We start from the raw sequence: 57,671 nt of genomic DNA, 5'->3' as shown, positions 1-57,671 counted from the left end.
CATTTTGCTCTCGGGAACTGACACCGAGGAATTTGCTGATTCATGCCATAAGGAAAAGATAAATGGCACTGAGCACGGAAGAGCTCGTCTTAATTACGCTGGCATTAAGTGCGGGCGCTTTCGTTCAGAGCCTGATTGGTTTCGGGCTTGCCATTGTTTCCGCCCCCATTCTCATGTTTATCGACCCCTCGTTGGTTCCAGCTGCCGTCACATTGGTGACCTTGGGGTTGGCGATAGTGAATACTTGGCAATATCGCAGCCAGCTATCCCTCAAAGGGATTGGCTGGGCGTTCGTTGGGCGTATCCCCGGTACCTTTGTCGCTTCAGCTTTGCTTTTTTATCTCTCCGTAAATGCACTTGAACTCCTGATGGGCATTGCGGTTCTCATTGCGGTTGTGGCCAGTATCTTCAAATTTGCGGTAGAACCGAACAATAGGAATATGTTCTGGGCAGGGTTTGCTGCAGCCATCATGGGAACGACAACCGGGATTGGCGGGCCTCCCATGGCCTTGGTGCTTCAGAAGCTGGATGTTGTCAAACTCAGGGCAACGCTCGCTGGTTATTTCATTTTCAGCTGCGCGATTTCATTAGGCGCACAAGCGCTGGCTGGATACTTCACCTTGTGGCATTTGAAAGTCAGCCTGATTTCACTGCCATTCGTTTTATTATCTTCGGTGTTGGCACTCCGTCTTGCGCCTTTTGTCAGGGCTGAGTGGGTGAGATACGGACTGCTGATCTTATGTGGTTTTGCCGGTATCGCGCTTCTCAGCAAGGGGCTTGCTTAGTCGATTTCACAGATGCAAAAAAAGCCAGCGATAATCGCTGGCTTTTTTTATTGCTCGAAGGCCTTTTAGAACTTCAGGCTGACCTGCATACCAATAAACTGGCTGTCATATGGCGCACCGGCATCTGCTGCGTATCGCGCTGCATCCTGGTTGTTAAACCAAGGGTCGTAGTTCATCCGCACTTCAGTGTCGCCCTGCCACAAATTGGTTACCCAGCCGTGGATATGACCCACAGGGTTTAGCAGGAACAGGCTGACGCCACCCAAGGTGTCCGAACCCAGCACTTCGCCACCGTCTGCGACGATGTTTTGCTCGGTCAGGTACATCCATTCACCCACTGCGGCACCAAACAGCGGTGTCACGATGATGTCCTGAATCGATGGCACTTCCGCGAAAGCTTCAACACCATACTCCCAAAAGAAGGTCGACATAGTGAACGAGTAGAGGAAAGACTCAAACTCTGTGAAACCAGAGTGGCGGGCTGCAGTGTAGTAAACACCGCCAAAATACGGGTGCATCACATAGTTCAGATAATGGTCGTCTTTATCCCAAACTGGGCCAGCAGAGACGTTGTCCCACCACTTTTTACCGAGGTTGGAAAAGTCGCGGTCTTCCGGTGTCCAGTTGGTCACGCTCTCCGGCAGGAAAGTCATCAGGCCAACGGTAGCCACACTCAATCCTAAAATGGTGTAGGTCTGACCCATCAGATAATCCCAGTCTTTACCTGAAGAGGTTGACAGGTATCGAGGTAAACCTTGTGAACGGTACTCATTGACATCGAAAGCGTAGCCAGTGTCTACAGGCTGAGCATTCTCTAACGCGGGCAGCGAATAGGCGCTGGCCGTGTTGTAGTGATATGCCTGCTGTTCGAAGTTGATGGTGGACGCATCGAAAGCGGAAACAGAATGAGTTACAAATAAAGCGGCCGCGGCGATAGTAGAGCGAAAACGCACGTAGGATCTCCCACACAAACAAAATGCCAAACCTCATCACATCGTCAAGAGTGGGGGGCTTGGCATGAAAAAAAATGTCGAATTTAATGACGCTGAGTCATTCGGCACTATTCGGTACGTCCTTTAAGAAGAATGCCGAGACAATTGGTTACTACCCGATACCGTGTGCTAATTGTGAGGCAATCACGGAAAGGCCGCCAATCATAGCAATGGAAAGGGCTACTTTTCCACCGAAAACTTGATATTGGTCGCGATTTAAACCTAAACGGCGTACTTTCTGAGCCATCAAAACGGGAAGTACAACTGCCAGAATCACCAAAGCTATTGACGCAAAACCCAGCGCGGTAATGAATCCTTGCGGATAGAACAAAGCGACTAGCATGGGTGGAAGAAAAGTCACTAAACCAGTCTGAAACCGGCCTGTTACCGAAGCTGGGCGCTTTAGCATGTCAGCGATGAAGTCGAAAAGCCCCAGACTGACACCAAGAAACGACGTTGCCAGTGCCAAATCAGCAAACAGTGAGATCGCATTGGCTATGCGAGCTGAATCTACTGCAACACTAATGGATTGAATAAACATCCCCAAGTTTGTGTTTTCAGCAAGCGTAGACGCACCCAACACGCCAAAACTCGCAGCTTGCCAGAGCACGTAAATAACCAGTGGCAGGGCGGAGCCAATCAGCATCACTTTTCTTAATACGTGAATATTGAGCCCGGTGTAAGCCACCACTGACGGAATACTGCCGTGAAAGCCAAATGAGGTGAACATGACAGGAATCGCTGCAATCAATAGCCCTTCCTGCAGTGGCAAGGAAACCAGATTTTGCCCTTCTCCCAAGGGAAGCAGTAATGCAAGGGAGAGCCCAAGAAGCACGACTTTCAGCAGAAACAACCCTCGGTTAATCACATCAACTTTTTGAGTGCCCAACATCACTACGGTTGCCACCAGAGCGGTAAACAGAATGATACCTGCGCTCGGTGGTATCGACTCCGCTGCTGCTAATGCGGTCAGTTTATGGTGGAACTGGCCTCCGCCTCCTGCAATGTAGGCAGCACAAAGCGCATACAACAGAAACAGAGTGGCAGCGCTAGCCACCCATTGGCCCTTTTTCCCGAGAAACTGTCTGGCGAGACTGTTTAAGGTCGCGTTAGCAGGTGCATGTTGATGAACCTCAAGCATCAGTAAAGCGGTATAGCTCATGAGCATCCACATCGCGATCATCAGAATCAGCGAATGAGTAAATCCCAACCCTGCTGATGCAAGGGGAAGGGCTAACATACCTGCACCAATCGTGGTGCCAGCGATGATCAAAGTGCTTCCTAAAACTTTATTGCGCATAATCGACTTCTTGTAATGATATGTTTACATTTTAAGTGTTGTATAGGGTGAATACTGCTGTAACCCAGCCAGAATATAGAGTTATGTTTTGCTGTAAAGTTATATGTAATCATTTAAGTACGATTGGTGTAATTTTTTATTTACGATTGTGCTGGGGTATCTCTTGCTGTGAAAGTAGGTTGAATTTGAGTCGCATCAGGTGAGTATTTTTTGTGCTTGAACGGGCTTCCTGATAACGTTTGAGTATTAATACAGTCCGAACAAGGAGATATCGGTGGAACACAGCAAACTTCGAGTTGCAATGCTCAGCACTGGTGAGGAAGTGCTTCACGGAGACATCACCGATACCAATGCAGCCTGGCTGTCGAGACGCTGCTTTGAAGAAGGGTTCGCCATGCACCGTCGTGTGACGGTGGGGGATGCTCTGGATGACATCGCCATTGAACTCGTCAGGTGCAGTCAGGTGTCAGATGTGGTGATCGTCAATGGTGGTCTTGGGCCAACCACGGATGATTTGACCACAGAAGCCATGGCAATGGCGATGGATGTCGATCTGGAACTCAACAGTCATTGGTTGTCGGAGCTTAAAAGCCGTTTTGAAAAGAACGGTAAGACGATGCCTAAAAGTAACATCAAACAGGCGATGCTGCCGGAAGGTAGTGAACTGGTGGACAACCCGGTTGGTAGCGCTTGTGGCTTCGCCGCCAAACTCAATGACTGTTTGTTCTTCTTCACGCCAGGCGTGCCAAGTGAATTTAAGCAGATGTTCGACAATGAAATCCTGCCTAGGCTCCAAGAACGCTTTCCAAATACTTACCGCAGGGAAATTAACCGTTTCTACACGTTTGGATTTTCAGAATCTCTTCTGAATGACAAATTTGAGTCTTTAGCGTTGCCAGAAGGTTTCGAGCTGGGATACCGCTCCGCCTTGCCTTTTATCGAGGTGAAAGTGTTCTCTCCTCGCCAACATTCTGAAATCTCGCTGGTGGCGGATGGTATAAGAAACGTTCTTGGCGATTTGATGGTGGGGGATAACCTCCCCATGTTGGAATCGGTCGGCGTATTGCTTGAAGAGTCGGGCCTCAAGCTTGCGGTTGCCGAGAAATTTTCCGGTGGTTATCTCACCAATTGGCTGAACCAAGATGACGATACACGCCAAGCACTTGTCCAGTCTTGGGTGTTGAGTGAATCTACACTGACTGCAGACGGGGATTACAATCCGCTGGCCGCAGTGCTCGCCATGGCAGCAGCTTCCCGCGAAAATGCAGGTGCCAATATTGGTCTTGCCTGCGGAAATCTCGAAGCGGGTAGAGTGGCGCTTGGTTTGTCGTCTCAGGAAGGTGATTGGGGAGTGATCGTGAAGCCGCGTCGCAACCAGACACCGGAGAACTTTCGGATTTACTGCAGCACCATGTTGCTCGACCTGTTGAGGCGTTATCTAACCGGTCAAAACATGTTCCCAGAGATTGCCTCTCTCGTGACGTTGGAATCGCTTCATATTCCCGTCGAGGAAGTAGAAGACCCTGAGTAATGAAAAAATGGCCTGATAATCAGGCCATTTTTCTGCTCACCTTTCGAGGCTATCGGTAGATATTTAGATTGAGTGCTTTCGCGAGTTCCGCAATCATCTTCTGCCCGCGCACACTGTTGCCGGATTCATCCAAGGGCGGAGAAAATGCCGCGATGCCACATTTCCCCGGAGCGACGGCAAGCAATCCACCACCCACGCCACTTTTGCCGGGAAGACCCACTTCAAACGCCCAGTCACCGGAGTAGTCATACAAACCTTCCATGGTCATCTCTGCGAGCAAAGGAGCCACATTATCTCGAGACATAACCTGTTCGCCAGACACTGGGTTGACGCCCTTGTTCGCAAATGTGGCGGCCAGCACAGCCAGATCTTTACACGTCACGAGTGTGGAGCACTGTCTGGTGTAAACCTCGCAAGCTTCCATTGGGTCGCAGAAACAGTTCCCTGCGGCGTATAGCAGCCATGCAATGCCACGGTTGTGGAAGTTTGTTGTCTGCTCCGACTGGTTGATTTCCTCTGACAGTGTCACGTTTCCTGCGGTGATTCGACGTTGCATGTCCAGAATGCGTTGCCACCTTTGTTCTGGATTATCTGCTTTCAACAAGCTGACACTGGCCATTGCACCTGCATTGACCAACGGAGAGAGAGGCTTGTCCTGATGTTCACACAGAGCCAAGACGGAATTGAATGGAAGGCCGGTAGGTTCAGCTCCAATCTTTTCTCTAACCGTTTCGGAGCCTACATCTTCCATCAGCAAAGCCAGCGTCACCACTTTAGATATGGATTCAATGGCAAAGTCGAAGTCACTGTCGCCAGCTTGATAAACGTCACCATCAGCCGTGACCACGACTAATGCTGCCAATTCTGAAGGAACTGAAGCGAGATAAGGAATGTAACTGGCATTCTCACCACCTGGGAGATCGCGAAACTGATGGTAAGTATCGTTAACCAAAGCCTGAAGCTCGCTGGCAGAAGGGAGATGATTCATTGTGCGTCTCCTTTCCCTTCTCGGTGCATTTCGGTGACAGATTCCGTGTGACGGTCTGAATGATTTTCAATGCCGGGATGCACACCCTCTACCTGCCATGTAAATGGCGCAAAGTCTGAGTTTTCACTCCGCCAGTGCGGTTTCCTCGCGGCATATATCAGAAAAGGAATAATGGCGAACACCAGACTGAGGCCAACAAGGATAGAAATAAAGGTTGTTGGGCTACCCACGGCAATCTGACTGGGTGGGATAAAGCTGAACGCGAAGGCAATCGCCGAGCTGGTAAAACCCACTCCGGCAAACACATACAAGCCTTTCTTTCCTCCTGGTACACGATATGGGCGTGGGCGATTAGGTTGACTAAAGCGCAGGTAAATCGCCGCTGAGAACATTAGCATATACAGAGTAAGGTAGATAACCGCGGCTAGCTGACTCAGGATTTGGTAAGCGGCTTCTACCGACGGCAGAACCACGAAGGTAACGGCAAGGAAACTCACAATGATGCCTTGCACCAAGAGAATGTGGGTCGCCATGCCGTTCTTGTTAGTGTGCTGCCAGAACATTGGCATATAACCCGCCTTGGCGACTTCAAGCAAACCAGTGGATGGGCCTGCAACCCAGGTGACAATGCCAGCCAGCACGCCAATGGCGAGGCAAATCGCCATAATCGGACCGAGGAAACCCAGTCCCGCCCATTTGAACATATCGAAGTAGGCCACCAACAGACTTTGGGTCAGGTTGATGTCTGCACTTGGGATCACAAAGGCGATGGCGAGAGTGCCAAGCACAAAGATCACCACAGTACCCAATGCCGCCATACCAATGGCAAGGGGATAAGAGCGGGTAGGGTTATCCAAATCTTTAACGTGGATGGCGTTCATCTCCATCCCTGCATAAAAAAGGAAAATACTGGCAGCCAGCACCACATTGTTGAAGTTGGAAAGGTCAGGCACCAAGTCTTTCCATGCCAGCTCAATCTGGATTTTTTCTCCGCTGAACAGAAAGGCAAAGCCAAGCAGTATCAGGATAATGGCGGGAATAATGGTACCAATGATACCCCCCCATTTAGACAGCAACGTAAAGGCCGCTACCCCGCGGAAAGCGACAAAGGTTGCGAACCAGTAAATCGCGAGCACGATAGCCAAAACGAAGAATTTGTTTTCAGACAGGGCAGCATCGAAGGTTTGGTCGGGCCCGATAAAGGCCAGCGAAACAGCACCAAACGTCAATGCCGTGGGGAACCAAACGCATACCTGAACGAAGAGCAAGAACATCGCCATAAAGGCGAGCTTTGGCCCAAAGGCTTCACCAACCCAGCGGAATATACCGCCTTTTTCTGGCCAGCCTGTAGCGAGCTCAGCCGCGACCAACGAGACAGGCACCAGAAAGAAAGCCGCAGCGAAGACATAGAAGAACACTGAGCTCAGTCCATACTCGGCTTCGGCAGGCAGCCCTCTGAGGCTGACTACGGCCACAATATTCATGATCGCGAAGGTAACGACGCTGATTTTTCCTACTTCTTTTGCGCCAACTGAAGAATCTTTTTTGTTATTCATTTGGATAGTCCTTTACCTGTCAGGCCAGCTCTGGCCTGACAGTGGATGATGTAAAGAGCTGTAAGACAAAGATCAGCCGTGGTGGAAAGTAGAAGTCGCACCAGAGTGGACTTGTGGGAATTGCTTGAAGTAGTCAACGCAGCGCTTCAGATCTTCCAGTAGCAAAGCAACCATGTCTTTGCTGACGCCATGTCGGATCATAATGCGTTGAATGACAGTGTCCTGACGATTGCCAGGAAGAGGATAAGAAGCAATTTGCCAGCCTCGCATTCGCATTCGGTCAGAGAGGTCATAGAGGGTAAATCCCCAATCGCCTTCTTTTAGGCTGTAGCTTAGGGCTGGCAAACCTCCCCGTCCGTCGTAGAAAAGATCGAAGGGTCCAATCTTAGCGATCTCATCTGCAAGCCACTGAGCGGTATTCAGACACGTCGTCTGAATGCCCTTATAGCCATCAAAGCCAAGACGGAGGAAGTTGTAGTATTGCGCCACGATTTGTCCACCAGGACGAGAGAAGTTAAGCGCGAAGGTCGGCATGTTCCCACCGAGGTAATCCACGTTGAACACCAAGTCTTCGGGAAGATGCTGCTTATCACGCCATACTACCCAGCCAACGCCGAGGGGCGCGAGGCCATATTTGTGACCAGAACTGTTGATGGAAACCACGCGGGGCAACCTGAAATCCCATTTCAATTCAGGGCTTACGAAAGGTGCGATAAAACCGCCTGAAGCGCCGTCAACGTGAATAGGAATGTCGAGCCCGGTTTCCGCTTGGAGCTCATCCAGCTTTTTGGAAATGGTCTCTACTGGCTCGAATACACAGGTGTAAGTCACCCCAAGAGTCGGAACCACACCGATGGTGTTTTCATCGACATATTCTGAGAGTTTGTCTGGGTTCATGCAGACTTCGTCACCATCAAGCGGAATTTCGCGCATTTCCACATCGAAGTAACGGGCGAATTTGTGCCAACAAATTTGCACGGGTCCACAAACAATATTGGGTTTATCGGCGGGCTTTCCCTGTGCCTCGCGTTTCGCTCGCCAGTTCCATTTCATGGCGAGGCCACCCAGCATGGCTGCTTCTGAAGAGCCAGTGGTTGAACAGCCGACCGTTGTGTCACTCTCCGGGCTGTTCCAAAGCTTGGCGAGGATATGAACACAGCGGGCCTCGATTTCCGCGGTTTGGGGATATTCATCTTTATCGATCATGTTTTTGTCGATACAGACATCCATCAAATCGTGAACACTGGGCTCCATCCAGGTCGAGCAGAACGTCGCCAAATTCTGGCGCGCGTTGCCATCCATCAACAACTCATCTTTCAACAGCTGGGCAATCAGCTCTGGTGATTGGCTTTGTTGGGGAAGGGAATACTTGGGAAGCTGGGTTTGAGAGAGGGCCTCTTCGTAAATGTCTTCTATTTCAGGGTCTTGTTTGTTGGTGAAGTGCAATCCCATTGTCTGCTCCTTATAAGGGTTTTTATTGCAGTCCTGATTGAGTTTTCAACGGTATGGAAAATCCTAGTTGCGCCTTACACGTTGAGACCTGTTTCAGTATTGGATTGCATATTTCTATGAAGTGACTGAAATATGAGATAAGCCGGAGAGAAGTCCTGAAGGTGACATATCTGTGAGCGGAGAATAAAGTGCGCCTACTAGAAAGCGCACTTTAGAGTGAGGAGAATTAGTTAAACAAGTTCGGTAAGAACATGACTAGCCCTTCGGAGAAAGTCAGTAACATCAACACAGCGAACAATGCGCCCAGCAGAGGTGCTGCTTCACGCACAAAGTCGACCATTCTTACCCTGAGTATCGAGCAAACGGTAAACATCATGGAACCAAACGGCGGCGTGACACCACCAATCATAATGTTCACGATAACCACGATACCGAAGTGTACAGGGTTGATGCCGAGGTTCAGCACAGCTGGTAGCAGCAGCGGCGTCAGAATGATCATCGCCGCACCGCCTTCAATGAACATACCGACAACGAGCAGAAGAACGTTGATGATCAGCAGTAGCGCATACTTGTTATCGGTAAGACCAATCAACATGGATGCAACGTTCTGGGGAATTTGTTCCAGAGTCATGTAGTAACCGAAGACCAATGCACCCACGATGATAAACATGACGCTGCTGGTGCCTTGAATGGTTTCCCGCAAGATCTGCACAAAGTGCTGAGGTTTAAGCTCGCGATAGATCAGCAGGCCAATGATGGTACATAACAACACCGCAATCGCCCCGGCTTCTGTTGGCGTAAACAGGCCAAAGCGCATACCCAGAATGATACCGAATGGGATCAGCAGCGCAGGTATGGCTTTCCCGAAATAATGAAAGCGCTCTTTTGCTGAGGCAGGCTTTTCACGGGAAGGCTTGTAGTTACGCTTTTTGGCGATGAAAGCGATGGTGATCATCAGTGACGCTGCCATCAAGAATGCGGGCACATATCCGGCAATAAACATCGAATGCACAGATACGTTCGCGAGCAGCGCGAAGATGATGAGGTTGATGCCTGGTGGGATGACTGGGCTGATGCTGGATGAAGTAGCAGTGACAGCGGCAGTAAACGCCACGTCGTAGCCTCGTTTCGTCATCTCAGGAGCCAGTATCTTTGACTGCATGGCAGCGTCAGCATTTGCAGAGCCTGAAATGCCACCCATAAGGGTACTCAGCATGACGTTAACATGCGCTAAACCACCGGTTTTATGACCAATCAGAGAGTCAGCAAAGGCAAGCAAGTTCCGGCTTATTCCCGAATAGTTCATGATTGAACCGACCATAATGAAAAAGGGTATGGCCAAAAGGGGGAATGACGACACGCTGGAAATAAAACGCTGCATCACCAGGCTGACGGGCAAAGAGTCATTGATAAACAGGAAGTACACCATTGCTGACGCTATTAAAGAGAACGCAATGGGGATGTTTAAAAGGAATAAAACAAAAAGAAGTATGATAGGTATATAGATATCCACTGCATTCACCTACTGCGCTTCGTTAGAAGGTTCAGATGGCTTGAGGTCGTCGAGGATGAACCGAACCGTATGAATCGCCATTAATGAAAAACACACAACCAACACCCCGTTGATAGTGAAATATGACATGCCCATGACGGGGGTCACTTTCGTTGAGAGCATGGTGTAGTTGAAGCTCAGGTAAGCCATCAGAATGTTGAGCGCCAAGAGAAAGAAAGAGATCATCAGGCGAAAATATCGCTGCCCTGACGCAGGGATAAAACTCAGAATGACATCAACACCCATATGTAGCTTGTGCTTGTAGCAAGAGCTGATCCCAAAGTAGACCGCCCAGGTAAAGCAAATCACGGAAAGCTCCTCACTCCATGGCACGACGAAGCCGAGACCGTAGCGCAAGAAAACGTTGATGATGACTACCAGAACAGTGATAGAAATCGCTATAGAGGCAAGGATTTCCTCTAAGTTGTATATAAATCGCATTACAACTCCAACACATAGAAAAACTCCCCATTAGGGGCTGTTGACCTTTGGTGGTTAAGTTTTGTTCTCGCTATAAGCGTTTTAGGCGCGGCGAGGTGTGTGCCGCCTAGTCATTCTAAGCAAGTACACCTCAACAAAGCTTAAAACGCTTAGAGCAGAACCCTTCGGGCAGCGCTTGTGGGGAATTTCTGCTGCGTTATCAGCTTCTCATGTAGGCCAGCTACACATCGAAGCCTCCGCCTTGCATAAAATCCCCACAAACTGCTGCAAAAATCATCACCAAAGGTCAACAGCCCCTAGAGAAAGCGGGGCGCTAAAAGGTGTTTATTTTGATGCGCGGATTTTCTCCAGCTCCGCGTTAATGGTCGCGTGAACGCCTTCGCTCCAGGTAGGGAACTGGTTGTAAACTTCCGCGGTCAGCTTGTTGAACGCAGCCGTGTCAACATCGTTGAAAGTCACGCCTTGTTCTTTCAGCTTCTGAGTGTACTCTTCGTCGAGTTTAATCAGTTGCTCAGTGTTAGATTCCGCACCCGCGACGATCTCTTCCATTACGATGTTTTGCTGTTCTTCAGAAAGCTTATCCCAAACGCTTGGCGAGATATAAAGACCAACGGTGCCCAGGAAGTGGCCTGTCTTAGACATGTTTTTAGCAACTTCATAGATTTTTGTTGAGTACATAGTCAGGATTGAACCTTCCAAACCATCTACAACACCCTGCTGAACACCGGCATAAGTTTCTGGGAATGGGAGAGCTGCAGGTGCTGCACCCATTGATTGCAGTGTGCTGATAAACAGTTGGCTACCAGGAACACGGATGCGCATGCCTTTCATGTCTTCCGGTGTTTTGATCTCTTTATTGGTGATCATATGACGGAAGCCAAAGATGTAATCGGCATTCAGTACCTTGATACCTTTCTTCTCAACCTGTGCAGTCAGATCGGCTACGTAATCTGATTTCATCAGCGCCAGATATTCATCGTAATTGTTGTAAAGCATAGGGCCAGCCAGCGCTGCGAAATCTGGCACGTAGTCACCGAGGTAGCTCAGATCTTCTACCGCAATCCAGTTCGCGCCGTTTACTACCTGCTCAAGGTTGTCTTTGTAAACAGGAAGCTGACCGCCAGGGAAGACTTTGATATTGACGCTGCCGTCTGTACGTTCACGAATCTTGTCCGCGACTTTAATCAATTCTTGTGTCAGCAGTTCATTTTGCTGAAACACAAGGCTCATGTTGATGTTCACTTTATCTGCAGCTAGGGCATTCGAGGCCATGCCGAAGATCGCTGATAGGGAAAGTACAGTTCCAAGGAGTAATTTTTTCATTCTGTTGCCTTTAGTTCTTAGTGAGGTCCATTTTTTTACCAAGTGCACTTTGGCTTTATGTAATAGCGTTTCTGTAATTATTGTGAGGTCGCTCGAATAACGATACGGTATTACGAGAATGTTTCAAATGAACATCTTTATGTTCGTTCGAATGTTGTGATCATGTTAACAGCTCGCTTTTTGTTAGCTTGAGTCTTCAGGTATACGCTGTGCATTCTTGGTTTTGTGGCGTGTGAGTACTAGTAATTTCAAATGAACATCTTATGGAAGGGAAAATGATAATTGGTCATCGAGGTGTGGCAGCCATCGCACCCGAAAATACCTTAGCTGGGATCAATGCGGCAGCGGACAGTGGCCTGAATTGGGTAGAATTGGACACCCAGCTTACCGCTGACGATGTGCCGGTATTGTTTCACGATGAAACAGTCGACAGATGTACAGACGGAAAAGGTCGATTGGATAGCTTTTCGCTTGAGCAACTGACGTTGTTAGATGCGGGCGCATGGTTCAACGAACAGTTCCGTGATGAATGCATTCCAACATTACACCAGACGCTTACACTCTGCGGAAAAAGGGGGATGGGCGTCAATCTCGAGATAAAGTGTTACGAAGAGACAGATGTAGCCTTGTTGGTTGAAAAGGTCGCAGAGGTAGTGAAGGAAACCCAGTTCCCTGTAGATCAGCTTTTATTATCAAGCTTTTCCTTGGCGGCTATAAAGTGTTGTGCCGAGATGCTGCCGGACTATCGGGTGGGACTTATCACAGACCAAAGTTCACCAGACTTTCTTTGTGACATTGAGGACTTAGAGCTATTCAGCATTCATTGTGACCAACGTACTCTGACGGGCGAATTGGCAGAGGCCATTACAAAAAAGGGCTACCAGCTAAATATATGGACCTTAAATGATGCTGGAAGGGTACAAGACTTTCTTAATAAAGGGGTCACTCACATCATTACGGATGACCCAGAGATATTTTCGCCATAAATGGACTTTTGATGATAGTGGGGACGATTTCTATGACACCTAGACAAAGACAAATCCTCGATTATCTAAAAGCCAATGGGAATGTGCAGATTGAAGAACTGGCAGAGATGTTCTCAATCACCACCCAAACTATTCGGCGCGATGTGAACTGCCTTTCTGAGCAGGGATTGGCGCGCCGGGTTCATGGTGGCGTTAGCCTTCCTGCTATTTTGACGAACACGACCTACCAGTTTCGTTTTCAGCTTGAGTCTGAGATAAAACAAAGACTGGCGAAGAAGCTAGCAAGCCATATTCCTGAAGGCTCTACTGTGTTTTTGGGAATAGGCACGTCTATGGCTTACATTGCGCAATGTTTGGCGCAATACGAGAAACTGCGTATTGTGACAAACAACCTTGAGGTCGAGAAGGTGCTTCAGGGAAACCCCAATGTGGATGTTTTCTTAGCAGGTGGGTTAGTGAGAAGCCAGCATCAGGATGTGGTTGGGCAAAGTGTTTTGAGGTTCTTTGAAGATTTCGAAGCTGACATCGGCATTGTCGGTTGCGGCTCGGTCACCGGTAGTCATTTTGCTATGGAGCATGAGCCCATTGAGGCGGAAATATCTAAAGCCATTATTGCGAATTCTCGGGAAACTTGGTTGTTGGCGGATGCCAGTAAATGGGGCAGGTTTGCGTCATCTAAGGTAGCAAGGTTGTCTGATTTCACTAAGGTATATACCAACCAAGATTCACTGCCTTCAGATATTGCTGTGTGTGATGTGAAATAGCATCCCGCGAGGCAGGTATTCAGGAGGTTTGACTGTAAGAGGAAAAAGAAGGCCGCGACCGAGTCAGAGGTTCGCGGCTTTTTTTGCTACAAAAGAAACTTGGTAATCGAATTCCAGTGAGACATCTTCACTGGGGGTCGAGCGGCACGTCAGGATCTCACCGGCGGCGAGGTATGCCATCGCGTCTTCCTGAGCAACATTGCCTTTATCTAACTTGCAGCGACAGGCTCCACAAACACCATTCCTGCATTGGAATTCGGGCTGCAGACCTGCTTGCTCGAGTTGCTCAAGCAGAGGCTGGTGGGTGTTGCCCACCAGCGTTTGTCCGTTCACTGTAATAGCGATTCGGCTCATAGTTCGAAATCACCCAGATCGTCGATATCAACGTCGTTGTCGATTTGGCCAACCAGGTAAGAACTGATTTCTGCTTCCTGTGGAGCAACCTGAACGTTGTCAGAAGACAACCAAGCATTGATCCAAGGAATAGGGTTCTGGCTCGCGCCTTGGTAAGCAGGTTTAAGGCCAACAGCTGCCATACGCAGATTCGTAATGTATTCCACGTACTGGCACAGAATGTCTTTGTTCAGGCCAATCATTGAGCCGTCTTTGAATAGGTATTCTGCCCACTCTTTTTCTTGCTCTGCCGCATCTTTGAACAGGTCAAAACAAGTTTGCTCACATTCTTTAGCAATCTCCGCCATTTCCGGGTCGTCGTCACCGGAACGCAGAATATTCAGCATATGCTGGGTGCTGGTCAGGTGGAGTGCTTCATCACGGGCAATCAGTTTGATGATCTTGGCGTTACCTTCCATCAGCTCGCGCTCTGCGAAAGCAAACGAACAGGCAAAGCTTACGTAGAAACGAATGGCTTCCAGTGCGTTAACTGACATCAGGCAGACATACAGTTTTTTCTTCAACTCGCGCAGAGACACGACAACAGTTTCGCCGTTAACCGTGTGTTCACCCTCGCCTAAACGATGGTAATCGCTGGTGGCTTTAATCAGGTCATCGTAGTAACCCGCGATGTCATTCGCTCGCTTGATGATGTGCTCGTTCACCACAATGTCATCAAACACCAGTGCCGGGTTGGTCACGATGTTACGGATGATGTGGGTGTAAGAACGCGAGTGAATGGTCTCTGAGAAAGACCAGGTCTCAATCCAGGTTTCCAGTTCTGGAATAGAAACCAGCGGCAACAGTGCCACATTCGGGCTGCGGCCTTGGATTGAATCCAGCAGCGTTTGGTATTTCAGGTTGCTGATGAAGATGTGTTTCTCATGCTCCGGCAGCTTGTTGTAGTCGATGCGGTCACTGGAGACATCGACTTCTTCGGGGCGCCAGAAGAAGGAAAGCTGCTTCTCAATCAGCTTCTCGAAAATTTCATATTTTTGCTGGTCGTAGCGAGCAACGTTAACCGGCTGACCAAAGAACATTGGTTCTTTGAGTGCGTTATTGTTTTCTTTAGAAAAAGTGCTGTAAGCCATTGCCGTAAATTTACCAATCAGGTTGAAACTTCAAAGAGGGAGCTAATGCTCCCTCCAAATTCTTTACTTAGATTTTGCAAGCGCCGCCTGCGCAATCATCATCTTGTGCTGCGAGATCTTTCTGCGCATCGTCTGCACCGTCACGGGTGTTGTGATAGTACAGGGTTTTCACACCGAGCTTATAGGCAGAAAGCAGATCTTTGAGAAGCAGCTTCATTGGTACCTTGCCACCAGCCTGTTTGCTTGGGTCGTAGTTGGTGTTGGCAGAGATTGCCTGATCTACGAACTTCTGCATCAGACCAACCAATTGCAGGTAACCGTCGTTTGATTCAATGTTCCAAAGCAGCTCGTAGTTGTCTTTGTACTTGTCGTACTCAGGAACCACTTGCTTGAGGATGCCATCTTTAGACGCTTTCACTGATACGTAACCGCGTGGTGGTTCGATCCCGTTGGTTGCGTTAGAGATTTGCGAAGACGTCTCTGAAGGCATCAGCGCTGACAGCGTTGAGTTACGCAGACCGTGCTCCATGATCTCTGAGCGAAGCGCATCCCAGTCATAGTGCAATGGCTCATCGCAGATCGCATCTAGGTCACGCTTGTAAGTATCGATTGGCAACAAGCCTTTCGCGTAGTTGGTTTCGTTAAACGAAGGACATGCGCCTTGCTCTTTCGCCAGACCAACAGACGCTTTCAACAGGTAGTACTGAATCGCTTCGAACGTACGGTGAGTCAGGCCGTTTGCACTGCCGTCAGAGTAACGCACGCCATTTTTCGCCAGATAGTAAGCAAAGTTGATCACGCCTACACCCAGTGTACGGCGGTTCATGGTCGCTTTACGCGCTGCTGGTAGCGGATAATCCTGGTAATCCAGCAGTGAGTCCAGAGCACGGATAGTCAGGTCAGCCAGTTCTTCCAGCTCGTCCAGCTCTTTAATTGCACCCAGGTTGAATGCAGACAGCGTACACAGTGCAATCTCACCCTGATCGTCTTCAACGTTGGTCAGTGGTTTGGTTGGCAGCGCGATTTCCAGACACAGGTTAGACTGACGGATCGGCGCAACCTGAGGGTCAAACGGGCTGTGAGTATTACAGTGATCCACGTTCTGAATGTAGATACGACCTGTTGAGGCACGCTCTTGCATCATCAGCGAGAACAGCTCTACCGCTTTACGGGTTTCACGCTTGATGGATGGGTCGTTCTCGTACTGAACGTACAGGCGTTCAAATTCTTCTTGGTCTGCAAAGAACGCGTCGTAAAGTCCCGGTACATCTGATGGTGAGAACAGAGAAATGCTCTCGCCCTTGATCAGGCGGGTGTACATCAGTTTGTTGATTTGAACACCGTAGTCCATATGGCGAACACGGTTCTCTTCAACACCACGGTTATTCTTCAGAACCAGCAGGCTTTCTACTTCACGGTGCCACATTGGGTAGAACAGGGTCGCTGCACCACCACGCACACCACCTTGTGAACAACACTTCACCGCTGTCTGGAAGTATTTGTAGAAAGGAATACAACCAGTGTGGAAAGCCTCGCCGCCGCGGATTGGGCTACCCAGTGCACGGATACGACCAGCGTTGATGCCGATACCGGCACGCTGACTCACGTAGCGAACAATCGCACTCGCCGTTGCGTTGATAGAATCCAGACTGTCATCACACTCAATCAGTACACATGAGCTGAACTGACGGGTTGGGGTACGCACACCAGACATAATTGGTGTAGGCAGAGAAATCTTGAACAGAGATACCGCGTCATAGAAGCGACGGATGTAGTCGAGACGGGTCTCTTTCGGGTAGTTAGCAAATAGACATGCTGCAACCATAATGTACAAAAACTGTGCACTTTCGTAGATTTCACCAGTAACACGGTTTTGTACCAAGTATTTACCTTCCAGCTGTTTCACCGCAGCATATGAAAAGTTCATATCGCGCCAGTGATCAATATAGCTATCCAGAATGTTCAATTCTTCGGCAGTGTAGTCTTCAAGCAGGTGCTTATCATACTTGCCCATATCAACCATTTTGCTGACATGATTAAGAAGTGTTGGTGGCTCGAATTGGCCGTAAGCCTTCTTGCGCAAGTGGAAAACCGCTAAGCGGGCAGCCAGATACTGGTAGTCTGGGGTCTCTTCAGAGATCAGATCGGCAGCCGCTTTGATGATGGTTTCATGAATGTCTTCAGTTTTGATACCGTCGTAAAATTGAATGTGAGAACGGAGTTCGACTTGTGATACAGAGACATTGTCGAGGCCTTCAGCGGCCCAGGTGATGACGCGGTGGATTTTGTCGAGATCTATGTTTTCCTTAACACCACTGCGCTTTTGGACGGTAATTTGTTGGTTCATTTATCTTGTTCCCGGTATTTCCCTGCCTGAAGACCTGTTTTTGCAAAATTTCACAAATTGCAAGGATGATTTGTGATCAATATTAAACTTATGGCGTAGTCATCAAAACACTATATATAGGGTCTACGCTCGACTTGAGTAACAAGATAGTGGTGAGGCGGAGATAATGCAAGTTCCCCCTGAGACAGGTGTCTGTGGATATCTTGGGGATGGGAATTGTTATGTTAGTGCTTACTCACTGTTTTATCCCAAGTAAGGCAATGGTATAGAAAAAATCAACGATTTTTACGGTACGAAATGAAATAAAAAAAAATATTATCCTTGATTGGAACGCCCATCAATGCATCCATTTAAGGTGCTGAAAAGTGGTTATTTTCTGTTCTGGTGCTATGTGATTGGGATCAGAATAATGACAGAATTTCTACAGGTGTGTTAAAAATCTGATCGGCCTCCCATTCGGTTGGCTGATCGGTCTCGCCGATATATCCCCAAGCGGCGACAGCAGACATCATGTTTGCAGCCTTGGCGGCAACGATGTCATTTTGTATGTCCCCAACATATAGGCATTTCTCGGGATTGATAGCCAGAATCGAAGCACCATGTAGCAGAGGAGCAGGGTGGGGTTTTGCATGGGGTGTCGTGTCGGCACAGACGATGGTTCTGGCCTGTAAGAGTAACGGGAAGTAGGGAAGGAGCATTCCAGTGAGAAACCCCGGCTTGTTGGTCATAATGCCCCAAGGGATTTGTCTCTCGGTGAGTTGTTCCAGTAGTTCAACCACACCACTATATAGTGTGGTTGTGGTACAAATATTTTCTGCATAGTGCTCGAGAAAGGAAAGTCGCAGTTGGTCGAGGTCTTTTCCTTGCAGCGCATCGCCAAAGCCCGTGCGAAGTAGGCCTCTGGCACCGTGACTGGTATTGGCCTGAATTTGGCTTTCAGAAAGAGGAGGGAGTCCGTGATCTTTCAAAACACAGTTTGCGGCGTTGGCCATATCGGGTGCGGTATCCAGTAAGGTGCCATCCAAATCAAACAGAACTGCTTCTACGCTTCCTTTCATTAATGTTCCTTGTTCAGGTTTTAGCGCTGCAAAATAAAGCCCGGATTATTCCGGGCTATAAGTGTGTACGATGTAGTTCACGTCCACATTACGTGGTGACAGCCAGTATCGATCCGTCAGCGGGTTGTAATGTAACCCAGTCATGTGCTGTTCCTGAAGCGGGGTGTAGTCGATCATCTTCAGCAATTCAGAAGGGCGGATGAACTTGTTATGGTCATGCGTGCCTTTAGGCACAATCTTCATCACATGCTCTGCACCGACAATCGCAAACAACCAAGATTTAGTATTGCGGTTTAGGGTAGAGAAGAAGACGTGACCGCCCGGTTTCACCATCTCCGCACAGGAAGCAATCACAGAAGCCGGATCAGGAACGTGTTCCAGCATTTCCATGCAGGTCACCACATCGTAATGGCCCTGATGTGCTTCAGCATGTTCTTCGGCAGTAGATTGTACGTAAGAGACAGTCGTGCCTGTTTCTAGCGCGTGCAAACGTGCCACCGTTAGTGGCTCTTTGCCCATATCCAGGCCAGTCACATCGGCACCTTCTCGTGCCATGCTTTCTGCAAGGATACCGCCACCACAACCCACATCGAGTACTTTCTTGCCAAAAATCCCGCCGCTTTTCTCAATCACATAGTTGAGGCGAAGGGGATTGATTCGGTGTAAAGGCTTGAACTCGCCTTCCAGATCCCACCAACGGGAAGCCATGTCTTCAAATTTTTGAATTTCCGCCGGATCGACGTTGAGTTGGGTTGTCATCTACATCTTATCTCTAAAATTTTTTTCTATTATACCCGTTTTGATTGCTATTGCAGGTGGAAGTCTCAATACATGAAATATCGTTACGGTTGGTAAGTAGAAAAGGATTGAGCGAGGCGATCACAAAGCCGGAGGCGGAACCCCCGGCGAGATTGGAAAAGTCGTGGTTATCGTGTTGGAGAAAAGTTAAGCGGCATTGGTAACGGCAACAGCAGCCAGAAGCCCTAACAAAGTGTATTTTCCAACAATGATGGCCATACCCACAGCATTGATAGCTTGATGTAACATAGCGCCCCCTGATTTTTCTTAGCGACACTTTTTTGTGTCATGGGTATTTTCCCCTACAAACATAGGGGATATTGAGACCAGGTTCCCATTGTACTTTTCCTTCCTTTATTACATCTGGATCCGTGAAGTGGGCAGTTTTCTCTTCTTATATGCGGTTTCACGACCTTTTGATATGAAAAAAGACGCCTGAGCGCCTCTCAGCCTTTCTAGCAAAATTTGCTGGTTCCACCCTGTCATTGAGCGTTTTTTGGCCCTGTCGTGCGTTAGAGCGCCAAAATAAGAGTAATTCGTGATTTATCTCGGGTTTAGGCTGTGACTCTTTGCCTGCTTTTATGGTATTCTCACCGTCTTGCACGTAGTCATTTTTGACATACTTACCTGAGGGATATTGGCTCCATGAGCGATCTTGCTAAAGAGATCACGCCCGTCAACATTGAAGAGGAGCTGAAAAGCTCATACCTCGACTACGCGATGTCAGTTATCGTGGGTCGTGCTCTTCCAGATGTGCGTGATGGTCTGAAGCCTGTACACCGCCGCGTTCTTTTCGCGATGAATGTACTTGGCAACGACTGGAACAAAGCATACAAAAAATCTGCGCGTGTTGTTGGCGATGTGATCGGTAAATACCACCCACACGGTGACAGCGCTGTTTACGACACCATTGTTCGTATGGCTCAGCCGTTCTCACTGCGTTACATGCTGGTCGATGGCCAGGGTAACTTCGGTTCGATCGACGGCGACTCAGCGGCAGCAATGCGTTACACCGAAGTTCGCATGGCGAAAATCGCCCACGAACTGCTGGCTGATCTGGATAAAGAAACTGTCGATTACGTTCCTAACTACGACGGTACTGAACAGATCCCAGAGGTAATGCCTACCCGTATTCCTAACCTTCTGGTGAACGGTGCGTCCGGTATCGCCGTAGGTATGGCGACCAATATTCCTCCGCATAACCTGACAGAAGTTATTAATGGTTGTTTGGCGTACATTGAGAATGAAGACATCACGATTGAAGAGTTGATGACTCACATTCCTGGCCCAGACTTCCCAACTGCTGCAATGATCAATGGCCGTAAAGGCATTGAAGATGCTTACCGCACTGGTCGTGGCAAAATTTATCTGCGTTCAAAAGCAGACATCGAAGTCGAGAAGAACGGTAAAGAAACCATCATCGTTACCGAAATCCCTTATCAGGTGAACAAAGCGCGTTTGATCGAGAAGATCGCCGAGCTGGTTAAAGATAAGAAGATTGAAGGCATCAGTGCACTGCGCGATGAGTCTGACAAAGACGGTATGCGCATTGTTATCGAATGTAAGCGCGATGCGGTCGGTGAGGTTATCCTCAACAACCTGTACGCACAAACTCAGCTTCAAACTTCTTTCGGTATCAACATGGTTGCGCTGGACAACAACCAGCCACGCCTGTTTGGCCTGAAAGATATGCTGAAGTGCTTCGTGAATCACCGCCGTGAAGTGGTGACACGTCGCACTATTTTCGAACTGCGTAAAGCCCGCGACCGTGCCCATATCCTTGAAGGTTTGGCGATTGCACTGGCGAATATCGATGAAATCATCGAGATGATCCGTAATGCGCAAACCCCTGCGATTGCGCGCGAAGAGCTGCAAAACCGTGGTTGGGAATTGGGCACTGTAGCCGCAATGCTGGAAGCAACCGGTGTTGATGCTGCACGTCCTGAGTGGCTGGAAGACGAGTTCGGTGTTCGTGACGGTAAGTACTACCTGACTGAGCAACAAGCGCAAGCTATCTTGGATCTGCGTCTGCACAAACTGACAGGTCTCGAGCACGAGAAGATCCTGGATGAATACAAAGAGCTGCTGGCACTGATCGGCGAGCTGATGTTTATTCTGTCCAGCCCTGAGCGTCTGATGGAAGTGATCACCGAAGAGCTGACTGCTGTTCGTGATGGTTTCGGCGATGAACGCCGCACGGAAATCACAGCTGCAAGTGCTGACATCGACATCGAAGACCTGATCAATCAGGAAGATGTTGTTGTGACCCTGTCGCACGAAGGTTACGTGAAGTATCAGCCTCTGACTGACTACGAAGCGCAGCGTCGTGGCGGTAAAGGTAAGTCAGCGACTCGCATGAAAGAAGAAGACTACATTGAGCGTCTTCTGGTGGCGAACACACACGATACTATTCTGTGTTTCTCAAGCCGCGGCCGTATGTACTGGCTGAAGGTTTACCAATTGCCTCTGGCATCACGTACTGCTCGTGGTAAGCCGATTGTTAACCTGCTGCCTCTGGAGCAGGATGAGCGCATCACTGCGATCCTTCCTGTAAAAGAGTACGAAGAAGACAAGTTTGTCTTCATGGCAACCGGTGACGGTACTGTGAAGAAGACGCCGCTGACTGATTTCAGCCGTCCTCGTAGCGCAGGTATCATCGCAGTGAATCTGCGTGAAAACGATTCTCTGATTGGCGTTGATATCACCACTGGTGATAACGACATCATGCTGTTCTCGAAGTCTGGTAAAGTTGTTCGCTTCAACGAAGGTCAGGTTCGTGGCATGGGCCGTACTGCGGCTGGTGTTCGTGGTATCAAACTGGCAGAGGGCGACAAAGTTGTTTCTCTGATTGTTCCTCACAATGACGGTGATGTTCTGACCGTAACTGAAAACGGTTACGGTAAGCGTACTGAGCTTGTTGAGTACCCAGCGAAGAGCCGTGCAACCCAGGGTGTTGTATCGATCAAGGTTTCTGAGCGTAACGGCTGTGTAGTTGGTGCGGTTCAGGTAGAAACCGGTGATGAGTTCATGATGATCACCAACGCTGGTACGCTGGTGCGTACCCGTGTGGCAGAAGTCAGCCAGGTTGGCCGTAACACCCAGGGTGTGACGCTAATCCGTACCTCTGAAGACGAGAAAGTGGTTGGCCTTCAGCGCATCGATGAGCCTGATGAAGAGTTACTGCCATTGGATGAAGACGGTGAAGTTGATGCAGAAGCGCAACCAACTGCCGAAGCACCAGCAGAAGACTCAACAGATGGAGAAGCAACCGAGGAGTAATTCCTGGCCTGCATTCATCAATCTGAAAAAAACGCAGCATTCGCTGCGTTTTTTTTATTCCCTTTTTAATTGTGTCGTCATTAGATCAACACTTTCCGTTCCAATCGCTTGCGAAAGGTGATAAAACAAAACGAACAACAATTCATCACGGCTTCTCACTGCCCCCATTTGCGGGCGTTGTCGGGAATGAATTTCCTCAGTGACAAAATTAGAAAGCCATAAATAAGCGATTTAATGCAGGAGCATTCAAAAATCATGGAAAAGGTATATAACTTCTCTGCTGGCCCGGCGATGTTGCCGGAAGCGGTTCTGGAAAAAGTACAGGGTGAACTGACTAACTGGAACGGCTTGGGTACTTCCGTCATGGAGATTTCCCACCGCAGTAAGGAATTTCTGGCTGTTGTTGATGACGCCGAGAAAAACCTCCGTGAACTGCTGTCTATTCCTGATAACTACCATGTTCTATACGCACAAGGCGGTGCCCGTGCGCAGTTTGCTGCAGTGCCAATGAACCTTTTGGGCAGCAACACCATTGCTGACTATGTAGACGGCGGCTACTGGGCTGCAAGTGCAGTAAAAGAAGCTAAAAAATACTGCACACCTAACGTGGTAACAGTAAAAACGGAAATCGATGGCAAACGCGCGATCTTGCCTGCGAAAGACTGGAAGCTGAGCAACGATGCTGCATTTGTTCACTTCTGTCCAAACGAAACCATCGACGGGATTGAAATCCGGGATTTGCCAGAAACAGACAAGCCAATCGTGGCAGACATGTCCTCAACGATTCTGTCTCGTCCTATCGATGTGTCCAAGTACGGGGTGATTTACGCGGGTGCGCAGAAAAATATCGGTCCTGCTGGCATCACGCTGGTGATTGTTCGCGACGATCTGCTGGGCAAAGCCAAGGATTTCCTGCCGAATGTATTGAACTACACCACGTTGGTAGACAAAGAGTCTATGTTCAATACGCCACCGACATTTGGTTGGTATTTGGCGGGTGAAGTATACAAATGGCTGAAAGAGCAGGGCGGTGTGGAAGCCATGCAGAAGAAAAATGAAGAGAAAGCTGCGTTGCTTTACGACTTCATTGATGGTTCTGACTTCTACTTAAACAACATCCATGCTGACAACCGTTCTTTGATGAACGTGCCTTTCCAGTTGGTGAATCCTGAGCTTGATGCGAAATTCCTGGCTGAATCAGATGCGCTTGGTCTGAAAGCGCTGAAAGGCCACCGTGATGTGGGTGGTATGCGTGCATCTATCTACAATGCGATGTCTTTGGAAGGTGTTCAGGCACTGGTTGCCTTTATGAAGGACTTCGAAGCCAAAAACGCTTAATAAGCCAAGTTTGCGCTTACCATCGCGTGCTAGGGTCTGTTGACCTTTGGTGGTGAAATTTTGTTCTAGCCATAAGCGTTTTAGGCGCGGCGAGGTGTGTGCCGCCTAGTTATTCTAAGCAAATACACCTCAACAAAGCATAAAACGCTTAGGGCAGAACCCTTCGGGCAGCGTTTGTGGGGAATTTCTGCTGCGTTATCGGCTTCTCATGTAGGCTAGCTACACATCGAAGCCTCTGCCTTGCATAAAATCCCCACAAGCTGCTGCAAAAATCATCACCAAAGGTCAACAGACCCTAGAAACCGCCGTTAATCGGCGGTTTTTTTACGCCGTTTTTTTGAAAATTGCTCGTCTTACCTTTGCTTTCACGGAGCGCCAATGAGTGATCGGGCGGTTCGGTGAACGTGCTCTCAAATGAGCGATAACTTCTTCCGTTAATTCAATTTCACCACCATGGGCAAGCCAGACACTTCGAGGCTTTAGTTGTACGATTTTATCGACCGACGCTTTGTAGCGATTAGGGTAGAAGATGGGAAAAGGCGGAATGTAACGTCCTTTGACTGTGACCATTAAGTCGGCCACGTAAACACGATGTGTCGGTGCATGATATAGAGACAAATCGCGATCGGTATGCCCTTGGGTAAAAAGCGCTTTCCATTCAGTAAAGCCTGGCAGTGGCTCTTCATCACTCAACATCACATCAGCTTTCAGCGTTCTGTTGTACCAAATGTTTTTTGCTGGCTGGCCTTTCCGTTTGGCCACCCACTTTGCCAAAAGTAAGTCGCTCCAATGCATCAGCACACCATCCACTCCTTGATACCAATCGCCTGGGACGTTGGCTATGGCTATCTGACAGCCCGATAACTCTCGAAGTTTTACCGCACCACCTGCGTGGTCGGGGTGCATGTGAGTGACGACGACTAACTTCAGATCATTTAAAGAGCGGTTCAGCTCTTCGGTGATGAACTTGCAAACTTTATCAACGTCAGCCCTGCTGCACCCATCTAAGAGCAAGAGTCCATGATGATGCTCAGCAAGGTAAATGGATTGAATGTAGCCGTCTAACTGGTGCAGTTTGATCAGTGTCGACACGTGGGACTCCTCTCTCATCAGACCAGTGAGAGTATACCCATTCGTATCAATTTTTCTGCATATTTGTAGTTGAAGTGTTAAATCAGAGCAAAGCGTAAGCACTTGACGCAAACGGTTTCCGCAACCGATTGCTTTTGGTTTTTTCCCGGATAGAATGGCGCGAAATTTCCTTCAGCCCAATCACTTAACTGATTGAATGCTCTGAGTAACAGCAATCACAGAGAGAAGCATTCCATCAACTGCTCTACCCATTCAGCGTATTGCAGCGAGTGAGTTTAAATAGGTATAACAATGAGCTCTCAGCGCCCATCAGAAAACGCTCGTCCATCGGAACTCGTCTATCGATTGGATGACAGACCACCCTTACCACAAACACTTTTCGCTGCTTTCCAACACCTTTTAGCTATGTTTGTCGCAGTGGTGACGCCCTCTTTAATTATCTGTCAGGCACTTGGGCTTCCTACGAGTGACACCAACACCATCGTGAGCATGTCACTGTTTGCGTCGGGTATTGCCTCGTTTATCCAAATCCGTACGTTCGGTCCGTTGGGATCGGGGCTACTTTCCATTCAAGGCACCAGCTTTAACTTTCTGGGACCAATTATTGGCGCTGGTTTGGCGATGAAGGCAGGCGGTACGCCAACGGAAACCATGATGGCGGCGATCTTCGGAACCATTATGGTTGCTTCCCTAACTGAAGTTTTCCTTTCACGTGTGCTGGAACATGCGCAGCGTATTATTACGCCGCTAGTATCTGGTATCGTCGTTACCCTGATTGGCTTGACGCTGATTCAGGTGGGTCTAACCTCGATGGGTGGCGGTTATGCCGCGATAGAAAACGGCACCTTCGGTGATCTGAAAAATCTGTTGTTGGCGGGTTCAGTACTGGCTGTGATCGTCTTTTTGAATCGTATCGATAACCCTTATTTGCGTGTGTCGTCGATTGTGATCGCGATGACTGTCGGCACAGTGATCGCCTACGCGCTGGGTATGGTGAATACAGCTCCATCAGAAGATGTTGCCTTTTTTGCCATCCCACAGCCGATGCAGTACGGCATCTCATTCGACTTTGCGCTACTTATTCCTCTGATCATCGTCTTCTTGGTGACCTCGTTGGAGGCAATTGGTGACATTACGGCGACTTCGGAAACATCCGAGCAGCCAGTGTCAGGGCCGATTTACATGAAACGAATCAAAGGTGGTGTATTGGCGGACGGCGTGAACTCGGCATTGGCAGCGGTATTGAACAGCTTTCCTAATTCTACGTTTAGTCAGAACAATGGCATTATCCAGTTAACAGGTGTTGCAAGCCGTTATATCGGTTACTTTGTAGCGGGTATGCTGGTGATTTTGGGCCTGCTGCCCGGGGTAGCAACGCTGGTTCAACTCATTCCAGAACCCGTACTTGGCGGTGCAACCATCGTGATGTTCGGTACCATTGCTGCATCGGGTATCCGTATTATTTCCCGATGTGAGCTTAACCGTCGCGCGATTCTCATCATGGCGCTTTCATTCTCAATGGGCTTAGGTATCGCTCAGAAGCCAGAAATCCTTCAATTTATGCCTGAGTGGATCAAAAACATCCTGTCATCTGGCATGGCAGCGGGCGGTTTGACCGCCATTATCCTGAATCTGGTGCTACCACCGGAAACTGCCTCAAAAGACAGCTAAGCGAATCTTGCCCAAAGGGTAGTGGTGGTCATGCATATCGCCGCTATCCTTTTCTCCAACCTCCAACCTCCAACCTCCAACCTCCAACCTCCAACCTCCAACCTCCAACCTCCAATCTTTGACCTCGGATCGTTTTCTTGTTTTTTCTGGCTTGTCTCTATACTGAGAAAAGTGGAGGTACAGTTATGTCGAATCGTTCTGAATCACTTGACCTGAAAGGTGCAGACATGGAGTCGCAGATAGAAGGTACGCAGGGAAGTGAAAAGGAAAGTCACGCCGGCCATACTACCGACAACCCCGAGCAAGAAGTCATGACATGCCAATATCAGGATCCTGATGGCGCAGCTCATTGCTGTCATGAGCCCGCAGGAGAATCGGGTTTTTGTTTCTGGCACGATGAAAATGCGTCGAAAGACCAGCCGGATGTGAAACAGAGGCTGGAAGAGTTCGCCAAGCGGGGTGGTCAGCTTAGAGGTATTGTGTGTAAACGTGCCAACCTCGTTGATGTGAATTTGGTCAAGCATGGCCCGGGTGGCGGCTATGACCTCAGCTACGCGAACTTTTACCGCTCGAACATGACTAACGCCCACCTGTTCAACGCTAAGTTTGATAACGGCAGCTTGATGAAAGCAGACTTGCATGACGCTAACATTCACTGTGCTAGCTTTCTAAAGTGCAACTTGCTTGGTGTGAAACTCACTGACACCAAGATTGATAACATCAAGATTGGTGACACTTTACAGCAAGAAGTGGAAGGGCGGGTCGCAGAGAAAAAAGGCGATATGGAAAAAGCGCTCGACCTCTATGAGCAGTCTGAAGAAATTTACCGGGATTTGCGCAAAGCATCAGAAGCTCAGGGGATCTTTACCATGGCGGGACATTTTCTGCAGAAAGAGCTGACGATGCGCCGTTATCAAATGCCACTTTTTTCCACGCAGCGCGCCATGTCGAAAACTGTGGATCTGTTTTGTGGTTATGGGGAAAGCCCTATCCGGGTCGTGTTTTTCTCGCTCGCACTAATTTTACTGTGTGCCATGATTTACTTCTTTACGGGAATCCAGTTCTCCGGAGAATATGTCGGCTTTCAGCAGTCTCAAACATTTGAAGGAAACCTGATAGCGTTTTTTGACTGTCTTTATTACAGCGTGGTGACCTTTACGACACTCGGCTATGGTGACTTTATACCGATTGGAATGTCGCGGTTGGTCGCTGCATCAGAAGCATTCACTGGAAGCTTTACGATAGCCTTGTTCGTTGTGGTTTTTGTGAAGAAAATGACCCGTTAGATTCCAAAAGACCAATTGATCTTTAAAAGCAGCAAAGGGTAGCCCCGGCGCTGCTTTTTCGTTACTCTCGAGGTACGAAAAATTAAGGATTTATTTTGTTCAGATGGAGCAGTTGACGTTACAACCCATTTCTAAAATTAACGGTGAAGTGAATCTTCCCGGTTCTAAAAGTGTCTCTAACCGCGCGCTTTTACTTGCTGCGCTGGCTAAGGGCACGACCCGCCTGACCAACCTGCTGGATAGTGATGATATTCGCCATATGCTCAATGCATTGAGCAAGTTGGGCGTAACTTATCGTCTTTCAGCCGACAAAACCGAGTGTGAAGTTGAAGGTATGGGCGGTGCATTTAAAACGTCTGAACCCCTCGAACTATTTCTAGGTAATGCAGGTACTGCGATGCGCCCGCTGGCTGCTGCGTTATGTCTTGGCGAAGGTGAATACGTTTTGACGGGTGAGCCGCGCATGAAGGAACGTCCGATCGGACACCTGATTGATGCGATGCGTACTGTCGGTGCAGACGTGACCTATCTGGAAAATGAAAACTATCCACCTCTGAAAATCATCAGTCAGGATATCCAGGGTGGTGATGTAGAAATTGACGGGACGATTTCAAGCCAGTTCCTTACCGCGCTTTTGATGACGGCTCCGCTTTTCAGTGGCGATACCAATATTCGTATCAAAGGCGATCTGGTTTCCAAGCCTTACATCGACATTACTCTGCACATCATGGCGCAGTTTGGTGTTGAGGTTGCGAATAGCGATTACCAGACTTTCCATGTGAAGGGTAACCAATCATATACTGCGCCGGGTGATTTCCTGGTCGAGGGCGATGCTTCATCTGCTTCTTACTTCTTGGCTGCTGCGGCAATCAAAGGCGGTGAAGTCAAAGTCACGGGAATTGGTAAAAAGAGCGTGCAGGGTGATGTGAAGTTTGCTGATGCGCTAGCTGCCATGGGCGCTGACATTGAGTGGGGCGATGATTACGTGATTGCCCGCCGCGGTGAGTTGAAAGCCGTCGACCTGGATTTCAATCATATCCCTGACGCAGCGATGACCATCGCTACAGCAGCGCTGTTTGCGGAAGGAACCACCTCTATCCGCAACGTATATAACTGGCGCGTTAAAGAAACGGATCGCTTATCAGCGATGGCGACTGAACTGCGAAAAGTCGGTGCAGAAGTGGAGGAAGGGGAAGATTATATCACCATCACCCCGACACCAAATCTGCAGCATGCAGAGATTGATACCTACGACGATCACCGTATGGCGATGTGTTTCTCGCTGGTGGCATTGAGTGATACGCCAGTGACCATTAATGATCCGAAATGTACCTCTAAAACCTTCCCTGACTACTTCGACAAGTTGGCATCATTGTCGGAAAGTTAAAGAAACAGGTTGGAATGAACAGACAACAGGTCAGCGATTCGCTGGCCTGTTTTTTTTGCCCAGACTTCCCTATAATACGCCACCGATTCTATGGAGTAACTCGCAGTGAGCTGATGAGTATTTATCAACTAAGTTGCTCTATTTTAAAACGATCTGGAGAATTCTATGTCTACCCACGCACCCGTAATTACTGTTGATGGCCCAAGCGGTGCCGGAAAAGGTACCCTTTGCATGCTGTTAGCGGAGAAGCTGGGCTGGCATTTGCTCGATTCAGGCGCAATTTATCGCGTACTTGCGCTGGCTGCGATTCATCATGGTGTTAACCCAGATTCGGAAGATGCTTTGGTTCCTTTGGCTGCCCATTTAGACGTACAGTTCAAGGCGGAAGGTGAGTTGGTGAAAGTGATCCTCGAAGGTGAGGATGTGTCCAGCGAACTGCGCAAAGAAGAAACGGGTATGGCGGCATCTAAAGTGGCGGCTTTACCGCGCGTTCGCGAGGCTTTGCTCCGTCGTCAACGCGCGTTTGCAGATGCTCCGGGATTGGTGGCTGATGGTCGTGATATGGGCACGGTTGTTTTCCCGAAAGCGGAAGTGAAAATCTTCCTGGACGCAAGCGCTGAAGAGCGCGCCCAGCGCCGCATGAATCAGTTGCAACTAAAGGGGTTAGATGTTAACTTTGACCGCCTTTTGAGCGAAATTCAGGAACGTGATGATCGTGACCGCAACCGAGCAGTCGCACCATTGCGTCCCGCAGACGATGCTTTAGTTTTGGATTCCACCTCTCTCAACATTGAGCAGGTGCTAGAGCAAGCATTGTCCTATATTGAAAGTAAACTTACCGTTGCTTCTTAAAAGCAGCGGGTTTAACCGTTGGTCGCAAGGATGATGACTGACATTACTATCAACCCCACGTGGTAGGACACCCGTGGTAGTTTAAATATTGAAGATTAAATTAATGACTGAATCTTTTGCTTCACTCTTTGAAGAATCTCTTAAAGAGCTAGAAACCCGCCCAGGTGCGATCGTTAAAGGTACTGTAGTTGCTATCGAGAACGGTTACGTTCTGGTTGACGCAGGCCTGAAATCTGAATCTTCTATCCCAGCTGAGCAATTCAAAAACGCTGCTGGCGAGCTAGAAATCGAAGTTGGTGCTGAAGTAGACGTAGCACTGGACGCGATTGAAGATGGTTTCGGTGAGACTCAACTGTCTCGCGAAAAAGCGAAGCGCCACGAAGCTTGGATCCAACTGGAGAAAGCTTACGAAGAAGCTGAAACTGTTATCGGTGTTATCAACGGTAAAGTTAAAGGCGGTTTCACTGTTGAGCTGAACGGCATCCGTGCGTTCCTGCCAGGTTCACTGGTTGACGTACGTCCAGTACGTGACACTGCTCACCTTGAAGGCAAAGAGCTGGAGTTCAAAGTTATCAAGCTGGACCAGAAGCGCAACAACGTTGTTGTTTCTCGTCGCGCAGTTATCGAATCTGAAAACAGCGTTGAGCGTGATGAACTGCTGGCTTCTCTGCAAGAAGGCATGGAAGTTAAAGGTATCGTTAAGAACCTGACCGACTACGGTGCATTCGTAGATCTGGGCGGTGTTGACGGCCTGCTGCACATCACTGACATGGCTTGGAAACGCGTTAAGCACCCATCAGAAATCGTTAACGTAGGTGACGAGATTCTGGTTAAAGTTCTGAAGTTCGACCGTGACCGCACTCGCGTATCACTGGGTCTGAAGCAACTGGGTGAAGATCCATGGGTAGCAATCGCTAACCGTTACCCAGAAGGTCACAAACTGACTGGTCGCGTAACCAACCTGACTGACTACGGCTGCTTCGTTGAAATCGAAGAAGGCGTTGAAGGTCTGGTACACGTTTCTGAAATGGACTGGACTAACAAGAACATTCACCCATCTAAAGTTGTTAACGTGGGTGACGAAGTTGAAGTTATGGTTCTGGACATCGACGAAGAGCGTCGTCGCATCAGCCTGGGTCTGAAGCAGTGTAAAGCTAACCCATGGCAGTCGTTTGCAGAAATGCAAAACAAAGGCGATCGCGTAACTGGTAAGATCAAGTCAATCACTGACTTCGGTATCTTCATCGGTCTGGACGGTGGCATCGACGGTCTGGTTCACCTGTCTGACATTTCTTGGAATGTTGCTGGTGAAGAAGCTGTTCGCGACTTCAAGAAAGGCGACGAAATCTCTGCAGTTGTTCTGCAAGTAGATGCTGAGCGTGAGCGTATCTCTCTGGGCATCAAGCAGATGGAAGAAGACCCATTCAACAACTACCTTGCTGACAACAAGAAAGGTGCGATTGTTAAGGGTAAAGTAACTGCAGTTGACGCTAAAGGCGCAACCGTTGAGCTGATCGAAGGCGTTGAAGGTTACCTGCGTGCTTCTGAAGCATCACGTGACCGCGTTGAAGATGCAACTCTGGTTCTGGCTGTTGGCGACGAAGTTGAAGCGAAGTTCACCGGTGTTGACCGTAAGAACCGCGTAATCAACCTGTCTGTTCGTGCGAAAGACGAAGCTGAAGAGCAAGAAGCAATGGCAACTCTGAACAAAGCTGACGAAGCTTCATTCGGTAATGCAATGGCTGACGCGTTCAAAGCTGCGAAAAGCGAATAATTAATGTGAAGTGAGGGGGAAAAATTCCCCCTCTACAGTTATACTGTTGAGAAACATACTAAAAGCGGGGTGATCATGACCAAGTCTGAGTTGATCGAAAGACTATGTAGTCAACAAACCCATCTTTCTGCCAAACAGGTAGAAGATGCCATCAAGGAAATCCTTGAACACATGGCCACTACACTCGAGGAAGGTGACCGAATCGAGATTCGTGGTTTTGGTAGTTTCTCTTTGCATTATCGCGCTCCTCGCGTTGGACGCAATCCAAAAACGGGAGACAAAGTTGAGCTCGACGGCAAGTACGTCCCTCACTTCAAACCGGGCAAGGAGCTTCGCGACCGAGTCAACATTAGCTGATTCGATTCCGAATAAAAAAACGGCATGCTATTCGTATGCCGTTTTTTTTTATGTCTATTGCAATGGTCTGACAAGCCAAATTGCTGCATAATCACATATATACCCAAGCCCCTTCTCCTGCAGTCTAAGAAAGGTGAGGTGGTTTAGGTATAAGAGTCCGGTAAGTGTTTGATGCAACATGTTGAGCATCTTAGACCGGAGATAATAATGAGGGAGTGACTGTGAAGATTATTGGTATCGTATTACTCGTCCTGTGTTTTCTTATCACACTCGCCCTTGGTGCACAGAATCAAGAAGTCGTGAACTTCAACTATCTGGTGGCACAGGGAGAGTTTCGATTATCTCTACTTTTGGGCGTAGTCTTTGGCACTGGTTTTGCTCTTGGTTGGCTGATTTGCGGCATGCTGTATCTGAAAGCGCGAATGTCTGCAGCCATGCTGAAAAAGCAGGTAAACAAGCAGCGCCAGGAATTGGACAAACTGCGTACGGACCCTGTTAAGGAATAAGCGTAAATGCTAGAGCTGCTGTTTCTGTTGCTGCCAATTGCTGCCGGTTACGGTTGGTATATGGGCAATAGGAATGCTCGTCATCGTCGACAGGATCAGTCGCATCATCTATCAAGACAGTATGTCGCAGGTCTTAACCTACTTTTGTCAGACCAATCTGACAAAGCGGTGGACCTTTTTATAGAACTGCTCCAAGTCGATAACGAGACGATAGACACCCACCTTGCTCTCGGTAACCTTTTCCGCTCCCGCGGAGAGGTAGACCGTGCTATTCGCATTCACCAAAATCTGATTGCCCGTCCCAACCTCACGCTAGACCAGCGCAATCTTGCCCTTCAACAGCTTGCCAAAGATTACATGGTCGCTGGCTTTTTCGACCGCGCAGAAAAAATATTTCATCAGTTAGTTGATGAACCAGACTACAAAGAGTTTGCGTTGCAACAGCTTCTCGCCATTTACCAACAAACCCGTGAATGGGAAAAGGCGATCGATATTGCCAGCAAGCTGGTTAAAGGCGGTAAGAGTAAACTCAAGCGCGATATTTCTCATTTTTACTGTGAGTTGGCAATGCAGTCGATGGGTGATAATGACGAGAAAGGTGCCCGCCAGCTTCTAAAGAAGGCTCTGGCAACGGACAAAGCCTGTGTACGCGCTTCGCTGATGCTGGCTCGTCTGGATATTGGCAATGAAGATTATAAAGATGCAGCCAAAGTGCTCGAGCAAGTGCTTGAGCAAGACCCTGACTTTGTCAGTGAAGCGTTGCCTCTACTAGAAAAATGCTACAGCGAAATGGGCAAAGAAATGTCCTTGGTTCGCTTTTTGAAAAGCTGCATTGAAAAAAATACCGGTGCTTCGGCAGAACTGATGATGTCAGACATTATCACTGACCATGAAAATGCTGCCATGGCACAAAGCTTCCTCACCCGTCAGTTGACGAAAAACCCCACGATGAAAGGCTTCCACAAACTGATGCAGTTGCATGTTGAACAAGCAGAGGAAGGCCGTGGAAAAACCAGTCTGAATACGCTGAAACATCTGGTTGAGGAGCAACTTAAAGTGAAGCCACACTATCGTTGTCGAAAGTGTGGCTTTTCGACCCACTCGCTTTACTGGCATTGTCCGTCCTGTAAAGGGTGGGGGTCGATAAAACCGATACGAGGCCTAGACGGAGAATAAGTAGGAATGCAGGACCCTAAAGTAATTGTTGCATTGGATTACCCAAACATTGATCAGGCGCTGGCGTTTGTTGATCGCATTGAGCCAGGTAGCTGCCACCTGAAAGTGGGTAAGGAAATGTTTACCCTGTATGGCCCTGACTACGTTCGTAAACTTCATGAGCGTGGACATACTGTCTTTCTGGACCTTAAGTTTCACGATATTCCAAACACCTGCGCGCGTGCAGTTGCTGCAGCGGCAGAGCTCGGTGTTTGGATGGTGAATGTTCACGCCAGTGGTGGTGAGCGAATGATGGTGGCGGCGCGTGAAGCGCTTGAACCATACGGTAAAGATAAGCCATTGCTGATTGGTGTGACAGTCCTAACCAGCATGGAACAAAGCGATTTGGCGGGCATTGGTATTAGCCGTGAGCCTCAGGATCACGTGATGTCACTGGCGACGTTGACTCGCAACAGTGGTCTGGACGGTGTGGTTTGTTCAGCGCATGAGTCTGCGATGCTAAAGAATGCCCTTGGTCAAGAGTTCAAACTGGTCACGCCAGGCATTCGTCCAGCGGGCAGCGATGCTGGCGATCAACGCCGCATCATGACACCCGTTGAAGCCGTGACTGCAGGTTCTGATTATCTGGTGATTGGTCGCCCAATTACGCAGGCGGCAGACCCAATGGCTGTGCTGACGGAAATCAATGCCTCTTTGGCGTAGAACCTGCCGTTTTAGAACAGTAAGTAAAAAGCCCTGCAATGCAGGGCTTTCTTGTATCAGGCGGTATTGTAGCGGGAGCGCCTGTCGAGCGTGGGCGCAGTGAAATGGCTTTCAATCAGCCTTTGCGTTAAGGCATGCTCAGGTGCGGTAAATACCTGTTGTGTGGTCCCTGCTTCTACCACTTCTCCGTTTTGCATCACCATCACTTTATCGGCCATATGTTTCACCACGCCCATGTGCTGAGACACGTAAACATAGGAAAGCCCCATCAACTCCTGCAACTCCAGAAGGAGGTTGAGGATCTGCGAACGCATAGACATATCCAATCCGTTCAAAGCCTCATCAGCAACAATCACACATGGCTGAAGGATGAGTGCCCTGGCTAGCGATACACGTTGCTTTTGGCCGGTCGCCAGCATTTGGGGATAGAAATAAGCATGTTCTGGGAGCAAACCCACCTGACGTAGCGTATCGACAACACGTCGTTCACGCTCTTGCGGCGTCATGTTGGTGTTTCGTTTAAGCGGTGCTTCCAGGATTTGGCCTATCTGGTTTCTCGGATTCAATGAAGTATTGGGGTCCTGGAAGATCATTCTGATAAGTTTGCAGCGGGTTTTGTAATCATTCGCCTCCAGAACTTCGCCATTCACGCGAACTTCGCCACCTGATGGAGACACAACACCGGCAAGCATTTTAGCCAGTGTGGACTTGCCTGAACCGTTCTCGCCGATAAATGCCAGAGTTTCCCCGGCTTCAAGCGAGAATGACACAGGCTTTACCGCCTCAATCACCCGCTTAGTGAAAAGACCTGTGCGGTATTGATAGTTTTTACACAAGCCATCGACTTCAAGCAGTGCGGTCATGCTTTTTGACTTCCATATTGAGTGGGAAATGACAGGCAAATTTGTGATTTTTCACTTTACGTGTCCGAGGAACCTCAACACATTTGCGTTGGGCGTAAGGACATCGAGGGCCTAGCCGACAACCAATTGGCAAATGCTGCAAAGGCGGGATAGAGCCCGGCAAAGCCTCCAGCTTGCTCTTATGTGGAATATCCAGACTGAAGTCTGGCATCGCACGGAGCAGCGCGTCGGTATAGGGGTGATGAGGAGCCTGCAGGATTTGTTTTCGCCCTGCTGATTCTACGGATTGTCCGCAGTACATTACCGTAATTCGGTCTGCCCACTGGGTAACCGTTGTCAGATCATGGCTGATCAGCAAAATCGTCGTATTCGCTAACTGGTTGGTACGACTGAGCAGGCGAAAGATTTGCGCCTGCGTGATCGGATCCAGATCGTTGGTTGGCTCGTCCGCGATGAGAAGGCGCGGGCGGTTGGCAATCGCCATTGCAATCATCACCTTCTGACATTCACCGTCGGTTAGCTCATACGGATAACTTTTCATGATGCGCTTGTGGTCTTTGATCCCCACTTTGTGCAGCAGCGCGATGGACTGTTGTTTACGCCATGAAAGCCTTTGCCACCAACTTCCACTGAACGAGCCTGAAGGTATCGCTTCTTCTAACTGGTAACCCACTTGCTCCGAAGGATCGAGGCAGGTTGATGGTTCCTGGAAAATCATCGCAATATCTTTGCCGACCACGTGGCGTCGTTCTCTGGCGGGCAGAGCAAGCAAATCGATATCACCAAGACGCAAACGGTCTGCAGTCACACGCCAGTTATCTTTGGTGACGCCACAGATGGCTTTGGCCACCAGACTCTTACCTGATCCGGACTCGCCCACCAAACCACGGATTTCACCTTCACTAATGGTCAGGCTCATGCGGTCTACTGCTTTCACCAAGCCTTGAGGCGTTTCAATTTCTATCGTCAGGTGTCGAATATCTAACAACGGCATTACTCTGTCCCCGCGTTAATCGCCTGCGTGATGCCATCACCGACGAGGTTGACGACAAGTACACTTATCATGATAGCCAGTCCTGGCAGGGTCACTGTCCATGGTGCAGTGAACACCAGTTCGATTGAATCACCCAGCATTGCGCCCCACTCTGGAGACGGCGCCTGCGCGCCAAGTCCCAGAAAACCAAGCGCAGCAATATCCAAAATCGCAACCGATATGGCACGGGTTAACTCCGTACTGAGTGTGACCAGAATATTCGGTAACACAGAGTGGTAGAGCAGATAGAAACTGTTCGCACCATCCAGACGGGCAGCAAGGATATATTCCTTCTCCATCTCAGCATGTACAGCGGTATACACAGCACGTATAAAACGCGGGATCAGTGCCAGCCATACAGCCAGTAAAATGCTCATCTCTCCGGGGCCTTGGAAAGCGACCACGATAATTGCCAGAAGCAGCGAAGGGATGGTGAGCACGGTATCCAGAAGGTGATTAAGGAAACTGGATTTCAGGCCAGAGGTCATCCCAGCGAGAATACCAATAAGCACGCCTAAGATACCTGCGGCCAGAGCGACAAGAATGGCATAGCCAAAGGTCAGGCGAGAACCTTCAATCAGGCGGGAAAGCATGTCCCTGGTCAGGTCGTCGGTACCAAGGAAATAGTCAACGGTGCCTTTGGTATCCCAAGAGGGCGGCATCAGCAGCTCACCGGTTTGAAATTGTGCACTGTAAGGGGCGATCCAAGGCGCAAGTATGGTCACGAGAACCAGGATGCACAGACACCAGAAACCGAACACTGCAAGTGTATTTTCCCTAAATGCTTTCCATGAGCGCTCAAGTTGCGTTGGGATGCGCTCTTCTAAATAAACACTATTTGAGGGCATACCATTCCTTCCTTGCCAGCGGGCTGATCGCTGCACCGGTCAGATCAGAGAAGATGTTCGCAATCAGTACGACACTGCCGACTGCAAGTACTCCGGCCTGCACCGCGACATAGTCCTGGAAGCTCAGCGCGTCCAATAGCCAGGTACCAATGCCCGGCCAGTTGAAGACGGACTCAGTAATGATGGCAAAGGTCATCATGGTAGAAATCTGGATGCCGAACTTAGGAATGATGGGTGGCAAAGCGTTTTTCAGTACATGGCGCATCACGATTTCTGATTTAGACAACCCTTTGGTCGCCGCGGCTTTGATGTAGTTTTGACTCATGACTTCTGCGACCGAATCGCGCAACAACTTGATGATTTCAGTCGTCGGCGCTACCGCCAGCACCAGTGTAGGCATGATCAGGTGGCGGATAATATCTTCCAGTGCCTGACTGCGTTGAGGGTGGTTAGACAACAGCACGTCAACGAAGGCAAAACCTGTTACGGTCGGGATCTCAAACAGCAGGTTGTAACGGCCAGAAACAGGCAACCAACCCAGGTACAGAGAAAACACCATGATCATTAGGATAGCCATCCAGAAGATTGGCATCGAGAATGTCACCAGCGTGAGCGATGAAATCACCATATCTGCTGAAGAACCGCGACGAATCCCAGCCAAGGTGCCAAATGGAATACCGAGAACCAACGCGAGGATGAAAGCAAAAAAGCACAGTTCTAAAGTGGCAGGAAATACCCGTGATAAAGATTCCGTAACGGGTTGACCATTGGCTGCGATACCAAGATTGCCTTGCATGAGTTCACGTAGGTAGTGCACCCAACCCGACCAGAATTCGTATTGATTAAACACCGAAAGCGGGTCGAGCTTCACGATGTTGTAGCCGATCATTGTCAGAATCAGCAGGGTAATAATGAAAAGATTGAGCCGGCGAATAGCATAGATCAACATAGATCAGCGGCTCCTGGATACGTTAGCAAAAGATTTGTCTCCAAACGGGCTTAACGTGATGCCCTGAAGTGACGCATTTCGCGCCTGATAGTGAACACCGTGTGCCAATGGAATCACCGGCATACGGTCATTTAGAATGCGTTGCGCCTGTATATATAAGTCCCGACGTTCATTGCGCTGTTCAATCTCTATAGCAGTGTCGAGAAAGCGGTCAAAGTAGCGATTACACCAGTTGGAAAGGTTCCAGCCAGTAAATTTGGCATTACAGGAGAGCAATGGCCTCAGGAAGTTATCCGGGTCGCCGTTATCTGCAATCCATCCGGTTAACACCATGCCCAATTCGTTAATATCGTCCCTGAGCAATTTCCTGTTGATGTCTTCCAGCGCAATGATATTCACTTTGATACCAATCGGCGAAAGATTCGCTTGAATCAACTCTGCCGTTTTCCGTGGACTTGGGTTATAGGCTTTCGGTGTTAAAGGAACGATCAGGTCGACTTCAAAGCCATGTCGGTAGCCGGCTTTCGCCATCAGGCTGAGGGCAAGTTGCGGGTCGTAAACCGCATTAGACTTTTCGTTATAAGCCCAAGACATCGGTGGCAACATGCCGTTAGCGGGTGTGCCTGTACCGTAGTAAACCGATTGGATCAGTGTGTCGCGGTTAATGGCCAGACTAATGGCTTGCCTAACTTCCAACTCAGAGAGAGCGGGGTGACGGGTGTTGAGTGCGAGAAACGCCACATTCATGCCTGTCTGCGAGGCCAGTACAAAATCGGGATTGTTTTCAATAACGGAAAGTTGGCTGGCAATGGGCGATGAAAGCACATCACATTCGCGGGTGATGAGTTTACTTAGAGAGCCCGTACCGCGGTTACTAATGTCGTAGGCGATTTGCTCCATAGGTGCTGCGCCATTCCAGTAACCCCAGTGCCTTTTTAGTCGAATGAAGCGATGAGGTTCATACTCATCCAGATAGAACGCGCCAGAACCCACAGGGTGTGAGTCAATTTCCCCCGGTGTGCCTTTTGTTAAAAGGTGCTCTGCATATTCTGCTGAGTGAATGACCGCATAGGTGGTCGAAAGTGTCGACAGGAATGACACATCGGGTCGAGATAGGACAAATTTCACCGTGTAATCATCGAGGGCGATAACATCGTCAACCAATCCTGCGAAATCCATACTTTCAAACCACGGATAGTCGCCACCTGAGACATTGTGAAAGGGATGCTCAGGGTCGATCAACCGCTTAAAGCTGAAAACGACATCCTCTGCATTTACGCCACGATGTGGAATAAACCAGTCCGTAACCTGAAAGCTGGCGCTCTGGCGAAGATTGAAGATATATTCTTTGCCATCTGGGCTTACTTCCCAGCTCTGAGCCAGCATGGGCACAGGTTTATAGGTTTGTGAATCAAGCTGAAGAAGCCGATCGTAGATTTGACTGGAGAGCGCATCAGCAGTGAGGCCGCCATCGGTCAGCTGTGGGTTAAAGGTGTTCGGTTGACCCGGGCCGCAATAGATGAAACCACGGTTACGCGCAGCGTTATCGGAGAACGGGTCTTCACATCCTGCTAAAAAGAGGATGGTTACGCTTGCCAGCAGCAAGCGGCCTAGAGCGCTCATAAGCCAATGATTAGGTGATAAAGTTAAGTGTTTTAATTTACCACTGAAGCAACGGAGTCACCAAGTGGCGGCGTAAATATCTGGGTAATTTCAGAACAATTGGCGAAAAACTTATGCCGAATCGGTGTTTTCCTCACCAACCAGATTGTATTTTCGCAGCAACCCTCTTATTTGATGGTAGCTTAAGCCAAGCAGCTCTGCGGCGCGTCGTTGATTAAAACGTGCCTGTTCCATCGCCTTTTCAACAATTTCCTTCTCCTGATCCTGCTGCCATTGGCGTAAATCGAGTGGGAAGGTGATTTCTGATTTCGACTCCGCTTTCTCACCAGGCTTTTCGTTTCTCCAGGGCGCTTTGAATGGGTCGAGTTGAATGTCTTCGGAATCAATCTCGCTGCCTTCGTCTGCGTGACGGTATATGGCCCGTTCTACCACGTTTTTCAGCTCACGTACGTTACCTGGCCAGCGATAAGTGTTGAGTAGTTTCACGGCTTCCGTAGAAAAGCCGGAAAAGTAGCTGTAACCGAGTTCACGACACATCTTCAGCGCGTAATACTCGGCGAGAAGCAGGATGTCTCCCTGACGTTCTCGCAATGGCGGAAGGTGGATAACATCAAAGGCAAGCCTGTCGAGGAGATCAGCGCGGAACTCCCCGTCATCGGCCATCTGGGGCAAGTTCTCGTTAGTCGCGCACACCAGCCTGACATCCGCGCTCAGCACATCGCTGCCACCCACGCGTTCATATTCACCGTATTCGATGACGCGAAGCAGTTTTTCCTGCACGCCAAGTGGCGATGTCGCCAGCTCGTCCAGAAACAAAGTCCCACCTTCAGCCCGTTCAAAGCGGCCTTTGTGTTTTCCTTTCGCGCCACTGAAAGAGCCGGCTTCATGGCCAAACAGCTCAGAATCAATCAGGCCTTCACTCAGTGCTGCGCAGTTCAGGCTGACCAGCGGGCCGTCCCAACGGCGTGATAAATAATGCAGGCGCTTGGCGATGAGTTCTTTACCCGTACCTCGCTCCCCCAGAATAAGAACTGGGCGGTCGAGCGGAGCAAGACGGGAGACATGATCGAGGACGGAAAGGAAGTGATCGGATTCGCCAATCAGGTTGTCAGGTTTTTGCATGGTGAAATTTGCCAACTGTTAGTTTATTTCATCATACCCTTATGAATAAAAAATGCACGCAATGTGTTAACTTGTTGTAATTTATAGGATATAAAAGTTGGCACGGGGATTGATATATATCTGGCAAATGAGGTTTTTCCTCACCTGTAAGCGCACAGAGCGCATTCGGCAAAAAGGAGCATCACAATGGGTATTTTCTCTCGCTTTGCAGATATTGTTAACGCTAACGTCAATTCACTGCTGGATAAAGCAGAAGATCCACAAAAAATGGTTCGCCTGATCATTCAGGAAATGGAAGACACACTGGTTGAAGTTCGCACTTCCTCAGCACGTGCGCTGGCAGACAAAAAAGAACTGGCGCGTAAAATCGAAGGCATTGAACGTCAACTGACAGATTGGCAGGAAAAAGCGACACTGGCCCTTCAGAAATCTCGTGAAGATCTGGCTCGCGCGGCACTGATTGAAAAGCAAAAAGTGCACGATGTCCTGCTGACCCTCAAAGAAGAGTACAATCTGGTCGAAGAAACTATCGGTAAACTGGGTAACGAAATTGCAGAGCTTGAAACCAAGCTGGCAGAAACCCGCGCCCGTCAGCAAGCACTGGTAATTCGCCGTGAAGCGGCAGGCAAACGCCGTGATGTTCGTCGCCAACTGGACACTGGTCGCACTGACGAAGCGCTGGCAAAGTTCGAGCAATATGAGCGCCGCATCGATGAGCTGGAAGCAGAAGCAGACAGCTACAGCATCGGCAAAGGCAAACGTCTTGAAGACGAATTTGCAGACCTGCAAGCGCAGGATGAAATCGAAAAAGAACTTGAGCGCATGAAAGCGGAACTTAAGGATAAAGAATAAGCCCTCGCAAAGGTAAGGAGTAGGCATGTCAATGGCGTTTCTTTCAATTCCACTGGTGGTGTTTTTTGTATTCGTTGCACCACTGTGGTTGTGGCTCCACTACCGAAGTAAACGACAAGTTGGTCAGGGTTTGAGTGGTGATGAGTTTGAGCAATTGCAAGCCCTGGCAAACCGCGCGGAAGCTTTACAGGACCGCATTCATTCTCTGGAGCGCATTCTTGATGAGGAAGCGCCAAATTGGAGACATAGACAATGAGCAAAACGTTGTATCGTGATCCTGTAAACGGGAAGATCGGTGGCGTTTGTGCAGGTGTCGCCGATTACTTCGGGATGGAAATCTGGTTAGTGAGGATCCTGACTGTGACGGCATTTCTGATGGGACTGGGCTTTTTCGTTATCGTGGCATACATTGCTGCCATGCTCATCCTTGAAAAAATGCCGCCGGAAGAGGCAAAACGGACTTTCCATTACAAAGAACATCAAGTGAAACAAAAACCTTGGCAACAAGGTAAATCAGCAAGCCAATTGCTGGCTGATATTGATAATGAAATGGGAGAGATGGAGCGGGACGTTGGCAAAATGGAAGCGTACGTGACATCAAAAGAGTATGAACTGAATCGACAGTTCAAAAAGCTCTAAACAAAGCAACAATAGTTATTGTGTCCTCATCCCCCGCTTTTATCGCGGGGGATTTACCTTTTGAGGGGTGCTGCTATTTATGAATTCAGTGAAACGTCAGGTGAATAAATGGGTGAGTCGTAGTCTGGACAGACACGTTCGTCTCGCCGTGACTGGACTTTCCCGTGCTGGTAAAACCGCGTTTATCACCTCACTCATCAATCAGTTGCTGCACAGCGCGACCAATCCGCGCATGCCTTTGTTTGCGCCCGTCCGCGAAGGACGTGTTCTCGGTGCGCGACGTGTACAGCAGAGTCAGCTGCATATTCCTGCCTTTGACTACGATCTTGGCATTCAATCATTGCGCGCGCATCCGCCAACATGGCCTTCTCCAACGCGCGATGTCAGCGAGATCAGACTGGAAATCCGTTATCGACCTGAAAAAGGGGCGATGAAGTTATTGCAAGATACCGCAACGCTGTATCTCGACATCGTTGATTATCCCGGAGAATGGCTGCTTGATTTGCCACTGCTCTCCATGAGTTTTGATGAATGGTCGCGTAAACAAAGTGGCATCTTGACTGGCAAGCGCAAAGAGCTGGCAGAGGCTTGGCTGGAATCGGTCGACAGCTTCGACCCTTTGGCAGACGCGGACGAAAAACTGATCGGCGAGATAGCGGCGAAATTTACCGCTTACCTTCATGCCTGTAAGGAAGAAGGGGGGCTGCATTGGGTGCAACCGGGCCGGTTTGTATTACCAGGCGAATATGCAGGCGCACCCGTGCTTCAGTTTTTCCCATTGGTTGGCAATAAGTATGGAGAAAACCAACTGGCGAATGCGCCGAAAGGCAGCAACTACGCCATGCTGAAACAGAGATACGATTACTACTGCCAGCATATTGTGAAAGGCTTCTATCAAGAGCATTTCTCTAAAGTCGATCGACAGATCGTGCTGGTGGATACCTTGCAACCACTCAATGCAGGCCCAGCGTCGTTTAACGATATGCGAATGGCGTTGGAGCAGTTAATGCAAAGCTTCCGCTACGGAAAAAGCGGTTTGCTGCGACGACTCTTTGCACCGCGTATCGACAAGATACTGTTTGCGGCAACCAAAGCTGACCATGTGACGCCAGACCAGCACCCGAATCTGGTTTCTCTGCTCCAGCAGCTGATCCACGAAGCTTGGCAAACAGCGGCATTTGAAGGCATTGATATGGAGTGTGTCAGCTTGGCGTCGATTCAGGCGACTGAGCCCGGCATGGTAAACCATCAGGGTGACACCATGTCTGCACTGCGCGGCACGTTGGAAAATGGCGAGCCGATGTTGATGTACCCGGGCGATGTGCCGTCAAGGTTACCGGGCGAGGCTTTCTGGCAGGATAACCAATTCGAGTTCCGTCAGTTCCGTCCGCAGCAAACCGATGTGGATGAGCCATTACCACACATTCGCGTGGACAAGGCGCTGCAATATTTGCTGGGCGACAAACTGAGGTAGGAGGCGAGATGAACGATTATAAAAAAGCTGTCGTGTTTGATGAGCCTGAAAAACAACAGGATGAATCGCCTGAGCTGACGTTTCAGCGTCAATTTGAGCAGGACAACACTTCGTTTGCTGTCACCAGCATAGAAGAAGAAAGTGATGCCGAGAAGGCACTGGAAGCGACTTTAACCTCACCAAGAAAAAAACGTTGGGGATTGCGAGCGCTCGCCGTTGCAGGCATTGGTTTGGTTGGCTGGCAAACTGTCGATTCTGTATGGACAGCAGTACAGGCTGGAGATTGGTTGACGGTCGGCTGGAGCGGTTTTGTCGCCGGTATCGCGGCGATGGGCATAGGCGCATTGGGGCGGGAATTTCTGGCACTCCGTCGCCTGAAAGGCCGGCAGGATGAACGCGAGGAAGTCACTGCCATCATGGCGGCTGAAGGCATTGGTAAAGCCAAAGGCGTTTGCGAGAAGCTTTCCAAACAGTCAGGGGTTGAACTGACGGCCGGTTATGATAAATGGCAGACGTCGCTGGCAGCGACGCATAACGACCGGGAAGTGTTCGAACTCTACGACCAAATGGTAGTGACAGAACAAGATGCCCGTGCCAAGAAAATGGTGACCAAGTGCGCCTCAGAAGCTGCGGTCATGGTTGCCCTCAGCCCATTGGCTGTGGCTGACATGTTGTTGGTGGCGTGGCGAAACTTCAGGCTGTTGGAGCAAATCTCCAAAGTGTATGGCGTAAAGCTGGGCTACTGGTCGCGCATTCGATTACTCAAGTTAGTGCTGGCTAACATGGCGTTCGCCGGAGCCAGTGAAGCGATCACGGATATTGGTACGGATCTGCTGTCCGTCGATATCGCAGGCAAGCTTTCCGCAAGGGCGGCGCAAGGGCTGGGAGTTGGGCTGTTGACGGCAAGACTCGGTTACAAAGCCATGTCGGTGATGCGTCCGCTGCCTTACATTGGTACAAATGCGCCGAAGCTGTCTGACATGCGTAAGCAGTTACTTACCAAACTCACTCCAGGAAATTAGCAGCGCCAATGGCGCTGTTTTCCTTTTGCAGGGAGAGGATTAGCTCTCTCACGTTTTCATGGGCACCGCTTGACTCAATCGCTTGAGAGGCGCACACTCCTTTCACTGTCAACAATTCCTGACACTTTTTTATACAGTTAATTGAATATGTCACGCTCTCAGGGATTATGGCGACTTTTCAAATCAACGTGGCTGACACCGAAAGACAGGATGCCGTCAGCCCCACTGCATACAGGACACTACCGTGAGATTACAGGTCTTTTGCGAAGATCGACTTGGATTAACCCGCGAACTCCTCGACATTCTGGCGCGTCGCAACATTGACTTGCGTGGTATCGAAATCGACCAAGTTGGCATTATCTATCTCAACTGCCCCGAAATAGAATTCGAAGAGTTCAGGCAATTGATGTCCGAAATCCGTCTTATCAGCGGCGTGACTGATGTACGGAAAATTCAGTTCCTACCCGCTGAGCGTGAACACCGCGAGCTGCGAGCACTGCTCGAAACACTGAGCGATCCGGTTTTCTCCGTCAATCTTAGCGGCAAAGTTGACATGGCGAACAAGGCCGCATTGCGTCTGATGGGCAGTGAAGAATCTGACTTGATTGGCGAAACGGCCAACAGCGTGTTTCCTGATTTCAACTTCACCCATTGGCTAGAGCGCGATAACGCCGGTCAAGTTCACCGTCAGGTTGTGCTTTCAGGCATGGATTACCTGATGGAAGTGATGCCGGTTTATGTCACTGACAGTGAAGATAAAGATGTGCTGGCCAGTGCAGTAATTCAGCTTAAACAAGTTTCCATGAACCATCTGCCAACCACCTTATACCGCACGCCGGGTGAGCATGGTTTTGAGCACTTGGTCGGTCAATCCAGCAAGTTCCGCACTTTGGTGAATCAGGCGAAGAAGTTCGCGACGTTGGATGCACCGCTTCTGATTCAAGGGGAAACCGGGACAGGCAAAGAAATGCTGGCGAAAGCCTGCCACCAACGCTCTCACCGAGCTGAGCATCCGTTCCTGCTGGTGAATTGTGTATCCATGCCGGACGATGCGGCTGAAACTGAGCTTTTTGGCTGTGCGCCAATGGAAGGACGAGAAGGCAAGAAAGGCCAGCTCGAGCAGGCTGATGGCGGAACTGTGTTCCTCTATGAAGTGGGTGAAATGAGTCAGCACCTGCAGATTAAACTGCTTCGATTTATGCAAGATGGCACCTTCCGCAGGGTGGGCGAAGAGAAAGAGATTAAGGTTGATGTGCGTGTGATTTGTTCGACGCAGAAGAATCTGTCTGAACGCGTCGCCGCAGGGCAATTCCGCGAAGATCTATATTATCGACTGAATGTTCTTTCTCTGACAGTGCCACCACTTCGTGAGCGTCCCTCTGATGTTCAACCGCTGGCAGAGCTGTTCCTGAATCAGTTTGCTGCTGAGTTGGGGCAAGAAAGACCCATGCTACAACAAGGCGTTTTGGAACTGCTGAACCAATACTCATGGCCGGGTAACGTCAGACAGCTTCGGAATGTGTTGTTCCGTGCGATGACGCAAATCGAAGAAGGTTGCCTGACCAAAGATGACATCCAGTTGCCAGAGACAGAACAAAGCGCGTTCCTAACGGAAGAAACGCTGGAAGGATCGCTGGACGACATCATGAAACGCTATGAGTCGGGGATACTGTCGAACCTTTATCGCAGTTATCCTTCGACCCGCAAACTGGCGAAGCGTCTCAGCGTTTCCCATACCGCCGTAGCGAATAAACTCCGCGAGTACGGCATTGGCAAGAAATAGAAAAAATGGCGACTGTATCAGTCGCCATTTTTTTCCATCGTCAGGAGCTTTTGCTTTATCTCCAGACCATAGCGATATCCTGTAAGCTCACCATCGCTGCCGATCACACGGTGGCAGGGGATAACAAGGGGAATGGGATTCACATTGTTAGCCATTCCAACCGCTCGATAAGCCTTTGGATTGCCAATTTCCTTTGCAATGTCAGCATAAGACCTCGTTTCCCCATAAGGAATGCCACGAAGAATTTGCCAGACTTTGTGTTGGAATTCCGTGCCGTCGGGGGCGAGAGGGATATCGAATTGAGCACGTTCCCCGTTGAGGAATTCGAGAATTTGCTTCTTGTAAGGGGCGAGGTGGATGGGGGAGTGCTTCCACTGTTTGCAGGATTCAACAGGATGATGAAGGCATAAGGTCAATTGTCTCAACCCTGACCCATCAGCCAGTAAGTGAATTTTCCCCAGCGGTGATTCAAAGCTATCGTAATACATAACAACGACACAGTTGGATAGGAGGCGAATTGTCAGTCGAAATTATAAACCCATTCCCGCAATTGCGTATTGATAATCTTATCATTCGTGCGATCCAGAAGCCTGATATCCCACTTATCGTGAATTATTTTCAGGTTAATCGCCAATACTTAACACCTTGGGAGCCGTTGAGACCAGACAGCTTTTTCACTTATGAAGGTTGGGAACGGCGCATCATTCAACTAACCGAATTGCAACGTCATGGGCTGGCGTATTACTTCATGATTTTTGAAGAAGGAAGCGATGAAGTTTGCGGCGTGATCACTTACAACAACATCATGCAGTTCCCTTTTCACGCCTGTAATGTTGGCTATTCGCTGGCTGAGTCAGCGCAAGGGCGAGGCATTATGCGTCGGGCGCTCAAAGCGACCAACCAATGGTTGTTTGATAACCTCAACATGCATCGTGTGATGGCTTCTTACATGCCAAGGAACAAACGCAGTGAAGCCGTGCTTCTGGCCGCAGGATTCAAGAAAGAAGGTGAAGCCAAAGACTACCTCCTGATTAACGGGAATTGGGAAGGCCATATCCTTACCTCTGTCATCAACACCAACTGGGTAGCGTCCACGAATGAATGAAACATCGGCATTTGAAAGGCTGGAAAAGCAACTGGCATTGATTGTCGAGATGGATCAACTCAAAGCCGTACTAAGACGAACCCGGATTAAAAGTGACAACGACCGTTTGGAGAACTCTGCTGAGCACAGCTGGCAGGTCGCTTTGATGGCACTGTTATTAGAAGAACACGCCAATGAGTCAGTGGATGTCGCGAAAGTGGTGAAAATGCTGCTGCTCCACGATGTGGTGGAAATCGATGCGGGAGATACCTTCGTTTACGATTTGGAAGCCGCGAAGCTTCAGCCTGAGAAAGAGCTGAAAGCGGCGAAGCGTATTTTCGGCATGCTGCCGGAAGATCAGCGAGATGCGCTCATGGCCCTATGGTTAGAGTTTGAAGCAGGTGAAACGCCCGAAGCGCGGTATGGTAAGGCGCTGGACCGCATGTTGCCCATGTTGCTCAACTATCACAGTGACGGGCAAAGCTGGAAGGAGCATGGTGTGCGCTACGATCAGGCGCTAAGCATTAACAGCAAGATTGAAAAAGGCTCTGTACTGCTGTGGGAAAAAGTACAGATGATGCTGAGTGAAGCTGTCGACAAAGGGTGGTTGAAAAAATAATCCCGGCAATCGCCGGGATTTCTTTGTTTGCAATGAACCAATTGCCCGTTAGGTCACCGTAATCATTCGCATGGTGTTGGTTGCGCCTACATAGCCCATCACATCACCTTGAGTGAAAATCACGACGTCCCAAGGCTTGAGATAGCCTTTCTCTTTCAGAAGGGCAATGGCTTTGTGCGCCACTTCTGCGCCAGCACCGGTGTCACTTTCAAAATAGACCGGTGTTACGCCACGATAAAGTGCTGCACGTGACAGCGTGGATTCATGTTGGGAAAGGGCAAATATTGGCTTGCCCGAACTGATACGTGACATCATCAACGCGGTTTTGCCAGACTCAGTCAGTGACACCATGGCTTTTACTTTCGGCATATGGTTTGCCGCGTACATCGTCGCCATGGAAACCGTTTCTTCAATCAGCTCAAACTCTTTGTTCAGGCGGTGGTTGGAAACGTTAATTGATGGCATCTTCTCTGCGCCGATACAGACTTCTGCCATGGATTTTACGGTTTCCAGTGGGTAATCGCCCGCTGCGGTTTCAGCAGACAGCATGACGGCGTCTGTTCCATCCAGCACAGCATTTGCCACATCCATGACTTCTGCGCGTGTTGGCATGGGCGCTTTGATCATCGATTCCATCATTTGTGTCGCGGTAATCACACAGCGGTTCATCGAGCGGGCGCGGCGGATAAGTTTCTTCTGTACGCCGACAAGTTCTGGATCACCGATCTCCACACCCAGATCACCACGAGCCACCATCACAGCATCAGAAGCTTCAATGATGTCATCAATGTTCTCATCTGTAGCGACGGTCTCCGCCCGCTCTACCTTGGCAACCAAACGGGTATCAAGGCCTGCATCACGTGCTAACGAACGGGCCAGACGCATGTCATCGCCGTTACGCGGGAAAGATATCGCCAGATAGTCCACATTGATTTTTGCAGCAGTGAGGATGTCCTGTTTGTCTTTATCGGTCAGAGCGGGTGCTGATAAACCGCCACCTTTCTTGTTGATGCCTTTGTTGTTGGAAAGGGGGCCACCTACAGTGACTTCCGTGTGGATACAAGTACCGTCTACCGAAATGACTTTCAGCTGAACGCGTCCGTCATCCAGCAGCAAGATGTCATCTGGAACGACATCATTCGGTAGGTTCTTGTAATCGATACCGACGCTTTCTTTGTCACCTTTTCCCGGCTCGAGCGCAGCATCCAACACAAAGCGATCACCGACCGCGAGCTGAATTTTGCCATCCGCGAAGGTGGATACACGAATTTTTGGTCCTTGTAGATCGCCGAGAATACCGACATGACGCCCGAGTTTCGCAGCGATAGCGCGAACCTTATTGGCGCGGTCGATGTGGTCTTCTGCGGTACCGTGAGAGAAGTTCATCCTCACCACGTTAGCGCCGGCAGCGATGATTTGTTCCAGCATACCTTCCTTATCGGTAGCCGGGCCCAATGTAGTCACGATCTTTGTTCGACGTAATATCTCAGACATGAAAGTCTCCTGAGTAAAAATGCATACGAAAGAGCAATGAGGAATTATTGATATTTGTGTTTATATAAAGAGTGTAGATGAGTGGGCGTAAGAGAAAGAAAAAGGGCAGACTTTGCGTCTGCCCTTTAAAGTTTATGTCAGTGATTCTTTGTTGAATCGAGAGTCCTTAATGGCCTCTTTCACACGTTTGAGGTTTTCGCGGAAACCTGGACCACGGCGAAGTGTGAAGCCTGTTGCCAGAACGTCAATCACGGTCATCTGAACCACACGGCTTGCCATCGGCATATAGATGTCAGTGTCTTCCGGTACATCCAGCGTAATGGTCAGCGAACAGACTTTGTCCAGCGGAGAGCCTTTCTCGGTAATACCGATGACGGTCGCGCCGTTTTCTTTGGCCAAAGTCGCAACGTCTACCAGAGATTTGGTTCGGCCAGTGTGTGAAATGACGACCACAACATCACCGTCCGTACAGTTAATGCAGCTCATGCGTTGCATGACAATATCGTTGAAACAGACGATGGGAATGTTAAAGCGGAAGAATTTATTTTGTGCATCGTGGGCAACGGATGCTGAAGCGCCCAAGCCGAAGAAAGAAATTTTCTTAGCTTGAGTCAGCAAATCCACTGCACGATTGATTTGGTGGGCGTCGATGCTGTTTTTCGCTACATCCAGGCATGCCATCGTCGATTCAAAGATCTTCGAGGTGTAAGCGTCGGCGCTGTCATGTTCTTCAACATTACGGTTCACGTAAGGTGTACCGTTTGCCAGGCTTTGTGCCAGATGAAGTTTAAAATCAGGGAAGCCTTTCGTATCTAGCCTGCGGCAGAAACGGTTTACTGTAGGCTCGCTGACATCAGCCATTTTGGCGAGTGTCGCGATGCTGGAATGAATAGCAGTCTGAGGAGAAGCGATGATCACTTCAGCGACTTTCCTTTCCGACTTACTAAAGTTTTCAATATTTTTTTGTATTTTTTCTAGGGTGTTCATTCAGATTACCGCGTTGCTTCCGCTGTCTATTTTGTCAGTCTTTCCTGCCTAAAATTACTGGCGGTAAGGTCTGACGCTATTGGGTGAAATATTTCGACGTCCAACGATGTTATAGTCGAGTCTAACGGTTGGAGTCGTTTAATAACATTTTAACCAAAAAATACCTCCAAAAAATTTGTATTCATTCACGCTTTTAGTTGCTTAATTACACAATGCCGAAGCTTTTTTTCACCAAATGCGAAACGGGTTCGGTTTCTTGTGGCACGTCTCGAATGAATCAAGCGTAGAAATGAAAATGGCTTACAAGGAACTTTCGATGTCGAAACCATATAAAACAGTTTCAATAAGCGGATGTGGTTGGCTTGGTCTTCCTCTCGCTGAATATTTGCATCAAGTTGGATATTCGGTCACTGGTAGCAAACGTAGCGTTGCGTCTCTCAACGAATTGGAATTGAAGCACATCAATGGTGTGGTGTTCGATATATTTAGCGAGAAACACGACCCGTCATCACAACCTCTTTTTGAAAGCGATGTTTTTGTGGCCAACATTCCGCCCGGCAGACGAACAATCGATGGAAATGTGTTCGTTAATGCCATGAAGAGAATGGTGGATGCCGCAAAGTCTGGCGGCGTGAAACAATTCATCTTTATCAGTACCTCTTCGGTCTACGGCAGTGTCACAGGGTTAGTCACAGAAAAAACAGTCTGTGAGCCCAACACAGAATCTGGGAAAGCCCATCGTGAGATTGAAGATTATGTATTCGCTGAGTTTGGTGATCGTGGCGTTGTGCTGAGACTGTCGGGCTTGATTGGTGATGAGCGTCATCCTGGAAAACATCTCGCGGGCAGAGAAAATGTCAGTGGAGGGTTGGATCCAGTAAACCTTGTTCATCGTGAAGATTGTATTCAGGCGGTCAGTGCCATTATTGCTCTGCAAATCGGTGGCGAAACTTTCCATCTCAGCGCCACCGATCATCCTACTCGTTCAGCATTTTACCGTTGGGCGGCTGCAGGACTGGGTTTGCAGGAACCGCAATTTATTGAAGACGGGGGTGAAGGGAAGGTGATAGTTGCTGATCACACGCTACAAACGTTGGGTATGACGCTGAAGTATCCGTCGCCATTTGACATGCCATTGCCGACGTTGGGGTAAATGGCAGCATAAAAAAAGCCCGCTTCATCTGAAGCGGGCAACATAAATGTTTTTTAAGCAGGAGTAAGAAAAAGCAGCAGCATCTAGCGATAAGTTGGAAGTCATGTGTGGCGGCCAGCTATACATTAAAAGGCACTTATCCGCTATCTACATACATTCAGACTGGGCCATTTTCATTTAGTTCAAAAATTTCGAAAAAAATTTTCTCTCTCCAAAATCCCCAATCTCTGACGCCAGACGAAAAAAAGCCCGTACTCAAAATCAGTGTACGGGCTCCAGAAGAATAAAAACTTCTAAGAAAAAGCAGTGGCATTATATGTGACCTGATGAAGTCCAGATTGTTCCCCAAAGAATCGATTTTTTTCTCACATTTGAGTGTGACTGAGTGCCGTTTCAGCGAATGGTATTAATTTACAGACGCTTACATCCAACAGATTTTTTTCGTGGCAAGGACAACTTTTTTGATGATTGTTTAGGGGTTGTTATTAATGCTAACGGGATGTAAAGTTAAACAAGTGTTTAATACAGGTGAATGAAAATGGCTGGGAAAGGCGAAACCAAAGGAAAAATTCTCGATGCTGCGGAGCAGTTATTTGCTGAGCATGGTTTCAAAGAGACCTCTCTTCGCACCATCACGAGCAAGGCTGGGGTAAACCTGGCGTCGGTCAATTATCACTTTGGTGATAAGAAGTCGCTTGTGCGTGCTGTCCTCGCCCGTTATCTCGAACAGTTTATGCCACAACTGGAGCAAGAGTTGAGGCTACTTTTAGTGAAAGATGACATTTCAATGGAAGAAGTATTCGCGTGTACCAAGCGTCCACTATTGGGGTTAGACACTTTCCGCCGCCATGGTGCTTCCACGTTTATGCAGCTTATCGGCCGCGGTTATACCGACGTTCAGGGCCACCTTCGCTGGTTTATTACCACCCGCTACGATGCTGTTTTAAAGCTTTTTACGCAAGCGGTGATAAAAGCCAACCCATCACTGAAACCTGAACATGTGTTTTGGCGACTTCACTTTACGCTGGGCGCGGTGATTTTCACCATGGCGTCTAACGTTGCACTCAGTGAAATCGCTGAGAATGACTTTGGTTCCAATGTGACGACTGAAGACATTCTCGACCGATTGATCCCTTATCTGGCAGCAGGTGTGGACGCACCGACCAGTCAGGAATTGTCTCTTGTGCCAAGCGGCGTGCCGCAAAGTGCAGGATAAAGCTTAAAAATAATAAAAAATTAACGTGTTACAAATACAAGGATCTGAATCATGAGCTCTCAACCATCACTTAGAAGACGTTATTTAAGCGACCCTGCATTTAAGTTTTTCAAGAAGGTTCTTCCGCCGCTGTCTGAGACAGAACGTGAGGCGATGGAAGCTGGCAGTGTATGGTGGGATGGCGAACTGTTCGCCGGTAATCCCGACTGGCGTAAGTTGCTGCAGTATCCAAAACCACGTTTAACTGACGAAGAAAAAGCGTTCATGGAAAACCAGCTGGAAGAACTGCTGGGGATGCTGGATGACTTTGAAATCGTTCAGGAGCGCAAAGACTTACCGCCTGAAGTGTGGGAGTTCCTGAAGAAGGAAAAATTCTTCTCGCTGATCATTCCAAAAGAGTACGGCGGTCTCGAATTCTCTGCCTATGCGAACTCGACCATTGTTTCACGCATCGCCACGCGAAGCTTGAGTGCAGCGGTGACTGTGATGGTACCAAACTCTCTGGGCCCAGGTGAGCTACTGACTCACTACGGCACTGAGGAACAAAAGAACTACTGGTTGCCTCGTTTGGCAAACGGTCAGGACGTCCCATGTTTTGCGTTGACTGGCCCTGAAGCGGGCTCAGATGCGGGCTCTATCCCGGATAAAGGCATCGTATGTATGGGCGAGCACGAAGGTAAGGAAGTGCTGGGTATCCGCCTGACGTGGAACAAACGCTACATTACGTTAGCGCCAGTGGCTTCTGTGCTTGGTCTTGCCTTTAAATTGCATGACCCTGAAGGTCTGTTAGGCGACAAAGAACAGCTCGGTATAACCTGTGCGTTGATCCCAGCGGATCACGAAGGTGTTGAAATTGGTGAGCGTCATAATCCGTTAGGTTTGTCATTCATGAATGGTCCAACACGCGGTCAGGATGTGTTCATTCCAATGGAGTGGGTTATCGGCGGTCAGGACTACGTGGGTCGAGGCTGGCGTATGCTGGTGGAATGTCTGTCAGCAGGTCGCGGTATTTCACTGCCTGCACTGGGCACGGCAGTTGGTCACCTGACGGCACGCACAACAGGTGCTTACGCTTATGTTCGTAAACAGTTTGGTATGCACATCGGTAAATTCGAGGGTGTGGGCGAGGCGATGGGCCGCATTGGTGGTTACACCTACATGCTCGAAGCGGCGCGCACACTGACCACGACTTCTCTGGATATGCATGAGAAGCCGGGTATTGTGACTGCCATTGCCAAATACCACATGACTGAACTGGCGCGCACCATCCTGAATGATTCGATGGACATTCATGCCGGCCGTGCAATCCAGTTGGGGCCTTTGAACTATGTTGGTCACCACTACTTTGGTATGCCAGTGGCAATCACAGTAGAAGGGGCAAACATTCTGACCCGTAACCTGATGATCTTCGGACAGGGTGCAACACGTTGTCACCCATACGTACTGAAAGAAATGGAAGCGGCGGCAGAGCAAGATGAAGCTAAAGGTGCAGAAGCGTTTGATTCACTGCTGATCAAACACATTGGCTTTGCCACTAAGAACGTGCTGATGTCTTTCACCAATGCATTTACTCGCTCAAGCTTTAACAAATCACCGGTATCGGGCGAAACGGCGGCTTACTATCGTCAACTGTCCCGTATGAGTCGTGCGTTGGCAGTTACAGCCGACGTTGCCATGTTAACGCTGGGTGGTGAACTGAAACGCCGTGAAATGCTGTCAGCCCGCTTGGGTGATGTACTGAGTCACCTATATTTGGCGTCTGCAGTATTGAAGCGCTACGAAGATGAAGGTCGTCAGCAAGCTGACCTACCATTCGTTCACTACTCACTGCAACACTGCTTGAACAAGTGTGCGGAAGCGTTTGACGGCGCGTTCAACAACTTCCCGCAGAAAGGTGTTGGCTTCTCACTGCGTGCGATTTTGTTCCCACTGGGAATGCACTACAAAGCACCATCAGACAAACTGGCAACGCAAATTGCTGATTTGCTGATGACTCCAGGTGCACACCGCGAGCGTCTGACGCACCTTTGTTATGTCGGCGACAAAGCAACTGACCCGGTAGGTATCATGGAGCGCGCTTTCGAAGCCATGGTGGCGGTTAAGCCGCTTGAGAAGAAAATGGCAGTTGCGGCAAAAGCGAAGAAAATCCCTGCGAAAGGTTTACTGTCCGAGCGTTTGGATGCTGCCCTTGAGCAGAATGTTCTGACCCAAGAAGAAGTCGACCAAATCAAGCACGCTGATGGGCTGCGCTACGAAGCGATCCAGGTGGATAACTTTGACCCTTCATGGTTCAAGTCAGAATCTGAGTCTGCACCGGCTAGCTCGAAGAAAGGTAAAGCTGCATAACAGCAGATTTGTTCTCAAAAACGCCGCAACTGCGGCGTTTTTTCTTGCTAACACCTCCAACCACTACCCGAAATCGGGGTTTTGCGACAAAAACAAGTGCCAAAACAAGATGAAGTATTTATCCTAAGCCCAACTTTGAAAGGAAGGTTGAATATGATCATCAAACCGAAAATTCGCGGATTTATCTGTACGACTACCCATCCAAAAGGATGTGAAGCTAACGTAAAAGAGCAAATCGAATACACCAAAGCCCAAGGCCCAATTGCTAACGCACCAAAACGTGTACTGGTAGTAGGTTCATCTAGCGGCTATGGCCTGTCATCGCGCATTGCTGCTGCGTTTGGCGGCGGTGCAGCGACCATCGGTGTGTTCTTCGAAAAGCCAGGCACGGAGAAAAAGCCGGGCACAGCGGGTTGGTACAACTCTGCGGCATTCGACAAATTCGCCAAGGAAGAAGGTCTTTACTCAAAGAGCCTGAACGGCGATGCATTCTCTGATGAAGCGAAAAAGAAAGCGATTGAGCTGATTAAAGAAGATCTTGGTCAGGTTGATATGGTGGTTTACTCATTGGCTTCTCCAGTTCGTAAACTGCCAAAAACAGGTGAAGTGGTTCGTTCATCACTGAAGCCAATTGGTGATGTTTACACTTCTACAGCAGTAGACACCAACAAAGACCAAATCATCGAAGCCAGTGTTGAGCCTGCAACTGAGCAGGAAATCAAAGACACGGTTACCGTAATGGGTGGCGAAGACTGGGAACTGTGGATTCAAGCACTGTCTGACGCAGGCGTGCTGGCTGACGGTTGTAAGACCGTAGCTTACAGTTACATCGGTACTGAGCTGACTTGGCCAATCTATTGGGACGGCGCATTGGGTCGCGCGAAGATGGATTTGGACCGCGCAGCAGCGGCGCTGAACGACAAGCTTTCCGCGACTGGCGGTACTGCAAACGTAGCGGTACTGAAATCTGTTGTGACTCAAGCGAGCTCAGCGATTCCAGTGATGCCTTTGTACATCGCTATGGTGTTCAAGAAAATGCGCGCTGAAGGCGTTCACGAAGGCTGTATGGAGCAAATCTACCGTATGTTCAGTCAGCGCCTATACAAAGCTGATGGTTCAGCAGCAGAAGTAGACGATAAAAACCGTCTGCGTCTGGATGACTGGGAGCTGCGTGACGACATCCAGCAACACTGCCGTGACCTGTGGCCACAAATCACTTCAGAGAACCTGAAAGAGCTTACAGACTACGTGGAATACAAAGAAGAATTCCTGAAACTGTTCGGCTTCGGTGTTGAAGGTGTGGATTACGACGCTGACGTTAACCCAGAAGTGGATTTTGACGTTCAGGCTATCTAATCAGTCACCTGAATTTGAACAAAATGAAGCCAGCGATCATTCGCTGGCTTTTTCTTTTGAGCGTTTGCAAGCCACGCCACATAAGGGCTGCGATGAAAAATGCCAGAGATTTTTGCTAAAAGTTTGATCAATGTGGCTGATATTTATCAGATTTGCTCGATAAAGAAGCAAACAAACCAAAACGCCGAAATTAGTGCGTGACAGCCCAAAAAACTTATGTAGAATGCCAACCCGTACCGCAGAGGAAGGCAACTTACTGAAGCGGGACAAACGAAGGCGCGTTGGCAGAGTGGCTATGCAGCGGATTGCAAATCCGTGGACCTCGGTTCGACTCCGGGACGCGCCTCCATGATGCGACACTAGCTCAGCTGGTAGAGCGCAACCTTGCCAAGGTTGAGGTCACGAGTTCGAACCTCGTGTGTCGCTCCAAT

51 protein-coding genes and 2 tRNA genes (1 of these 53 running past the window's edge) are annotated in these 57,671 nt (G+C 49.1%); 30 read left to right on the top strand and 23 right to left on the bottom strand.

Annotation, left to right across the window (positions count from 1 at the left end):
• Positions 1 to 62, top strand: partial view of a methyltransferase gene (locus QL223_RS20325; RefSeq protein WP_281545779.1) — the final stretch only. 1,147 nt of this gene lie to the left of the window's left edge; 62 of the gene's 1,209 nt are visible here — the last part of the coding sequence; the start codon falls outside the window, past its left edge; it ends in the stop codon at positions 60 to 62.
• Positions 63 to 785, top strand: coding sequence for a sulfite exporter TauE/SafE family protein (locus QL223_RS20320; protein ID WP_281545778.1), 723 nt, complete (start codon positions 63 to 65; stop codon positions 783 to 785).
• Between the two features lie 65 nt (positions 786 to 850).
• Here QL223_RS20320 and QL223_RS20315 read toward each other — a convergent pair whose 3' ends face one another.
• Both QL223_RS20315 and QL223_RS20310 read right to left on the bottom strand, forming a co-directional pair.
• Complete coding sequence (locus QL223_RS20315; protein ID WP_281545777.1) at positions 851 to 1,738, bottom strand: DUF3943 domain-containing protein; 888 nt, start codon at positions 1,736 to 1,738, stop codon at positions 851 to 853.
• Between the two features lie 151 nt (positions 1,739 to 1,889).
• Positions 1,890 to 3,077, bottom strand: a complete 1,188-nt coding sequence (locus QL223_RS20310) for an aromatic amino acid transport family protein (protein WP_281545776.1) — start codon at positions 3,075 to 3,077, stop codon at positions 1,890 to 1,892.
• A 274-nt stretch (positions 3,078 to 3,351) separates the two neighbouring features.
• Here QL223_RS20310 and QL223_RS20305 point away from each other — a divergent pair, with 274 nt between their 5' ends.
• A complete protein-coding gene (locus tag QL223_RS20305; protein ID WP_281545775.1) occupies positions 3,352 to 4,608 on the top strand; it encodes a CinA family nicotinamide mononucleotide deamidase-related protein in 1,257 nt (418 codons plus the stop codon).
• Between the two features lie 49 nt (positions 4,609 to 4,657).
• On the opposite strand, the gene glsA is transcribed toward QL223_RS20305, so the two are convergent.
• The 6 genes from glsA to QL223_RS20275 all read right to left on the bottom strand — a co-directional run bounded on the left by glsA (position 4,658) and on the right by QL223_RS20275 (position 11,920).
• Positions 4,658 to 5,596, bottom strand: coding sequence for a glutaminase A (gene glsA, locus QL223_RS20300; protein WP_281545774.1), 939 nt, complete (start codon positions 5,594 to 5,596; stop codon positions 4,658 to 4,660).
• On the bottom strand, positions 5,593 to 7,152 hold the full coding sequence (gene gadC, locus QL223_RS20295) for a putative glutamine/gamma-aminobutyrate antiporter GadC (RefSeq protein ID WP_281545773.1): 1,560 nt from the start codon (positions 7,150 to 7,152) through the stop codon (positions 5,593 to 5,595). The genes glsA and gadC overlap by 4 nt, the downstream gene beginning before the upstream one ends.
• Before the next feature lie 72 nt (positions 7,153 to 7,224).
• Positions 7,225 to 8,604 carry a glutamate decarboxylase gene (locus QL223_RS20290; RefSeq protein WP_281545772.1) on the bottom strand — a complete coding sequence of 460 codons (1,380 nt, stop codon included), beginning with the start codon at positions 8,602 to 8,604 and terminating at the stop codon, positions 7,225 to 7,227.
• Positions 8,605 to 8,830: 226 nt separating this feature from the next.
• A complete protein-coding gene (locus tag QL223_RS20285) occupies positions 8,831 to 10,117 on the bottom strand; it encodes a TRAP transporter large permease (RefSeq protein ID WP_192815509.1) in 1,287 nt (428 codons plus the stop codon).
• A gap of 9 nt (positions 10,118 to 10,126) precedes the next feature.
• Positions 10,127 to 10,597, bottom strand: a complete 471-nt coding sequence (locus QL223_RS20280) for a TRAP transporter small permease (protein ID WP_002539218.1) — start codon at positions 10,595 to 10,597, stop codon at positions 10,127 to 10,129.
• Positions 10,598 to 10,921: 324 nt separating this feature from the next.
• The gene (locus tag QL223_RS20275) at positions 10,922 to 11,920 is read right to left on the bottom strand and encodes a TRAP transporter substrate-binding protein (RefSeq protein WP_002539219.1); all 999 of its coding nucleotides are present in this window, start codon (positions 11,918 to 11,920) and stop codon (positions 10,922 to 10,924) included.
• Between the two features lie 263 nt (positions 11,921 to 12,183).
• Between QL223_RS20275 and QL223_RS20270 the strand changes: the two genes are divergently transcribed.
• Together QL223_RS20270 and QL223_RS20265 are read left to right on the top strand one after the other, a co-directional pair.
• Positions 12,184 to 12,906 carry a glycerophosphodiester phosphodiesterase family protein gene (locus QL223_RS20270; protein ID WP_002539221.1) on the top strand — a complete coding sequence of 241 codons (723 nt, stop codon included), beginning with the start codon at positions 12,184 to 12,186 and terminating at the stop codon, positions 12,904 to 12,906.
• A 26-nt stretch (positions 12,907 to 12,932) separates the two neighbouring features.
• Complete coding sequence (locus QL223_RS20265; protein ID WP_039850109.1) at positions 12,933 to 13,670, top strand: DeoR/GlpR family DNA-binding transcription regulator; 738 nt, start codon at positions 12,933 to 12,935, stop codon at positions 13,668 to 13,670.
• 63 nt (positions 13,671 to 13,733) lie between these two features.
• Here the strand turns inward: QL223_RS20265 and QL223_RS20260 are convergent, their stop codons facing one another.
• The 5 genes from QL223_RS20260 to ubiG form a co-directional block, all read right to left on the bottom strand.
• Positions 13,734 to 14,024: a 2Fe-2S iron-sulfur cluster-binding protein gene (locus tag QL223_RS20260; RefSeq protein ID WP_002539225.1), complete on the bottom strand. Its 291-nt coding sequence runs from the start codon at positions 14,022 to 14,024 to the stop codon at positions 13,734 to 13,736.
• Complete coding sequence (gene nrdB, locus QL223_RS20255) at positions 14,021 to 15,154, bottom strand: class Ia ribonucleoside-diphosphate reductase subunit beta (protein ID WP_002539226.1); 1,134 nt, start codon at positions 15,152 to 15,154, stop codon at positions 14,021 to 14,023. Before nrdB ends, QL223_RS20260 begins: the two co-directional genes overlap by 4 nt.
• A 67-nt stretch (positions 15,155 to 15,221) precedes the next feature.
• Positions 15,222 to 17,501, bottom strand: coding sequence for a class 1a ribonucleoside-diphosphate reductase subunit alpha (nrdA, locus tag QL223_RS20250; RefSeq protein WP_002539228.1), 2,280 nt, complete (start codon positions 17,499 to 17,501; stop codon positions 15,222 to 15,224).
• A 401-nt stretch (positions 17,502 to 17,902) separates the two neighbouring features.
• Positions 17,903 to 18,559, bottom strand: coding sequence for an HAD-IA family hydrolase (locus QL223_RS20245; protein WP_046304067.1), 657 nt, complete (start codon positions 18,557 to 18,559; stop codon positions 17,903 to 17,905).
• Between the two features lie 45 nt (positions 18,560 to 18,604).
• The gene (ubiG, locus tag QL223_RS20240; protein WP_281545771.1) at positions 18,605 to 19,318 is read right to left on the bottom strand and encodes a bifunctional 2-polyprenyl-6-hydroxyphenol methylase/3-demethylubiquinol 3-O-methyltransferase UbiG; all 714 of its coding nucleotides are present in this window, start codon (positions 19,316 to 19,318) and stop codon (positions 18,605 to 18,607) included.
• A 684-nt stretch (positions 19,319 to 20,002) separates the two neighbouring features.
• Between ubiG and gyrA the strand changes: the two genes are divergently transcribed.
• Together gyrA and serC are read left to right on the top strand one after the other, a co-directional pair.
• Complete coding sequence (gene gyrA, locus QL223_RS20235) at positions 20,003 to 22,636, top strand: DNA topoisomerase (ATP-hydrolyzing) subunit A (RefSeq protein WP_281545770.1); 2,634 nt, start codon at positions 20,003 to 20,005, stop codon at positions 22,634 to 22,636.
• Positions 22,637 to 22,891: 255 nt separating this feature from the next.
• Complete coding sequence (gene serC, locus QL223_RS20230) at positions 22,892 to 23,974, top strand: 3-phosphoserine/phosphohydroxythreonine transaminase (protein ID WP_281545769.1); 1,083 nt, start codon at positions 22,892 to 22,894, stop codon at positions 23,972 to 23,974.
• A 324-nt stretch (positions 23,975 to 24,298) separates the two neighbouring features.
• Here the strand turns inward: serC and QL223_RS20225 are convergent, their stop codons facing one another.
• Positions 24,299 to 25,054 carry an MBL fold metallo-hydrolase gene (locus QL223_RS20225; RefSeq protein WP_281545815.1) on the bottom strand — a complete coding sequence of 252 codons (756 nt, stop codon included), beginning with the start codon at positions 25,052 to 25,054 and terminating at the stop codon, positions 24,299 to 24,301.
• Positions 25,055 to 25,357: 303 nt separating this feature from the next.
• Between QL223_RS20225 and QL223_RS20220 the strand changes: the two genes are divergently transcribed.
• The 9 genes from QL223_RS20220 (at position 25,358) to pyrF (ending at position 34,777) form a co-directional block, all read left to right on the top strand.
• The gene (locus tag QL223_RS20220; protein ID WP_002539237.1) at positions 25,358 to 26,737 is read left to right on the top strand and encodes a solute carrier family 23 protein; all 1,380 of its coding nucleotides are present in this window, start codon (positions 25,358 to 25,360) and stop codon (positions 26,735 to 26,737) included.
• Between the two features lie 185 nt (positions 26,738 to 26,922).
• The gene (locus QL223_RS20215) at positions 26,923 to 28,023 is read left to right on the top strand and encodes an ion channel (protein ID WP_002539238.1); all 1,101 of its coding nucleotides are present in this window, start codon (positions 26,923 to 26,925) and stop codon (positions 28,021 to 28,023) included.
• A gap of 103 nt (positions 28,024 to 28,126) precedes the next feature.
• The gene (gene aroA / locus QL223_RS20210) at positions 28,127 to 29,410 is read left to right on the top strand and encodes a 3-phosphoshikimate 1-carboxyvinyltransferase (protein ID WP_281545768.1); all 1,284 of its coding nucleotides are present in this window, start codon (positions 28,127 to 28,129) and stop codon (positions 29,408 to 29,410) included.
• 165 nt (positions 29,411 to 29,575) lie between these two features.
• Positions 29,576 to 30,262, top strand: a complete 687-nt coding sequence (gene cmk, locus QL223_RS20205) for a (d)CMP kinase (protein WP_281545767.1) — start codon at positions 29,576 to 29,578, stop codon at positions 30,260 to 30,262.
• A gap of 103 nt (positions 30,263 to 30,365) precedes the next feature.
• Positions 30,366 to 32,036 carry a 30S ribosomal protein S1 gene (gene rpsA / locus QL223_RS20200; RefSeq protein ID WP_002539243.1) on the top strand — a complete coding sequence of 557 codons (1,671 nt, stop codon included), beginning with the start codon at positions 30,366 to 30,368 and terminating at the stop codon, positions 32,034 to 32,036.
• Between the two features lie 75 nt (positions 32,037 to 32,111).
• A complete protein-coding gene (ihfB, locus tag QL223_RS20195; RefSeq protein WP_002539244.1) occupies positions 32,112 to 32,393 on the top strand; it encodes an integration host factor subunit beta in 282 nt (93 codons plus the stop codon).
• A gap of 221 nt (positions 32,394 to 32,614) precedes the next feature.
• Complete coding sequence (locus tag QL223_RS20190; RefSeq protein WP_002539246.1) at positions 32,615 to 32,899, top strand: lipopolysaccharide assembly protein LapA domain-containing protein; 285 nt, start codon at positions 32,615 to 32,617, stop codon at positions 32,897 to 32,899.
• Between the two features lie 6 nt (positions 32,900 to 32,905).
• Positions 32,906 to 34,075, top strand: a complete 1,170-nt coding sequence (lapB, locus tag QL223_RS20185) for a lipopolysaccharide assembly protein LapB (RefSeq protein WP_002539247.1) — start codon at positions 32,906 to 32,908, stop codon at positions 34,073 to 34,075.
• A gap of 6 nt (positions 34,076 to 34,081) precedes the next feature.
• Positions 34,082 to 34,777: an orotidine-5'-phosphate decarboxylase gene (gene pyrF / locus QL223_RS20180; protein ID WP_281545766.1), complete on the top strand. Its 696-nt coding sequence runs from the start codon at positions 34,082 to 34,084 to the stop codon at positions 34,775 to 34,777.
• A 56-nt stretch (positions 34,778 to 34,833) separates the two neighbouring features.
• Here the strand turns inward: pyrF and QL223_RS20175 are convergent, their stop codons facing one another.
• From QL223_RS20175 to pspF, 6 genes are all read right to left on the bottom strand, one after another.
• Positions 34,834 to 35,640 (bottom strand): ATP-binding cassette domain-containing protein, encoded by an 807-nt coding sequence (locus QL223_RS20175; protein WP_002539251.1) that lies wholly within the window; start codon positions 35,638 to 35,640, stop codon positions 34,834 to 34,836.
• Positions 35,624 to 36,634 carry an oligopeptide/dipeptide ABC transporter ATP-binding protein gene (locus QL223_RS20170; RefSeq protein ID WP_002539252.1) on the bottom strand — a complete coding sequence of 337 codons (1,011 nt, stop codon included), beginning with the start codon at positions 36,632 to 36,634 and terminating at the stop codon, positions 35,624 to 35,626. Before QL223_RS20170 ends, QL223_RS20175 begins: the two co-directional genes overlap by 17 nt.
• Positions 36,634 to 37,521 carry a putrescine export ABC transporter permease SapC gene (gene sapC, locus QL223_RS20165; protein ID WP_002539254.1) on the bottom strand — a complete coding sequence of 296 codons (888 nt, stop codon included), beginning with the start codon at positions 37,519 to 37,521 and terminating at the stop codon, positions 36,634 to 36,636. The genes QL223_RS20170 and sapC overlap by 1 nt, the downstream gene beginning before the upstream one ends.
• On the bottom strand, positions 37,508 to 38,470 hold the full coding sequence (locus QL223_RS20160) for an ABC transporter permease subunit (RefSeq protein ID WP_002539255.1): 963 nt from the start codon (positions 38,468 to 38,470) through the stop codon (positions 37,508 to 37,510). Before QL223_RS20160 ends, sapC begins: the two co-directional genes overlap by 14 nt.
• A gap of 3 nt (positions 38,471 to 38,473) precedes the next feature.
• Positions 38,474 to 40,093 carry an ABC transporter substrate-binding protein SapA gene (gene sapA / locus QL223_RS20155; protein WP_002539256.1) on the bottom strand — a complete coding sequence of 540 codons (1,620 nt, stop codon included), beginning with the start codon at positions 40,091 to 40,093 and terminating at the stop codon, positions 38,474 to 38,476.
• 111 nt (positions 40,094 to 40,204) lie between these two features.
• Complete coding sequence (gene pspF / locus QL223_RS20150; protein WP_002539258.1) at positions 40,205 to 41,215, bottom strand: phage shock protein operon transcriptional activator; 1,011 nt, start codon at positions 41,213 to 41,215, stop codon at positions 40,205 to 40,207.
• 186 nt (positions 41,216 to 41,401) lie between these two features.
• On the opposite strand from pspF, the gene pspA reads away from it, so the two are divergent.
• The 6 genes from pspA to tyrR all read left to right on the top strand — a co-directional run bounded on the left by pspA (position 41,402) and on the right by tyrR (position 46,985).
• A complete protein-coding gene (gene pspA, locus QL223_RS20145) occupies positions 41,402 to 42,067 on the top strand; it encodes a phage shock protein PspA (RefSeq protein WP_002539260.1) in 666 nt (221 codons plus the stop codon).
• A gap of 25 nt (positions 42,068 to 42,092) precedes the next feature.
• Positions 42,093 to 42,323, top strand: a complete 231-nt coding sequence (pspB, locus tag QL223_RS20140) for an envelope stress response membrane protein PspB (RefSeq protein ID WP_002539261.1) — start codon at positions 42,093 to 42,095, stop codon at positions 42,321 to 42,323.
• Positions 42,320 to 42,706 carry an envelope stress response membrane protein PspC gene (gene pspC / locus QL223_RS20135; protein WP_046304076.1) on the top strand — a complete coding sequence of 129 codons (387 nt, stop codon included), beginning with the start codon at positions 42,320 to 42,322 and terminating at the stop codon, positions 42,704 to 42,706. The genes pspB and pspC overlap by 4 nt, the downstream gene beginning before the upstream one ends.
• A gap of 79 nt (positions 42,707 to 42,785) precedes the next feature.
• Positions 42,786 to 44,180, top strand: a complete 1,395-nt coding sequence (locus QL223_RS20130) for a YcjX family protein (protein ID WP_281545765.1) — start codon at positions 42,786 to 42,788, stop codon at positions 44,178 to 44,180.
• 8 nt (positions 44,181 to 44,188) lie between these two features.
• Positions 44,189 to 45,202: a TIGR01620 family protein gene (locus QL223_RS20125; protein ID WP_281545764.1), complete on the top strand. Its 1,014-nt coding sequence runs from the start codon at positions 44,189 to 44,191 to the stop codon at positions 45,200 to 45,202.
• 244 nt (positions 45,203 to 45,446) lie between these two features.
• Entirely contained in the window at positions 45,447 to 46,985 is a 1,539-nt protein-coding gene (tyrR, locus tag QL223_RS20120; RefSeq protein WP_281545763.1) for a transcriptional regulator TyrR, read from the top strand.
• A 17-nt stretch (positions 46,986 to 47,002) separates the two neighbouring features.
• On the opposite strand, the gene QL223_RS20115 is transcribed toward tyrR, so the two are convergent.
• Positions 47,003 to 47,473, bottom strand: coding sequence for a methylated-DNA--[protein]-cysteine S-methyltransferase (locus QL223_RS20115; protein WP_281545762.1), 471 nt, complete (start codon positions 47,471 to 47,473; stop codon positions 47,003 to 47,005).
• A 29-nt stretch (positions 47,474 to 47,502) separates the two neighbouring features.
• Between QL223_RS20115 and rimJ the strand changes: the two genes are divergently transcribed.
• Both rimJ and QL223_RS20105 read left to right on the top strand, forming a co-directional pair.
• Complete coding sequence (rimJ, locus tag QL223_RS20110; RefSeq protein WP_281545761.1) at positions 47,503 to 48,090, top strand: ribosomal protein S5-alanine N-acetyltransferase; 588 nt, start codon at positions 47,503 to 47,505, stop codon at positions 48,088 to 48,090.
• Positions 48,083 to 48,688 (top strand): HD domain-containing protein, encoded by a 606-nt coding sequence (locus QL223_RS20105; RefSeq protein WP_281545760.1) that lies wholly within the window; start codon positions 48,083 to 48,085, stop codon positions 48,686 to 48,688. The genes rimJ and QL223_RS20105 overlap by 8 nt, the downstream gene beginning before the upstream one ends.
• 48 nt (positions 48,689 to 48,736) lie before the next feature.
• Here QL223_RS20105 and pyk read toward each other — a convergent pair whose 3' ends face one another.
• Both pyk and QL223_RS20095 read right to left on the bottom strand, forming a co-directional pair.
• Complete coding sequence (gene pyk / locus QL223_RS20100; RefSeq protein ID WP_039850101.1) at positions 48,737 to 50,182, bottom strand: pyruvate kinase; 1,446 nt, start codon at positions 50,180 to 50,182, stop codon at positions 48,737 to 48,739.
• Positions 50,183 to 50,314: 132 nt separating this feature from the next.
• Positions 50,315 to 51,169: a MurR/RpiR family transcriptional regulator gene (locus QL223_RS20095; RefSeq protein ID WP_002539273.1), complete on the bottom strand. Its 855-nt coding sequence runs from the start codon at positions 51,167 to 51,169 to the stop codon at positions 50,315 to 50,317.
• Positions 51,170 to 51,485: 316 nt separating this feature from the next.
• Here QL223_RS20095 and QL223_RS20090 point away from each other — a divergent pair, with 316 nt between their 5' ends.
• The 6 genes from QL223_RS20090 to QL223_RS20065 all read left to right on the top strand — a co-directional run bounded on the left by QL223_RS20090 (position 51,486) and on the right by QL223_RS20065 (position 57,669).
• Entirely contained in the window at positions 51,486 to 52,322 is an 837-nt protein-coding gene (locus QL223_RS20090) for an NAD-dependent epimerase/dehydratase family protein (protein WP_281545759.1), read from the top strand.
• A 538-nt stretch (positions 52,323 to 52,860) separates the two neighbouring features.
• Positions 52,861 to 53,538 (top strand): TetR/AcrR family transcriptional regulator, encoded by a 678-nt coding sequence (locus tag QL223_RS20085; RefSeq protein WP_046307001.1) that lies wholly within the window; start codon positions 52,861 to 52,863, stop codon positions 53,536 to 53,538.
• Between the two features lie 51 nt (positions 53,539 to 53,589).
• Positions 53,590 to 55,884 carry an acyl-CoA dehydrogenase gene (locus QL223_RS20080; protein WP_046307002.1) on the top strand — a complete coding sequence of 765 codons (2,295 nt, stop codon included), beginning with the start codon at positions 53,590 to 53,592 and terminating at the stop codon, positions 55,882 to 55,884.
• Between the two features lie 153 nt (positions 55,885 to 56,037).
• Entirely contained in the window at positions 56,038 to 57,240 is a 1,203-nt protein-coding gene (gene fabV, locus QL223_RS20075) for an enoyl-ACP reductase FabV (protein ID WP_002539280.1), read from the top strand.
• Between the two features lie 275 nt (positions 57,241 to 57,515).
• Positions 57,516 to 57,589: transfer RNA gene (locus QL223_RS20070), tRNA-Cys, on the top strand.
• Between the two features lie 4 nt (positions 57,590 to 57,593).
• Positions 57,594 to 57,669: transfer RNA gene (locus QL223_RS20065), tRNA-Gly, on the top strand.
• The last annotated feature ends 2 nt before the right edge of the window (positions 57,670 to 57,671 follow it).

Source organism: Grimontia sp. SpTr1 (assembly GCF_947387585.1).
Lineage (GTDB): Bacteria > Pseudomonadota > Gammaproteobacteria > Enterobacterales > Vibrionaceae > Enterovibrio > Enterovibrio indicus.
Note: the sequence above shows the minus strand (reverse complement) of the source record. Positions and strands in the feature narration are given on the sequence as shown.

Coding starts and splice junctions, on each gene's coding strand:
- serC (WP_281545769.1), top strand. CDS start 22,892: ATGGAAAAGGTATATAACTTCTCTGCTGGCCCGGCGATGTTGCCGGAA.
- QL223_RS20085 (WP_046307001.1), top strand. CDS start 52,861: ATGGCTGGGAAAGGCGAAACCAAAGGAAAAATTCTCGATGCTGCGGAG.
- QL223_RS20175 (WP_002539251.1), bottom strand. CDS start 35,640: ATGACCGCACTGCTTGAAGTCGATGGCTTGTGTAAAAACTATCAATAC.
- QL223_RS20090 (WP_281545759.1), top strand. CDS start 51,486: ATGTCGAAACCATATAAAACAGTTTCAATAAGCGGATGTGGTTGGCTT.
- QL223_RS20270 (WP_002539221.1), top strand. CDS start 12,184: ATGGAAGGGAAAATGATAATTGGTCATCGAGGTGTGGCAGCCATCGCA.
- QL223_RS20125 (WP_281545764.1), top strand. CDS start 44,189: ATGAACGATTATAAAAAAGCTGTCGTGTTTGATGAGCCTGAAAAACAA.
- QL223_RS20245 (WP_046304067.1), bottom strand. CDS start 18,559: ATGAAAGGAAGCGTAGAAGCAGTTCTGTTTGATTTGGATGGCACCTTA.
- sapA (WP_002539256.1), bottom strand. CDS start 40,093: ATGAGCGCTCTAGGCCGCTTGCTGCTGGCAAGCGTAACCATCCTCTTT.
- QL223_RS20220 (WP_002539237.1), top strand. CDS start 25,358: ATGAGCTCTCAGCGCCCATCAGAAAACGCTCGTCCATCGGAACTCGTC.
- QL223_RS20080 (WP_046307002.1), top strand. CDS start 53,590: ATGAGCTCTCAACCATCACTTAGAAGACGTTATTTAAGCGACCCTGCA.
- QL223_RS20310 (WP_281545776.1), bottom strand. CDS start 3,077: ATGCGCAATAAAGTTTTAGGAAGCACTTTGATCATCGCTGGCACCACG.
- QL223_RS20095 (WP_002539273.1), bottom strand. CDS start 51,169: ATGAACACCCTAGAAAAAATACAAAAAAATATTGAAAACTTTAGTAAG.
- QL223_RS20105 (WP_281545760.1), top strand. CDS start 48,083: ATGAATGAAACATCGGCATTTGAAAGGCTGGAAAAGCAACTGGCATTG.
- pyk (WP_039850101.1), bottom strand. CDS start 50,182: ATGTCTGAGATATTACGTCGAACAAAGATCGTGACTACATTGGGCCCG.
- QL223_RS20280 (WP_002539218.1), bottom strand. CDS start 10,597: ATGCGATTTATATACAACTTAGAGGAAATCCTTGCCTCTATAGCGATT.
- rpsA (WP_002539243.1), top strand. CDS start 30,366: ATGACTGAATCTTTTGCTTCACTCTTTGAAGAATCTCTTAAAGAGCTA.
- QL223_RS20215 (WP_002539238.1), top strand. CDS start 26,923: ATGTCGAATCGTTCTGAATCACTTGACCTGAAAGGTGCAGACATGGAG.
- nrdB (WP_002539226.1), bottom strand. CDS start 15,154: ATGGCTTACAGCACTTTTTCTAAAGAAAACAATAACGCACTCAAAGAA.
- QL223_RS20260 (WP_002539225.1), bottom strand. CDS start 14,024: ATGAGCCGAATCGCTATTACAGTGAACGGACAAACGCTGGTGGGCAAC.
- ihfB (WP_002539244.1), top strand. CDS start 32,112: ATGACCAAGTCTGAGTTGATCGAAAGACTATGTAGTCAACAAACCCAT.
- QL223_RS20170 (WP_002539252.1), bottom strand. CDS start 36,634: ATGCCGTTGTTAGATATTCGACACCTGACGATAGAAATTGAAACGCCT.
- ubiG (WP_281545771.1), bottom strand. CDS start 19,318: ATGACAACCCAACTCAACGTCGATCCGGCGGAAATTCAAAAATTTGAA.
- fabV (WP_002539280.1), top strand. CDS start 56,038: ATGATCATCAAACCGAAAATTCGCGGATTTATCTGTACGACTACCCAT.
- pyrF (WP_281545766.1), top strand. CDS start 34,082: ATGCAGGACCCTAAAGTAATTGTTGCATTGGATTACCCAAACATTGAT.
- QL223_RS20160 (WP_002539255.1), bottom strand. CDS start 38,470: ATGTTGATCTATGCTATTCGCCGGCTCAATCTTTTCATTATTACCCTG.
- QL223_RS20320 (WP_281545778.1), top strand. CDS start 63: ATGGCACTGAGCACGGAAGAGCTCGTCTTAATTACGCTGGCATTAAGT.
- gyrA (WP_281545770.1), top strand. CDS start 20,003: ATGAGCGATCTTGCTAAAGAGATCACGCCCGTCAACATTGAAGAGGAG.
- lapB (WP_002539247.1), top strand. CDS start 32,906: ATGCTAGAGCTGCTGTTTCTGTTGCTGCCAATTGCTGCCGGTTACGGT.
- pspC (WP_046304076.1), top strand. CDS start 42,320: ATGAGCAAAACGTTGTATCGTGATCCTGTAAACGGGAAGATCGGTGGC.
- aroA (WP_281545768.1), top strand. CDS start 28,127: ATGGAGCAGTTGACGTTACAACCCATTTCTAAAATTAACGGTGAAGTG.
- nrdA (WP_002539228.1), bottom strand. CDS start 17,501: ATGAACCAACAAATTACCGTCCAAAAGCGCAGTGGTGTTAAGGAAAAC.
- glsA (WP_281545774.1), bottom strand. CDS start 5,596: ATGAATCATCTCCCTTCTGCCAGCGAGCTTCAGGCTTTGGTTAACGAT.
- QL223_RS20115 (WP_281545762.1), bottom strand. CDS start 47,473: ATGTATTACGATAGCTTTGAATCACCGCTGGGGAAAATTCACTTACTG.
- pspF (WP_002539258.1), bottom strand. CDS start 41,215: ATGCAAAAACCTGACAACCTGATTGGCGAATCCGATCACTTCCTTTCC.
- pspA (WP_002539260.1), top strand. CDS start 41,402: ATGGGTATTTTCTCTCGCTTTGCAGATATTGTTAACGCTAACGTCAAT.
- pspB (WP_002539261.1), top strand. CDS start 42,093: ATGTCAATGGCGTTTCTTTCAATTCCACTGGTGGTGTTTTTTGTATTC.
- QL223_RS20275 (WP_002539219.1), bottom strand. CDS start 11,920: ATGAAAAAATTACTCCTTGGAACTGTACTTTCCCTATCAGCGATCTTC.
- gadC (WP_281545773.1), bottom strand. CDS start 7,152: ATGAATAACAAAAAAGATTCTTCAGTTGGCGCAAAAGAAGTAGGAAAA.
- QL223_RS20290 (WP_281545772.1), bottom strand. CDS start 8,604: ATGGGATTGCACTTCACCAACAAACAAGACCCTGAAATAGAAGACATT.
- sapC (WP_002539254.1), bottom strand. CDS start 37,521: ATGCCCTCAAATAGTGTTTATTTAGAAGAGCGCATCCCAACGCAACTT.
- QL223_RS20130 (WP_281545765.1), top strand. CDS start 42,786: ATGAATTCAGTGAAACGTCAGGTGAATAAATGGGTGAGTCGTAGTCTG.
- cmk (WP_281545767.1), top strand. CDS start 29,576: ATGTCTACCCACGCACCCGTAATTACTGTTGATGGCCCAAGCGGTGCC.